Origin of the sequence: Pelomonas sp. BJYL3 (assembly GCF_027257975.1) — a bacterium.
Lineage (GTDB): Bacteria > Pseudomonadota > Gammaproteobacteria > Burkholderiales > Burkholderiaceae_C > Roseateles_B > Roseateles_B flavus.
In genome coordinates this window covers 447,571-503,986 of sequence record NZ_JANZKX010000003.1, presented here as the reverse complement: position 1 = coordinate 503,986, position 56,416 = coordinate 447,571, and the positions used below count along the sequence as shown (strand labels likewise).

At 67.5% G+C, this 56,416-nt stretch carries 50 protein-coding genes (2 of these 50 running past the window's edge); 26 read left to right on the top strand and 24 right to left on the bottom strand.

The features are described 5' to 3' along the window. The 3 genes from O9Y01_RS11970 to O9Y01_RS11960 all read right to left on the bottom strand — a co-directional run. Positions 1-728, bottom strand: the 5' portion of a protein-coding gene (locus tag O9Y01_RS11970) for a serine/threonine protein kinase (RefSeq protein WP_269631810.1). 373 nt of this gene lie to the left of the window's left edge; 728 of the gene's 1,101 nt are visible here — the first part of the coding sequence; its start codon is at positions 726-728; its stop codon lies beyond the left edge, outside the window. Between the two features lie 57 nt (positions 729-785). Next, the gene (locus tag O9Y01_RS11965; RefSeq protein ID WP_269631809.1) at positions 786-1,619 is read right to left on the bottom strand and encodes a DUF2726 domain-containing protein; all 834 of its coding nucleotides are present in this window, start codon (positions 1,617-1,619) and stop codon (positions 786-788) included. Between the two features lie 114 nt (positions 1,620-1,733). After that, positions 1,734-2,477, bottom strand: a complete 744-nt coding sequence (locus O9Y01_RS11960) for a GNAT family N-acetyltransferase (RefSeq protein WP_269631808.1) — start codon at positions 2,475-2,477, stop codon at positions 1,734-1,736. Between the two features lie 354 nt (positions 2,478-2,831). Here O9Y01_RS11960 and rplM point away from each other — a divergent pair, with 354 nt between their 5' ends. The 3 genes from rplM to erpA all read left to right on the top strand — a co-directional run bounded on the left by rplM (position 2,832) and on the right by erpA (position 4,342). Next, the gene (rplM, locus tag O9Y01_RS11955; protein WP_183103683.1) at positions 2,832-3,260 is read left to right on the top strand and encodes a 50S ribosomal protein L13; all 429 of its coding nucleotides are present in this window, start codon (positions 2,832-2,834) and stop codon (positions 3,258-3,260) included. Between the two features lie 9 nt (positions 3,261-3,269). Beyond that, positions 3,270-3,662 carry a 30S ribosomal protein S9 gene (gene rpsI, locus O9Y01_RS11950; RefSeq protein WP_269631806.1) on the top strand — a complete coding sequence of 131 codons (393 nt, stop codon included), beginning with the start codon at positions 3,270-3,272 and terminating at the stop codon, positions 3,660-3,662. A gap of 305 nt (positions 3,663-3,967) precedes the next feature. Further along, the gene (erpA, locus tag O9Y01_RS11945) at positions 3,968-4,342 is read left to right on the top strand and encodes an iron-sulfur cluster insertion protein ErpA (protein WP_269631805.1); all 375 of its coding nucleotides are present in this window, start codon (positions 3,968-3,970) and stop codon (positions 4,340-4,342) included. 163 nt (positions 4,343-4,505) lie between these two features. On the opposite strand, the gene O9Y01_RS11940 is transcribed toward erpA, so the two are convergent. Then, positions 4,506-5,612, bottom strand: coding sequence for an anhydro-N-acetylmuramic acid kinase (locus O9Y01_RS11940; protein WP_269632132.1), 1,107 nt, complete (start codon positions 5,610-5,612; stop codon positions 4,506-4,508). A gap of 40 nt (positions 5,613-5,652) precedes the next feature. Next, positions 5,653-7,035, bottom strand: coding sequence for a M23 family metallopeptidase (locus tag O9Y01_RS11935; protein WP_269631804.1), 1,383 nt, complete (start codon positions 7,033-7,035; stop codon positions 5,653-5,655). Positions 7,036-7,272: 237 nt separating this feature from the next. On the opposite strand from O9Y01_RS11935, the gene tyrS reads away from it, so the two are divergent. Then, positions 7,273-8,520, top strand: a complete 1,248-nt coding sequence (gene tyrS, locus O9Y01_RS11930) for a tyrosine--tRNA ligase (protein ID WP_269631803.1) — start codon at positions 7,273-7,275, stop codon at positions 8,518-8,520. Between the two features lie 265 nt (positions 8,521-8,785). Here tyrS and O9Y01_RS11925 read toward each other — a convergent pair whose 3' ends face one another. The 14 genes from O9Y01_RS11925 to gspG form a co-directional block, all read right to left on the bottom strand. Further along, a complete protein-coding gene (locus O9Y01_RS11925) occupies positions 8,786-12,157 on the bottom strand; it encodes a S41 family peptidase (protein WP_269631802.1) in 3,372 nt (1,123 codons plus the stop codon). A gap of 99 nt (positions 12,158-12,256) precedes the next feature. Continuing rightward, complete coding sequence (locus O9Y01_RS11920; RefSeq protein WP_269631801.1) at positions 12,257-13,153, bottom strand: 5'-nucleotidase; 897 nt, start codon at positions 13,151-13,153, stop codon at positions 12,257-12,259. A 40-nt stretch (positions 13,154-13,193) separates the two neighbouring features. Further along, the gene (locus O9Y01_RS11915) at positions 13,194-14,183 is read right to left on the bottom strand and encodes an AAA family ATPase (RefSeq protein ID WP_269631800.1); all 990 of its coding nucleotides are present in this window, start codon (positions 14,181-14,183) and stop codon (positions 13,194-13,196) included. A gap of 136 nt (positions 14,184-14,319) precedes the next feature. Continuing rightward, positions 14,320-15,534, bottom strand: coding sequence for a type II secretion system inner membrane protein GspF (gspF, locus tag O9Y01_RS11910; protein ID WP_269631799.1), 1,215 nt, complete (start codon positions 15,532-15,534; stop codon positions 14,320-14,322). A 10-nt stretch (positions 15,535-15,544) separates the two neighbouring features. Then, positions 15,545-16,981 carry a type II secretion system ATPase GspE gene (gene gspE / locus O9Y01_RS11905; protein ID WP_269631798.1) on the bottom strand — a complete coding sequence of 479 codons (1,437 nt, stop codon included), beginning with the start codon at positions 16,979-16,981 and terminating at the stop codon, positions 15,545-15,547. A 4-nt stretch (positions 16,982-16,985) separates the two neighbouring features. After that, entirely contained in the window at positions 16,986-19,202 is a 2,217-nt protein-coding gene (gene gspD / locus O9Y01_RS11900; protein ID WP_269631797.1) for a type II secretion system secretin GspD, read from the bottom strand. 2 nt (positions 19,203-19,204) lie between these two features. Then, the gene (gspN, locus tag O9Y01_RS11895; protein ID WP_269631796.1) at positions 19,205-20,035 is read right to left on the bottom strand and encodes a type II secretion system protein N; all 831 of its coding nucleotides are present in this window, start codon (positions 20,033-20,035) and stop codon (positions 19,205-19,207) included. Further along, positions 20,032-20,544, bottom strand: coding sequence for a type II secretion system protein GspM (gene gspM, locus O9Y01_RS11890; RefSeq protein ID WP_269631795.1), 513 nt, complete (start codon positions 20,542-20,544; stop codon positions 20,032-20,034). Before gspM ends, gspN begins: the two co-directional genes overlap by 4 nt. Before the next feature lie 22 nt (positions 20,545-20,566). Beyond that, positions 20,567-21,835, bottom strand: coding sequence for a type II secretion system protein GspL (gspL, locus tag O9Y01_RS11885; protein WP_269631794.1), 1,269 nt, complete (start codon positions 21,833-21,835; stop codon positions 20,567-20,569). Positions 21,836-21,968: 133 nt separating this feature from the next. Further along, positions 21,969-22,937 (bottom strand): type II secretion system minor pseudopilin GspK, encoded by a 969-nt coding sequence (gene gspK / locus O9Y01_RS11880; RefSeq protein WP_269631793.1) that lies wholly within the window; start codon positions 22,935-22,937, stop codon positions 21,969-21,971. 8 nt (positions 22,938-22,945) lie between these two features. Beyond that, complete coding sequence (locus O9Y01_RS11875) at positions 22,946-23,743, bottom strand: PulJ/GspJ family protein (RefSeq protein ID WP_269631792.1); 798 nt, start codon at positions 23,741-23,743, stop codon at positions 22,946-22,948. Then, positions 23,743-24,123, bottom strand: coding sequence for a type II secretion system minor pseudopilin GspI (gene gspI, locus O9Y01_RS11870; RefSeq protein ID WP_269631791.1), 381 nt, complete (start codon positions 24,121-24,123; stop codon positions 23,743-23,745). Before gspI ends, O9Y01_RS11875 begins: the two co-directional genes overlap by 1 nt. After that, on the bottom strand, positions 24,123-24,572 hold the full coding sequence (locus O9Y01_RS11865; protein ID WP_269631790.1) for a GspH/FimT family pseudopilin: 450 nt from the start codon (positions 24,570-24,572) through the stop codon (positions 24,123-24,125). Before O9Y01_RS11865 ends, gspI begins: the two co-directional genes overlap by 1 nt. A 20-nt stretch (positions 24,573-24,592) precedes the next feature. Beyond that, on the bottom strand, positions 24,593-25,036 hold the full coding sequence (gspG, locus tag O9Y01_RS11860) for a type II secretion system major pseudopilin GspG (RefSeq protein WP_269631789.1): 444 nt from the start codon (positions 25,034-25,036) through the stop codon (positions 24,593-24,595). Positions 25,037-25,141: 105 nt separating this feature from the next. Between gspG and O9Y01_RS11855 the strand changes: the two genes are divergently transcribed. After that, complete coding sequence (locus tag O9Y01_RS11855) at positions 25,142-25,792, top strand: hypothetical protein (protein WP_269631788.1); 651 nt, start codon at positions 25,142-25,144, stop codon at positions 25,790-25,792. A 60-nt stretch (positions 25,793-25,852) separates the two neighbouring features. Here O9Y01_RS11855 and O9Y01_RS11850 read toward each other — a convergent pair whose 3' ends face one another. Together O9Y01_RS11850 and ilvA are read right to left on the bottom strand one after the other, a co-directional pair. Continuing rightward, entirely contained in the window at positions 25,853-26,971 is a 1,119-nt protein-coding gene (locus O9Y01_RS11850; RefSeq protein ID WP_269631787.1) for a nicotinate-nucleotide--dimethylbenzimidazole phosphoribosyltransferase, read from the bottom strand. A 90-nt stretch (positions 26,972-27,061) separates the two neighbouring features. Then, positions 27,062-28,639 carry a threonine ammonia-lyase, biosynthetic gene (ilvA, locus tag O9Y01_RS11845; RefSeq protein ID WP_269631786.1) on the bottom strand — a complete coding sequence of 526 codons (1,578 nt, stop codon included), beginning with the start codon at positions 28,637-28,639 and terminating at the stop codon, positions 27,062-27,064. Positions 28,640-29,099: 460 nt separating this feature from the next. Here ilvA and O9Y01_RS11840 point away from each other — a divergent pair, with 460 nt between their 5' ends. After that, positions 29,100-29,522, top strand: a complete 423-nt coding sequence (locus O9Y01_RS11840; RefSeq protein ID WP_269631785.1) for an OsmC family protein — start codon at positions 29,100-29,102, stop codon at positions 29,520-29,522. Between the two features lie 25 nt (positions 29,523-29,547). Here the strand turns inward: O9Y01_RS11840 and coq7 are convergent, their stop codons facing one another. Further along, positions 29,548-30,183, bottom strand: a complete 636-nt coding sequence (coq7, locus tag O9Y01_RS11835; protein WP_269631784.1) for a 2-polyprenyl-3-methyl-6-methoxy-1,4-benzoquinone monooxygenase — start codon at positions 30,181-30,183, stop codon at positions 29,548-29,550. A gap of 310 nt (positions 30,184-30,493) precedes the next feature. Between coq7 and O9Y01_RS11830 the strand changes: the two genes are divergently transcribed. From O9Y01_RS11830 to O9Y01_RS11820, 3 genes are all read left to right on the top strand, one after another. Next, positions 30,494-31,510 carry a porin gene (locus O9Y01_RS11830; protein WP_269631783.1) on the top strand — a complete coding sequence of 339 codons (1,017 nt, stop codon included), beginning with the start codon at positions 30,494-30,496 and terminating at the stop codon, positions 31,508-31,510. A 262-nt stretch (positions 31,511-31,772) separates the two neighbouring features. Beyond that, a complete protein-coding gene (locus tag O9Y01_RS11825) occupies positions 31,773-32,900 on the top strand; it encodes a porin (RefSeq protein WP_269631782.1) in 1,128 nt (375 codons plus the stop codon). Between the two features lie 237 nt (positions 32,901-33,137). Further along, on the top strand, positions 33,138-33,791 hold the full coding sequence (locus O9Y01_RS11820) for a DUF3047 domain-containing protein (protein WP_269631781.1): 654 nt from the start codon (positions 33,138-33,140) through the stop codon (positions 33,789-33,791). Positions 33,792-33,821: 30 nt separating this feature from the next. Here the strand turns inward: O9Y01_RS11820 and lptM are convergent, their stop codons facing one another. Next, entirely contained in the window at positions 33,822-33,989 is a 168-nt protein-coding gene (gene lptM, locus O9Y01_RS23150) for an LPS translocon maturation chaperone LptM (RefSeq protein ID WP_442952759.1), read from the bottom strand. Between the two features lie 88 nt (positions 33,990-34,077). Here lptM and cyaY point away from each other — a divergent pair, with 88 nt between their 5' ends. After that, a complete protein-coding gene (cyaY, locus tag O9Y01_RS11815; RefSeq protein WP_269631780.1) occupies positions 34,078-34,437 on the top strand; it encodes an iron donor protein CyaY in 360 nt (119 codons plus the stop codon). 88 nt (positions 34,438-34,525) lie between these two features. On the opposite strand, the gene O9Y01_RS11810 is transcribed toward cyaY, so the two are convergent. After that, complete coding sequence (locus O9Y01_RS11810) at positions 34,526-36,877, bottom strand: penicillin-binding protein 1A (protein WP_269632130.1); 2,352 nt, start codon at positions 36,875-36,877, stop codon at positions 34,526-34,528. 302 nt (positions 36,878-37,179) lie between these two features. Between O9Y01_RS11810 and O9Y01_RS11805 the strand changes: the two genes are divergently transcribed. From O9Y01_RS11805 to O9Y01_RS11730, 16 genes are all read left to right on the top strand, one after another. Then, positions 37,180-38,259 carry a pilus assembly protein PilM gene (locus tag O9Y01_RS11805; protein ID WP_269631779.1) on the top strand — a complete coding sequence of 360 codons (1,080 nt, stop codon included), beginning with the start codon at positions 37,180-37,182 and terminating at the stop codon, positions 38,257-38,259. Beyond that, positions 38,256-38,855, top strand: coding sequence for a PilN domain-containing protein (locus tag O9Y01_RS11800; RefSeq protein WP_269631778.1), 600 nt, complete (start codon positions 38,256-38,258; stop codon positions 38,853-38,855). The genes O9Y01_RS11805 and O9Y01_RS11800 overlap by 4 nt, the downstream gene beginning before the upstream one ends. A gap of 4 nt (positions 38,856-38,859) precedes the next feature. Then, a complete protein-coding gene (locus O9Y01_RS11795) occupies positions 38,860-39,558 on the top strand; it encodes a type 4a pilus biogenesis protein PilO (RefSeq protein WP_269631777.1) in 699 nt (232 codons plus the stop codon). Further along, positions 39,555-40,085 carry a pilus assembly protein PilP gene (locus tag O9Y01_RS11790; protein ID WP_269631776.1) on the top strand — a complete coding sequence of 177 codons (531 nt, stop codon included), beginning with the start codon at positions 39,555-39,557 and terminating at the stop codon, positions 40,083-40,085. The genes O9Y01_RS11795 and O9Y01_RS11790 overlap by 4 nt, the downstream gene beginning before the upstream one ends. Further along, positions 40,082-42,241, top strand: coding sequence for a type IV pilus secretin PilQ (pilQ, locus tag O9Y01_RS11785; RefSeq protein ID WP_442952755.1), 2,160 nt, complete (start codon positions 40,082-40,084; stop codon positions 42,239-42,241). Before O9Y01_RS11790 ends, pilQ begins: the two co-directional genes overlap by 4 nt. A gap of 46 nt (positions 42,242-42,287) precedes the next feature. After that, positions 42,288-44,456 (top strand): Ig-like domain-containing protein, encoded by a 2,169-nt coding sequence (locus tag O9Y01_RS11780; RefSeq protein ID WP_269631775.1) that lies wholly within the window; start codon positions 42,288-42,290, stop codon positions 44,454-44,456. Continuing rightward, positions 44,453-45,028 carry a shikimate kinase gene (locus O9Y01_RS11775; protein WP_269631774.1) on the top strand — a complete coding sequence of 192 codons (576 nt, stop codon included), beginning with the start codon at positions 44,453-44,455 and terminating at the stop codon, positions 45,026-45,028. Before O9Y01_RS11780 ends, O9Y01_RS11775 begins: the two co-directional genes overlap by 4 nt. Positions 45,029-45,080: 52 nt before the next feature. Further along, entirely contained in the window at positions 45,081-46,214 is a 1,134-nt protein-coding gene (gene aroB / locus O9Y01_RS11770) for a 3-dehydroquinate synthase (protein WP_269631773.1), read from the top strand. A 20-nt stretch (positions 46,215-46,234) separates the two neighbouring features. Continuing rightward, positions 46,235-47,365: a deoxyguanosinetriphosphate triphosphohydrolase gene (locus tag O9Y01_RS11765; protein ID WP_269631772.1), complete on the top strand. Its 1,131-nt coding sequence runs from the start codon at positions 46,235-46,237 to the stop codon at positions 47,363-47,365. Positions 47,366-47,439: 74 nt separating this feature from the next. Beyond that, on the top strand, positions 47,440-48,144 hold the full coding sequence (locus O9Y01_RS11760) for a transposase (RefSeq protein WP_269631771.1): 705 nt from the start codon (positions 47,440-47,442) through the stop codon (positions 48,142-48,144). A 170-nt stretch (positions 48,145-48,314) separates the two neighbouring features. Next, on the top strand, positions 48,315-53,093 hold the full coding sequence (locus O9Y01_RS11755) for a glutamate synthase-related protein (RefSeq protein WP_269631770.1): 4,779 nt from the start codon (positions 48,315-48,317) through the stop codon (positions 53,091-53,093). Positions 53,094-53,110: 17 nt separating this feature from the next. Continuing rightward, complete coding sequence (locus O9Y01_RS11750) at positions 53,111-54,577, top strand: glutamate synthase subunit beta (RefSeq protein ID WP_269631769.1); 1,467 nt, start codon at positions 53,111-53,113, stop codon at positions 54,575-54,577. A gap of 272 nt (positions 54,578-54,849) precedes the next feature. Beyond that, the gene (locus tag O9Y01_RS11745) at positions 54,850-55,326 is read left to right on the top strand and encodes a type IV pilin protein (RefSeq protein ID WP_269631768.1); all 477 of its coding nucleotides are present in this window, start codon (positions 54,850-54,852) and stop codon (positions 55,324-55,326) included. Then, a complete protein-coding gene (locus O9Y01_RS11740) occupies positions 55,320-55,931 on the top strand; it encodes a pilus assembly FimT family protein (protein ID WP_442952754.1) in 612 nt (203 codons plus the stop codon). Before O9Y01_RS11745 ends, O9Y01_RS11740 begins: the two co-directional genes overlap by 7 nt. Before the next feature lie 5 nt (positions 55,932-55,936). Then, positions 55,937-56,353 (top strand): type IV pilus modification PilV family protein, encoded by a 417-nt coding sequence (locus O9Y01_RS11735; RefSeq protein WP_269631766.1) that lies wholly within the window; start codon positions 55,937-55,939, stop codon positions 56,351-56,353. Continuing rightward, positions 56,350-56,416, top strand: the start of a protein-coding gene (locus O9Y01_RS11730; RefSeq protein ID WP_269631765.1) for a PilW family protein. 1,085 nt of this gene lie beyond the right edge of the window; 67 of the gene's 1,152 nt are visible here — the first part of the coding sequence; the start codon lies at positions 56,350-56,352; its stop codon lies off the right edge, out of view. The genes O9Y01_RS11735 and O9Y01_RS11730 overlap by 4 nt, the downstream gene beginning before the upstream one ends.

The following is a 56,416-nucleotide window of genomic DNA, read 5'->3' as shown; positions in this document are numbered from 1 at the left end:
GCGTCATCCAGGTCCACGAAATGCGGGCCGTGGTCGGGCGTCCAGAGGATGTTGCCGGGGTGGCAGTCGCCGTGCAGGCGCAGCTGCCGGGCATCGCCCAGTGCTTCGAAGGCCCGGGTGATGTGCGTCAGGCACTCCTGCACGACGCGGTCCCAGCGCGGGGCGATCTCGGGCGGCAGCACGCCCTGGTCCATCAGCCAGGCGCGCGCGGTTTCGCCGGGCTCGGCGCCCCACCAGCGCACGCGGTGCGTGAAGGGCTGCCGCGCACCGACCTCATGCAGGCGCGCCAGCAGGCGGCCGATCCAGCGCAGCACCTCCACATCCTCCAGCTCCGGCGCGCGACCGCCCTGGCGCGCGGCCACGGCGAAGCGCTGCAAGCCGATGCGGCCCAGCGTGGCCGGTGCGCCCAGCAGCTCCAGCGCGCCCTGCGGATGGGCGAAGTGATCGCTGCGTGCCAGGGCCCAGGGGTGGGCGACGGGCACCTCGGCATCGGCCAGTTCAGCGGCGAAGGCGTGCTCCTCGAGGATCTGGGCCTCGGTCCAGCGACCCGGGCGGTAGAACTTGGCCACGGCCACGCGCCCGTCTTCCAGGTGGACCTGGAGCACGCGGTTCTCGTAGGAATTGAGCTGCAGCAGGCGGCCGTCGCCGCGCAGGCCGGCCGCCTCCAGGGCGTCCAGCATGAATTCGGGCGTCAGCTCGCCAAAGGCGCGGTCGGTGTCGGGGTTCATGCGGGGCGCCCGGCGGATCAAGCCGGCAGCATCAGGAAAGGAAAGGGCGCGGCCGGGTCAGCGGCCGTCGGGGAAGCGGGGGCTGTCCACCACCACGCCCACGATGTCCTGGGCGGCATCCGGGCCTCGCGGGGTCTGGTCGAGGCTGATGTCCAGGCCGCCGGTGTCCGGCTCATCCGCCCCCGCCAGGCTGGGGCGCTCGCCGGTGGCGCTGTCAAAGCGCGGGTCCGGTGCGAAGAAGGAGTCCTGGAACACGGACGAGTCCTGCCACAGGCTGGCTCCCACCGTGTTGATGGGGCGGCCGTTGGCGGCGGGTGCCAGCGGCGTGCCCGCGCCAGCGCCCGCGGGGCTGGCGGCCGGCGCGCGTGCGGGCTTGGTGCCGGCCTGGGGGCCGCGCACATGGCTGTTGTTGTAGGGCACCAGCAGCTGCAGCTCGGCTGCGGTGGGCAGCTTGTCCAGGGGGCAGCGCAGGTAGCGCACGCGGCAGGCGTTGAGCACCGACTGCTTGATCTGAAGGCCGCGGCCCTGTTGCTGGCGCTCGGTGTCCAGGTCGATGGCGGCCAGCACCCGGCCGTTGCTGCTGCAGATGGCAAAGCCCACGTTCAGCGCCCCGAGGAGATCGAACCAGTAGCGCGTCTCGCTGGCCTCGCTGGGCTGGCAGAAGCGCACGAGAGGCAGCTTGCACAGGATCACATGGTGAGGCAGGGCCTCGCGCAGCAGGCGGTAGACGCGGCGCTCGTCGGTGCTGAAGACAGGGCGGGGCGTCAGGGGCCACTCATCCGGAAGGCGGTGCCGGGCGCCGCGAGGGCGCTTCCAGAGCCAGACGGCACCCAAGGCTGCAAGCCCCAGGCAGGAGGCCAGGGCAAAGATCCACGGGATTAGGGTCGGCATGGGCGCTGGGGGCTGCTGAGGGACGTGTCGGGCCGTCAGGAAGGAGTCCTGGCGGGCCGGGCGGCCGTCAAAGTGTAACCACGGCGGAACCGCCGTCGCGCCGAAGCCTTGCCGCTATTGCTTGGCGGCCTTGCCGGCGTCGCGGTATTGCGACTTGACCTCGGCCACGCCGTCGATGAAGTCACCGAAGGCGCGCACATGGCGCTTGAACTGGAAGTCCAGTTCGGCCATGTGCCGCTCGATGGCCTCGCCCACATGGGAGGACACCGAATCCGGCGGCAGGCGCAGCCAGGCCTCGGACTCGCTGCCGTCGCGCTCCACGGTGGCGCCGGCGCTGCGGGCGATCTTGAGCATGGGCGCGTTCTCGCTCAGCGCATGGATGAAGAGGGTCTCGATGCCGCGGTTGCGCGCATGCAGGGCCGCATGCTCGAACAGCCGGGCGCCAAAGCCTCGACCCCGGGCGCTGGCCAGCACCGAGACGCCGAACTCGGCCATGGCAGGCTTGCCCTGGCGCTGCGGCGCCGGCTCGTACGCCAGGTGGGCCATGGCCACCAGCTGCAGCCGGCGGTTGAAGATGCCCAGGACCTCGTCGCGGGCGAAGTCCAGGCTCATCGCGTACTTGCTGATCTGCTCGTCGCTGGCCGGGTAGCCGAAGCGCAGGTAGCGGTCGCGCTCGTTGAGGCTCAGCAGGTGAGTCAGGATGCGCTTGCGATGGCGGCGCGCCAGGGAGCGTATGGGCACCCAGCTGGCAAATCGCTGCAGGCCCAGCTTCTGAGGCAGCCAGGCCAGGGCGCTCGATTCGGGCTCGGGTTCGGTGTGGCCGGGATCGGCCAGGGACGACGGTTCTTGGGCAGTCATGTGGGCCTCCGCTCGGCCAGGAGCACAGCCGGGAGCGCAGCCGGGAGGGCTGCGGCATGGACGCATATTAGCGGGCCGGCCGCCCGGGGACCTTGATCTGATCGGCATTCCCGCCTGCTCGCAACTTGCCGGACTGGCCGTACTTGGGTACACTCTCGGGCTTTCCTCGTATTTGGCTGCGGGGAAGGATGCGCCTTGGCGCCATGCACGTGAGAGGCCGCGAGCGGGCTGAACCCCTGAAAAGTGGGTCGGCAGGCAAAGAAGCGGCACCGAACGGTGGCCCTGGTGCAGAAGTTTCAGCCAGCGACTGCTGCGAGCGGGTGTGATGCCGGCCGCAGCCAACGAAAGCAACTCATGAAGACCTTCAGCGCCAAGCCGGCCGAGGTGACGCACGAGTGGTTTGTGATTGACGCCACCGACAAGGTGCTCGGACGTGTTGCCAGCGAAGTGGCACTCCGTTTGCGCGGCAAGCACAAGGCCATTTACACGCCTCACGTGGACACCGGTGACTTCATCGTCGTGATCAACGCAGACAAGCTGCGCGTGACCGGCAACAAGGCCACCGACAAGGTGTACTACCGCCACAGCGGCTTCCCCGGCGGCATCTACGCCACCAAGTTCAAGGACATGCAAGCCAAGCATCCGGGCCGCGCCCTGGAGAAGGCTGTCAAGGGCATGCTGCCCAAGGGTCCCCTGGGCTACGCCATGGTGAAGAAGCTGAAGGTTTACGCTGGTGGTACCCACCCGCATACCGCCCAGCAGCCCAAGGCTCTGGAAATCTAAGGAACGGCAATGATCGGAAACTGGAATTACGGTACCGGCCGCCGCAAGTCGTCGGTCGCTCGCGTCTTCATCAAGAAGGGCACGGGCCAGATCATCGTCAACGGCAAGCCGCTGGATCAGTACTTCGGCCGTCAGACGTCCATCATGGTCACCCGCCAGCCCCTGGTGCTGACCAACAATGGCGAAGCCTTCGACATCAAGGTGAACGTTCACGGTGGTGGCGAGTCCGGCCAAGCCGGTGCTGTCCGTCTGGGCATCACCCGTGCGCTGATCGACTACGACGCAGCCCTGAAGCCCGAACTGAGCCGCGCCGGCTTCGTCACGCGTGATGCGCGTGAAGTCGAGCGTAAGAAGGTCGGTCTGCACGGCGCTCGTCGTCGGAAGCAGTTCAGCAAGCGCTGATCTTCCTGGCTGGCCTGGTGCCAGCCCCGCCTGGAAAGTCTCCGCGGAGCTTTCCAGTGCTCCAAAAGGCCGCTTCATGCGGCCTTTGTCATTGCAGAGGCTGCTTTTCTCGGCCTCTTTGCGGCCTCTTTGCGGCCACTTTGTTTTCGCTGCCGCGTGCAGACATCACGCCGGCCGCCGCCGCTGTGTCATCAAGGCCTCAAAGCCCTTCGTGGCACCGGGTCATGCAGGCCTTTGGCGAATACCTGAGTCCGACGCTGGGGGATAATCCAGCCATCTGACCTCTCTCAAGCAGGACACAAGCGATGAGCGCAGTTCTCGAATCCACCACCGCCGGCCCCAGCGACATCCCGGCGCCCATCATCTTCACCGACAGCGCCGCCGAGAAGGTGCGAGACCTGGTCGCCGAGGAAGGCAATCCGGAGCTGAAGCTGCGCGTCTTCGTGCAGGGCGGTGGCTGCTCGGGCTTCCAGTACGGCTTCACCTTCGACGAGGTGGCCAACGAGGATGACACCCAGATGATGAAGAACGGCGTCACCCTGCTGATCGATGCCATGAGCCTGCAGTACCTCATGGGCGCCGAGATCGACTACAAGGAAGATCTGCAGGGCGCGCAGTTCGTGATCAAGAACCCGAACGCCTCGACCACCTGCGGCTGCGGTTCCAGCTTCTCGGTCTGACGCTTCTCGCAGGCCGGGTCGCCCAGGGGCGCCCGGTGATGCGCTGACAACGCCGCACGGCCTGGCCGCTGCGGCGTTTTGCTTTCCGGGTCGACCATGGCGCCATGCGCTGCCACGCGGCCCGTGGCGCATCTGAAGGTGGGGGTGTGGGATGGTGGCGGGCTCAGGCGGGATGCCAGGCGCCCAGGATTCGCGGCCCGCGCGCGCCGGTGACGGCCGGCAGATTGCCCGCCAGGCCCTCGCAATGCCGCATGGCCAGCCAGGCGAAGGCGGCGGCTTCCACCTGCATGGCGGGCAGGCCCAGGGCGTCGCTGGGCTGCAGCGTCCAGCCGGGCAGGGCCTCTGCCAGGCGCTGCATGAGCCGGCCATTGAGCGCGCCGCCGCCGCACACGACCAGCCGGCCGCCGGTCCCACCGTGCGTCAGCAGGGCCTGGGCAATGGAGAGGGCAGTCAAGTCCAGCAAGGTGGCCTGGACGTCCTCGGGCGCTGCGGGCGGGGCCAGGGCCGTCAGGTGCGCCTGCAGCCAGTCCGGATTGAAGAGGTCCCGGCCGGTGCTGCGCGGCGGCGGAAGAAGGAAGAAGGGCTCGTCCAGCAGGCGGGTCAGCAGCCCGGGCAAGACCTGACCCTGCGCGGCCCAGGCGCCATCGGCGTCATAGGGCAGGCCGCGGTGCTGGCTGATCCAGGCATCCATCAGGCAGTTGCCGGGGCCGCAGTCGAAGCCACGGGGCGCGGCGCCGGGCGCCGCGCCCAGCAGGCTGACATTGCTGATGCCGCCGATGTTCAGCACGGCCTCGCAGCGCCCTGCAAACACCGCCTGGTGGAAGGCGGGCACCAGCGGAGCGCCCTGGCCGCCGGCGGCCACGTCGCGGCTGCGCAGGTCGGCCACCACGCCGATGCCGCAGAGTTCGGCCAGCAGCGAGGCATTGAGCAGCTGGGTCGTGTAGCCGCTGCCATCGAACTCCCCCGGACGGTGGCGCACCGTCTGGCCGTGGGCGCCGAGGGCGCGGATGGTGAGGGTGGGGTGCCGCAGGGTCAGGGCTTGTGTGAGCTCGGCATAGGCACGGGCCACGCCGTTGGCCGCCAGGGCCGCGCGGTGCAGCTCGTTCTCGCCCGGGGTATTCAGCGCCAGCAATTCGGCCCGCAGGGCGGGTTCGAAGGGCGCAAAGGCGTGGTCCAGCACCTGGAGGGCGCCGTCCGGAGCGCAGGCCGCGAGCACCGCGTCCACGCCGTCCAGCGAGGTGCCGGACATCAGTCCGATGTAGTGCTGCATGCCTTGCGGAGCGCTCACGCCGCGGCCAGGGTGGGGGCGATCAGTCGGCGTCGCTGACGCCCTGGCCCAGGGAGCGGGCCACGTCGATCTGGGTGCGGGCGGCCAGGGCCGTCTGCTGGAACAGGCCCTTTGCGTAGCCCGGCAGGGTCAGGGACTCGGAGGCGCGGGCGATGGCGCGCGGGTCCTGGTGCTGGCCCTTCACGCGGAATTCGAAATGCAGGTGCGGGCCGGTGGCCCAGCCGGTAGCGCCCACGGCGCCGATCTTCTGGCCCTGCTCGACGCGCTGGCCCTTCTTGACGTCAATGCGGCTCAGGTGGGCGTAGACCGTGACGCGGTCATTGGCGTGCCGCACATGGATCACGTTGCCGAAGCCGTTCTGCCAGCCGGCGGACTCCACCACGCCGTCACCCACGGCCTGCACGGCGGTGCCGGTGGGGGCGCCGTAGTCCACGCCCAGGTGGGCGCGCCAGGTCTGCAGGATGGGATGCATGCGCATCGAGAAGCCGGAGGTCACGCGCGAGAAGGGCAGGGGGCTGGCCAGGAAGGCGCGGCGCTTGCTCTGCCCGTCCATGGTGTAGAAGTTGCCCTTGCCGGTGACGCTGTCACGGAACCACACGGCGCTGTAGCTGCGGCCGTTGTTGACGAACTCGCCCGCCAGCACCTTGCCGGCGCCGCCGTCCCAGGTGATGGGCTCGCCGTCGGCAGTCAGGCCTTCGTAGACGACCGAGAAGCGGTCGCCCTTGCGCAGTTCGCGGTGGAAGTCGATGTCGCCCGAGAACATCTCGGCGATCTGGGACGCGATGGCGTCGGGGATGCGGGCATCGTCCGTCGCGGCCCACAGGGAGCTGCGGATGGTGCCGCTGGCCAGGCGCACCTGGGACTGCAGCGGGGCGGTCTCCAGCACGCTGCGCAGACCCTTGGCGTCGCGCTCGATGCGCAGGCGGGTGAAATGCGTGGCCTGCTGCTCCGGCTTTTCGGCGGGGAAGCGGGCGATGAGGGACTCGACCCGGCCCGAGGGGCGGGCATTGATCTGCACCAGCTTGCCGGCGCGGCCCTGGAGCACGCGGCGGGCCGTGGCGTCACTGCGCAGGAAGGCCGCGAACTCCGGGTCGAAGGCGCCCATGCGCTTGAGCAGGCTGTCGGCGGTGTCGCTGGCGCGGGTGAGGTCGTTGCGGCTCAGGGCCACCTCGTGCTCGGCCAGGTCGGCGAGCTGGGCGGCGAGGTCATGCGTCTGCACGGCCTCGGCGATGGTGGTCTGGGGCAGGTCCTGGGCGTCGGGCGCCAGCGGTGCCACGCCGAAGGCGGTCACGGCGAATCCGCTGAGCAGGCCTACCAGGCTGCCCGTCAAGGCACGCGGATGGCGAGCCGCGAAGGCTTCGGCATGCCCCAACACCTTGTTCAGTTCCTTGGTCCAGTCAGTCACGCTTGCGGGTCCCGGTCTTCTCTGTGCTTGTTCTGGACCGCACCTGCGCGGGTAGCCTGGAAGCGACGCGGTCCGCGGGGGACCGTCCACTAGAATCCAGCACTTTTGCGGCCGTCCAAAGATGGCCGCTGAGGCCAAAACTGGCGCCGAGTATACCCAGGGACCCCCTAGATCAAGGGCTGGGAAACCCGTCATCCGGCCGATTTCCGCTGCGCATCGCCCTCACGAGAGCTCTTCATGTCCGAATCGCGAACCGACACCCCCGCCAAGCCGGCCTACCCCGTCACCGAGCGCGTGCAGGAAGCCCTGCGCATCAGCCTGCGCGGCTGCGAAGAGCTGCTGCCGCAGGCCGACTGGGTGCAGAAGCTGGCCCGTTCCGAGGCCACCGGCACGCCGCTGCGCATCAAGCTGGGCCTGGACCCCACGGCGCCGGACATCCACATCGGCCACACCGTGGTGCTCAACAAGATGCGCCAGCTGCAGGACCTGGGTCATCAGGTGATCTTCCTGATCGGCGACTTCACCTCCATGATCGGCGACCCCTCGGGCCGCAACAGCACGCGCCCGCCGCTGACGAAGGAGCAGATCCAGGCCAATGCCGAGACCTACTACAAGCAGGCCAGCCTGGTGCTGGACCCGGCCCGTACCGAGATCCGCTACAACAGCGAATGGAGCGAGCCCCTGGGCGCCAGCGGCATGATCCAGCTGGCCGCCAAGTACACCGTGGCCCGCATGATGGAGCGCGACGATTTCGCCAAGCGCTTCGCCAGCCAGACGCCCATCTCGGTGCACGAGTTCCTCTACCCGCTGATGCAGGGCTACGACTCCGTCGCGCTGAAGTCCGACCTGGAGCTGGGCGGCACCGACCAGAAGTTCAACCTGCTGATGGGCCGCCACCTGCAGGCCGAGTACGGCCAGGAGCCCCAGTGCATCCTGACCATGCCGCTGCTGGAGGGCCTGGATGGCGTGGACAAGATGTCCAAGTCCAAGAACAACTACGTGGGCATCACCGAGCCGGCCAACTCCATGTTCGCCAAGATCCTGTCCATCAGCGACGAGCTGATGTGGAAGTGGTTCAACCTGCTGTCCTTCAAGAGCCTGGACGAGATCGCCGCGCTGAAGAAGGAGATCGAGGGCGGCCGCAACCCGAAGGACGCCAAGGTCATGCTGGCCAAGGAGATCACGGCCCGCTTCCACAGCGCCGCCGCCGCCGAGAGCGCCGAGGCGGACTTCAACAACCGCGCCAAGGGCGGCATTCCCGATGACATCCCCGAGGTGAGCCTCTCCGGCGCGCCGCTGGGGATCGCAGCCGTGCTGAAGTCCGCCGGCCTCGTGGCCTCCAACAGCGAAGGCATGCGCATGATCGAGCAGAACGGCGTGCGCATCGACGGCACCGTGATCAGCGACAAGGCCCTGAAGCTGGAGGCCGGCACCGTGGTCGTGCAGGTGGGCAAGCGCAAGTTCGCCAAGGTCACGATCGCCTGAGATCGAGCGCACCATGAAAAACGGGAGGCCGGCGAGCCTCCCGTTTTGCTTTGCGGTCCCCTCGTTACCAAGGTGGCGTTCGCATCAGCCCTTGCAGGCCTCCCTCTATCGCGCGGAGCCCGGGGATCCGGCTTGGCCGGGCCCTCGGGCTCGCCCCCTGAGGGGGCTGCGGCCGGACACAAACGCCATGGCGTTTGTGCCTGCCGAAGGGCCAGGCTGCCGGCCTGGCGCGGCCAGCAAGGCCGGCGAAGCCGGTACCGGGGGGTCAAGGCCTCACGGGGCGCGGGTAGGGACCCGGCTTGGGCTGCACCACCGGCTGCTCGGCCATGCGCTTCTTCAGCTCGGCAATGGCGCGGTCCAGCTGCGCGTCCTGGCCCTGGGCCGTGGCGCGCGGCGGGTTGTCCACTTCGATGTCGGGCGTCACGCCCTTGCCTTCGATCAGGAACTTGCCGTTGATGTCCATCTGCCCGGTCTCGGCGGCGCGCATGATGCCGTTGTCCAGCAGACGGTTGCGGTCGGACAGCCACACGCCCGCGCCCGAGCTGGTCTTGCCGATCACGGGGCCCAGCCCCAGCCGCTTGAAGCCCTCGGAGAAGGTCTCGCCGTCGGAGTAGGTGTCCTCGTTCATCAGCACCACGGCATGGCCGCGGAAGACGTGCTGCATGTTCGGATAGGGCTTGGAGCCCTCAGGCGAACGGCGCTGCCAGAAGGCCCAGGCACGGCGCAGCAGCTTCTCCAGAATCCAGCTGTCGATGTTGCCGCCGTTGTTGTAGCGGACGTCGATGATCAGGCCCTCGCGGTCGCTGGCGGCGTAGAACTCGCGGGCGAAGTCGGCGATGTCGTTGGGGCCCATGGCACGCAGGTGCACATAGCCGATGCGGCCCTCGCCCGCCTTCTCCACGGCCTTGGCGCGGCTCACGCGCCAGTCGTTGTAGCGCAGCTCGTTGTCGCGCCGTGCTGCCACGGGAACGACGATCTTCTGCACCGACTTGCCCTCGGCCGTCTTCACCTCCAGCAGCACCTGCTTGCCGGCCTGGCCGCGCAGCAGCTCGAAGACGTGCGGCGCCTCGGTGGCCTTGCGGCCGTTGATGGCCGTGATCACGTCACCGGCCTTGAGGCCCAGGCCCGGAGCGGCCAGAGGGCCGGCCTCGCCGGGCAGTTCGGGATCGGCTTCGTAGAGGTGCTCGATGCGCCAGCCCTCGGCCACCTTGGTCAGGCGCGCGCCCAGGCCGGCCAGGCCTGGCTCCTCGGGACCCTGGCGGGCGTCGCCCGGATTGACCTGGCTGTGCAGGGCGCTGACCTCGCTCACCATCTGAGCCATCAGCTCGGCCAGCTCGTAGCGGTCGGTCAGGCGGTCCAGCAGGGGCTCGTACTTGGCACGCACGGCCTTCCAGTCCACGCCGTGCATGGCCTTGTCGTAGAAGTGGTCGCGGTGCATGCGCCAGGCGTCGTTGAACATCTGCTTCCATTCGGCGCGCGGCTGGGTGGCGATCTGCCAGTCGCTCCAGCGCACCTGGAACTTGGCCAGCTCCGAGGGCAGCTTGGGCGCTGTCTCGACGATCAGCACCTCGGGCGCTGCCGGGCCGGCGCCCCGGAACAGCATCAGCTTCTTGCCGTCGGCGCTGAGCTCGTAGCCGCGCACGTCGCCGGACAGCACCTCGGCGGGCGTGCCCTGGTTGTCGATGGCGATGCTCTTGAGGCTGGTCTTGCGCTCCAGGTCCTGGTCCAGGAACCACAGGCGCTTGCCGTCGGTGCGCAGGGCGCGGTAGTTGCCGGCCGGGACGGGCAGCTCGTACAGGCGCTGGGCCAGGCCTTCGATGACGAGGGCGGGCTTGGCTTTGCTGTCGGCCTTTGCGTCAGGTTTTGCGTCTGCCTTTGCGTCAGTCTTTGCATCGGCCTTCGCATCGGTCTTGGGGTCAGGTTTTGCCTCCGGCTTGGCGTCTGCCTTGGGCTCGACCTCCAGCTCGTCCTTGGGCGCGAAGGGCGAGCGCAGGCCCGGCTGCAGGGCCAGGGCGTAGAGCTTGCCGCGCTTGTCGAAGAAGGGGCCCATGTTGCGGTCGCCCCAGGGGCTGCCGTTGCCGGTGGCCTGGAAGTTGCGGTCCGAGGCGAAGTAGAGCCACTTGCCGTCCGGGCTGAAGGCGGGCGAATGGCTGTCGTAGCGGTCGCTGGTGAGACGGTGCGTCTTGCCGTCCGCCAGCGTGTAGAGCATCAGCTGGTTGCGGTCCGGATTGCGCAGGGGCATCACGAAGGCCAGGGCCTTGCTGTCGCTGCTCCAGGTGAGGTCGCCGGGGCTGCCCTCCAGCTTGTCCTGGGCGATCAGCTGCGTCGTGGGCTGGGGCTGTGCCTTGAGGTCGGTCAGGTAGATCCGGCCTTCCTTGTCGGTGTGGGCGATGTAGCGGCCGTCCGGCGAGGGCACGAGGCCGGTGCGCTGGGTGCTGGCGTCATGGGTGATCTGCTGGGGCTTGCCCAGGCCGTTGGCGGGGAAGCGCCAGATCTCCTGCTCGTCGCTGAAGTCGCAGATGGCGAAGACGCTCTTGCTGTCGCTGCTGAACTCGCCCTTCTTGCAGGCGCCGTCGGCCTGCGCCGGCAGCTCGGCGCGGCGCAGCGGGCCCACGCCCTGGGTGGCCAGGTGGCCGCGCGAGGCCAGCAGCACGCGCTCGCCATTGGGGGCGAAGGCGGTCTCGGTCAGGAAGTCCTGGGGGCGCTTGATCCAGCGGGCGCGTTGCTGGTCGAAGTCACCACCCAGGGCGATGTCCAGCTTGCGGGGGGCGCCGCCCTGGGCGAGGTCGGTCAGGTAGAGGTCCGCGCCCAGGGCGTAGACCACGCGGCTGCCGTCGAGCGAGGCATGGCGGATGTCCCAGCCCTTGTGCTGAGTGTGCTGGCGCAGGTCGCCGCCGCGGGCGTTGACGGACCAGAGGTTGTAGGTCCCGTCGCGGTCGGAGAGGAAGGCCACGCGATCCTCGCCGCCCACGCGGTAGGGCATGGGGCGACGGTCGTTGCTGCCCTCGGCGACGAAGGGGCGGGCCTCGGCCTCGCTGGAGAGGTCCAGAGCCCACAGCCGGGCCAGGCCGCCGCCGCGGTACTGGCGGGCGTTGTCGCCGCGCAGGCCGCCGCGGGTGAAGTAGAGGGTCTTGCCGTCGGCGCTGAGCGCGCCATCCGCGGCCTGGCCCACGGGCAGGGTGCGGCGCTGCAGGGTCCTGGGGTCGACGGCGAAGAGCTGGGTGCCCGGGCGGCTGTCCAGGCCGGTGTAGATCACCTCGCCGCTGGCGCTGAAGCCCCAGACACGCATGCCGCCGCCTTCCCAGGTCAGGCGCTTGGGGACGCCGCCATTGGCGGGCATCACGTAGATCTCGGTGCCGCTGTCGTACTGGGCGGTGAAGGCCAGCCACTGGCCGTCAGGCGAAACGGCGGGCTGGGTCTCCTGCCCGGCGTGGGAGGTGATGCGCTGGGCTTCGCCGCCCTGGACGGGGACGCGCCAGAGGTCGCCCTCGCCGACGAAGTAGACGGTGCTGCCCTGCAATGCGGGCTGGCGGTAGAAGCCGTTCTGGCCGGCCTGTGCACCCGTGGCCAGGCCCAGGGCGAGCAGGGTGCAGGCCAGGGTCAGCGGCGCGGGGCGGAAGCGGGATGTTGTTGTCATTGGGTCTCCTCGGTGGGGCCGGTGGGGCCGGGGCGCCCGGACGCACCTTCCAACACCGGGGCGCCCGCAGCGCGCCGGATTGTGTCGCAGCTCGAGGCCTTAGCAGTTCGTCACACCGCCGCTGACATGTCCGGAGGGGACATGAGGCGCTGCGCCCTGCACATGGCCGACCTGGTCGTCGAAGAAGAAGTCCGGCTCGAACTCCCGCAGGAAGGCGCCCTTGGGCAGGCCGCCCAGGAACATGGCTTCGTCGACCTCGATGGCCCAGTCCATGAGCGTGCGAATGGCGCGCTCGTGGGCCGGCGCGCTGCGGGCCGTCACCAGGGCGGTGCGGATGCGCATGTCGGTCTGCGGATGCCGCTGCAGTTCGTGCAGGGCCCGCAGCACGGGCTTGAAGGGGCCGTCGGGCAGCGGGCGCATCACGTGCTGCTGCTCGTGGGCCTGGAAGGCGTCGAGCCCCTGGCGCTGGTAGATCAGCTCGGCTTCGTCGGAGAAGAGCACGGCGTCGCCGTCGAAGGCGATGCGCAGCTCCTGGGGGTGATCCGCCGAGGCGCGTGCCGACTGCGGGAAGACCCGGGCCGCGGCCACGCCGGCCGCCAGGGCCTGGCGCACGTCGTCCTCGTTGGCCGAGAGAAAGAGCTGGGCGTTCAGCGGTCGCAGATAGCGCCAGGGCGACTGCCCGCGGGTGAAGACGCCGCGCAGGATGGGCAGGCCCAGCTGGCGCGCCGAGCGGAACACGCGCATGCCGGAGATCGGGTCGTTGCGCGACAGCACCACCACCTCCACGCGCTGCTGCTGCGGCGTGTTGAAGCCCAGCAGCTTGCGCACCAGCGAGTAGGCCACGCCGGGTGTTGCCGGCAGGTCCAGGCGCTGCTGCTGCAGGGCCATGTAGGCGCGGTCGTCCCCGGCCTCGAAGACTTCGTTCTCCTCCTCGAAATCAAAGAGCGCACGGGAGGAGATGGCGATGACGAGCTTGTCGTCCAGGGAGGCAGGCATGGCGGCGATGATAGCCAGCCAAGCCTGCCCCGGGCACCCCTCAGTGCATGAAGCCGATCGGCTGGCGCTTCGCGGCGCTGGCCGGCAGGTCCTCGCAGATCACGGTGCCGCGACCGGCGAGCTTGGCATTGCCGAAGGCCGTCATCCAGGCGCGGCGCATCTCGCGCGGGGCGACCTCGGCCATGCGGTCCAGCACGGGGTCGCTGGGCGCCTCGTCAAAGCGCTTGCCCCAGTCGTGCTGGCCGCGGATGCCTTCGTAGAGGCGGCGCGCAATGCGCCGTGCGGCCTCGAAGTCGGGGGCCTGGACCTCGTACACATTGACGCGATTGAGGATGGGCTCGGGAATGCTGCGCGCCTCGTTGGCCGTGGCCACCCAGATCACCTGGCTGGCGTCCACGGCCACCTCGGCGAACTCGTCGACGAAGCTGCCCGCGGTGTCGTGCTCCAGCAGGCTGTAGAGCGAGCCCAGCGGGTCGTAGGTGGCCTCGCCGCCGGCCTTGTCGATCTCGTCGATCACCATCACCGGATTGGCGTAGTCGCCGTCGACGAGGGCCTCGAAGACCTTGCCGGGCCGTGCGCCCTTCCATTGGCTCGATGCGCCCGACAGCACCCAGCCTGCCGTGAGCGAGCTCATGGAGACGAAGCCCATGCCCGTGTTCAGCAGCTGCGCCAGCTGGCGCGCGAAATGCGTCTTGCCGACGCCGGGCGGCCCCAGCAGCAGCAGGGGCGTGATCTCCAGCGCGTCACCGCTGTCGGCGCACAGGGCGATCTGGCGGCGGATGTCGTCCAGCACCTCGTGGAAGTTGGGCAGCTCGTCGTAGAGCCGGTCCAGGCTCAGCAGGCCGGAGGGCTTGACCTGGAATCGGTCCGGTCCCTTTTCCAGCATGCGCTGGTAGGTGTTGCGCAGGGGCTCGTGCTCCTGCGGCGCAAGCTTGGCGAGCTTGCGCTCGACGTCCTGGACCTCGAACACCCGCCGCATCTGCGCAATGGGGATGCGCGGCGGCATGCAGGCGATGGCGTGGCTGCTCATGATGAACTCCATGCGGGCTGGCTGAGTTCATTCAAGCAAAAAGCACCCGCCGCCGTGCACTGGAGAAAGCCCGGATTTGCCGGGCTGTGTTCAATACCTCACGGCCGCGCCGCGCCCGCGTTCGCCAGGCGTGGTGTCAGTGCACCATGGCGTTCATCTGGATGATGGGCTGCAGCACCGCCAGCACGATCAGCATCACCACGCCGCCCATGGCCACGATCAGCAGCGGCTCCAGCAGGGTGGCCATGGCCATGGCCCGGCGCTGGACCTCGGCGCTGAGCTGGGTGGCGGCGCGCTGCAGCATCTCGGGCAGCTGGCCGGTCTGCTCACCCAGCCGGGCGAACATGGCCAGGAGGCCGGGGAAGCGCTTCTTGCCGGCCAGGGCCGGGCCCAGGGGCGCGCCTTCGCGCACGAGCACGAGGGCGTCCATGGCGTCCTCGCGCATGGCGGCATTGGAGAGCGTCTCGGCGGCGGCCTGCAGGGCCTTCAGGATGGGCACGCCGCTGCCGGCCAGCATGGCCAGCGTGCCTGCGAAGCGCGCGGCGTTGTAGCCCCGGGCCAGGCGGCCCAGCAGGGGCAGACGCAGGAGATGGGCATCGAAGCGGACCCGGAAGGCCGGCCGCTGCAGGGCCTGGCGCAGCGCCAGCAGGCCGCCCGTCAGCAGCAGGGCCACGAGCCAGCCCCAGTGCCGCACCAGATCGGAGAGCGCGAGCACGAACACGGTCAGCGGCGGCAGGGCCTGCTTGCCGCTGACGAAGACGGCCGCGACCTTGGGCACCACATTGGTCAGCAGGAAGGTCACGATCAGCACGGCGATCACGCAGACCACCAGCGGATAGGCCATCGCCCCCACGACCTTGGCGCGCAGCGCCTGGCGGTCCTCGAGGTCATCGGCCAGCTTCTCCAGCACGCGGCCCAGCGCGCCGCTCTGCTCGCCGGCGGCCACCACAGCGCGGTAGACGGGATCGAACTCGCGCGGCGCGGTGGCCAGGGCGCGGGCGAAGGCGGCACCGGCATTGACCTCGGCGCGCAGCTGGGCCACGAGCTCGCGCTGGCGCTCGTCCTCGCATTCCTCGGTCAGGGAGGTCAGGGCCCGCTCGATGGGCAGGCCCGCTGCCACCAGGCCGGCCAGCTGGCGCGTCCAGACCGTCAGCGTGGTCTGGTTGAAGACGCGGCGCGCGAACAGCGAGGGCTTGGCCTCGGCGCTCTGCTGGGCCACGGCCTCCACGGACACGGGCACCAGCTTCTGCGCACGCAGGGCGGCGCGCGCGGCGCGCGGGTTGTCGGCCTCGATCAGGCCCTTGCTGCTGCGGCCATCCTCGCTGAGGGCTTCGTACTTGTAGGCAGGCATGCGGCCTCACTCACTCGCGCGTGACGCGCAGCACTTCCTCTTGCGAGGTGATGCCAAGCGCCACCAGGCGCTCGCCGTCCTCGCGCATGGTGCGCAGGCCGGCGGCCTGGGCGGCCGCAAGCAGCTCGCTCTCGGCAGCACGGTTGTGGATCAGGTGCTGGACCTGGTCGGTGGCCGTCATCAGCTCGTAGACCCCCGTGCGGCCCTTGTAGCCGCTGTGGCCGCATTCGGCGCAGCCAACGGCGCGATAGCGGATCACCCCGTTCTCATCCGCGGGCTCCGGCCGCTTGCAATGCGGGCACAGCTTGCGCACCAGGCGCTGGGCCAGCACGCCCAGCAGCGAGGAGCTCAGCAGGAAGGGCTCCACGCCCATGTCGATCAGGCGGGTGACGGCGCTGGGCGCATCGTTGGTGTGCAGGGTGGCCAGCACCAGATGGCCCGTGAGCGAGGCCTGGATGGCGATCTGCGCGGTCTCGAAGTCGCGGATTTCGCCGATCATGATCACGTCCGGATCCTGGCGCAGGATGGCACGCAGGGCCTTGGCGAAGGTGAGGTCGATCTTGGCATTGACCTGGGTCTGCCCCACGCCGGCCAGCTCGTACTCGACCGGATCCTCGACCGTCAGCACGTTGGTGGTGCTGGTGTCCAGGGTCTGCAGGCCCGCGTAGAGCGTGGTGGTCTTGCCCGAACCCGTGGGCCCCGTGACCAGCACGATGCCATGCGGCTGCTGCAGCTGGCGCTTGAATTCGGTCAGCAGCGCGCCGTCCATGCCCAGGCCTTCGAGGCTGAACTTGGACTCCGACTTGTCCAGCAGCCGCAACACCGCGCGTTCGCCATGGGCCGAGGGCAGGGTCGAGACCCGCACGTCCACCGCACGGCCGCCGATGCGCAGCGAGATGCGGCCGTCCTGCGGCAGGCGCTTCTCGGCGATGTCCAGCTCGGCCATGATCTTCAGGCGCGAGATCAGCGCGGCATGCAGGGCGCGGTTGGGCTGCACCACCTCGCGCAGCGTGCCGTCCACCCGGAAGCGCACGGAGCTGGCGCGCTCGTAGGGCTCGATGTGGATGTCGCTGGCGCCATCCTTCGCGGCCTGGGTCAGCAGGGCGTTGAGCATGCGGATGATGGGGGCGTCGTTGGCCGCCTCCAGCAGGTCTTCCACGGCGGGCAGGTCCTGCATCATGCGCGAGAGGTCCACCGCGCTTTCGACCTCGCCGACCACCGTGGCTGCGCTGCTCTCGGCGCCGGCATAGGCATTGCTGATGCGCTCCGCCAGCAGGGCCTGGGGCTGGCACTCCATGCGGTCCACCTGGTAGAGGCGCTGCACCTCGGACAGGGTCGCGAAGCTCACCTCGGGCGCGGCCCAGAGGGTCAGCTGCTGGCCGTCGTCTTCCAGCAGCACCGTGTGGCTGCGGGCGAAGGCATAGGGCAGGGGATGACGGCTGGCCATGGGGTCAGTTCTTGCTAGGGCCCAGGGGCAGGCCGGGCTTCTTCTCGTCGGCACCGGGCAGCAACGGCGCGCCGGTGTTGGGCAGGGCGAACTTGGACTCGGGCTGGCCCGCCTGCTGCAGGCCGCGGATGAACTCGTAGCGATCCAGGGTGAGCTCGTCGGCCGACTTCTGGTCGCGCATGATCACCGGGCGCAGGAAGACCATGAGGTTGGTCTTCACGCGGCTGCGGCCGGTGTTCTTGAACAGGTTGCCGATCAGGGGAATGCTGCCCAGGCCGGGCACGCGGCCCTCGCTGTCGGCGAACTCGTCCTTCAGCAGGCCGCCCAGCACGATGATCTCGCCGTTGTCCACCGCCACCGTGGTCTCGATGGAGCTCTTCTCGGTGGCCGGGCCGCTGGTGTCGGCCTTGGTGGTCGGGTCGATGGAGGAGTTCTCCTGGTAGACCGTCATGCGCACGGTGCCGCCCTCGCCGATCTGGCTGCGGATGCGCAGGGTGATGCCCACGTCCTTGCGGTCAAAGGTCTGGAAGGGATTGACCGTGCCGGAGCTGCTGCCGGTGTTCGTGAAGGAGCCGGTCACGAAGGGCACGTTGCGGCCCACGACGATCTTGGCTTCCTCGTTGTCCAGCGCGACCAGATTGGGCGTGGACAGCACGTTGGCGCCGGCCTCGGTCTCGAGGAAGTTGGCGATGGCGCCGAGGGTGTACTTGTCGCCGATCTTCTTCAGCAGGCCGAAGTTGAGGCCGGCCGGCGCATCCTTGACGGCAGAGGCCAGGCTGGCCGAGCCGCCATAGAGCGCGGCCGAACCCTGGATGATGTTGCCGGCGCCGGTGCCGAAGTTGGTGCCCAGACCGGGGAGGGTGTTGTCGCCCTTGGTGCCGAAGAGGTTCTGCCACTGCACGCCGAAGGCCCCGGTCTTGGAGGCGTCGACCTTGACGATCAGGGTCTCGACATAGACCTGCGCGCGGCGGCCGTCGAGCTGGTCGATGACGTTGCGGATCTGGCGGTACAGCGGATCCGGCGCCGTGATGATCAGCGCATTGGTGGCCGGGTCCGCCTGCACGAAGCCGCCGGTGGAGGGGCTGGCCGAGGCCGAGACGGGTTGCGTGGCCGCCGCGGAGAGACCCGAGCTGCTGGTGTTGCTGCTCGCGCCCTGGCCGCTGCTGTTCATCGGCGCGTTGGCATTGCCGCTGTTGCCGAAATTGCCCAGCCCCGTGCCGCCCAGCTTGCCGCCATCGCTGCCGCCCGCGGAGGCGCTGCCGCCGGCACCAAAGGCCGCGCGCAGCACGGTGGCCAGCTTGGTGGCGTCGGCGTTCTTCAGGTAGACGACGCGGATGTTGCCGGTGCTGTCGCTGCCCGGCACGTCCAGCTTGGCGACGATGCTGCGCACGGAGGCCAGCTTGGCCGCATTGGGGGCGCGCACGATCAGCGAGTTGCTGCGCGGATCGGCCACCACGCTGGCGCTGCCGCCGCTGGACAGGGCGGGCTGGTTCGGCGCCGCTGCCGCGCCGCCGCCATCGGACAGGCGGGCCACCAGGGCGGCCATGTCGGAGGCCACGCTGTGCTTCAGCGGGATGATCTCCAGGTCCGTCGAGGCCGGGGTGTCCATGGCCGCGATGATCTTGGCGATGCGCTGGAGGTTGTCGGCGTAGTCCGTCACCACCAGCGTGTTGTTGCCGGGATTGGCCTGCACCGTGTTGTTGGGGCTGATCAGCGGGCGCAGCACGGGCACCAGGTTGTTGGCCTGCTCGTAGTTGAGGCGGTAGACCTGGGTCAGGATCTGGTCGCCGCGCGGGGCGCCGTTGTCCAGGATGACGGCGCTGCTCTGCAGCTTGGCATCGGCCTCGGGCAGCACCTTCAGCAGGCCACCGCTTTCCACCACCGTGAAGCCCAGGCCGCGCAGGCCGGCCAGGTAGTTGAGATAGGCCTCGTGCACGGACAGCGGCTGCTCGCTGTAGAGCGTGATCGTGCCCTTGACGCGTGGGTCGATGACGAACTGCTTGTCCATCATCACGCCGATGGCGCGGGTCACGGCCTCGATGTCCGCATTGACGAAGTTGAGCGTGACCGGGGTCTGTGCCTTGACCGCGGCGCCAGGCTTCTTGGTCTTGTGGGCGCCCGCAGCGGGCTGAGAGGGCGCCTGGGCCAGGGAGGGCGTGGACTGCGAGGCGAGGGCGGCCAGGGCCAGGGTCAGGACGCTGAGGCGGGGACGCGTGTTCATGCTCATCCGATCGTGATGACGGAGCGCGCGCCTTGGCGCCGCCCGATGATGTTCAGGAGATTGTTGAGGGCCGTCTCGCGGCCGGTGGCTGCCGAAGCCTCGCCCTGGAACTGCAGGCGCTGGCCTTCGCCGACACGACCCTGGCCCTGCAGCTGCAGGGCACCGTCCAGGGTCTGCAGCTCGATGCGGGTCAGCCCCGGCTTCTGGGCATCGCCCACCAGGCTCAGCTTGTAGCTGCCCAGAGGGGCGAGCGTGGAGACCCGCGAGCCGATGTTGACGAGTTCGAAATCCAGCTGGCCCTGCTGCTGCCATTGGCCGCCCTGGTACTGCAGGCTGAGCTGGCGCGCGCTCAGGCGCAGCGAGCCGGAGAGCTGCAGGGTGTTCCAGGGCGTGCCCAGGCCGCCCAGCCAGGCCGCCGGCACGCGCGCCAGCCACTGGTCCTGGGCCGGCAGATCTAGGCGCAGGCGGCCCCAGCCGGGCTGGACGCGCAGCGAGAGGGTGTCGTTGATGCAGCAGTCCTGGCGCAGGCGCAGCACCGGTTGCCAGCCGTCCAGGCCCACGGACCAGGACAGGCGACCCGGCAGACTGGCTGCGTCACGGCTGCCGGGGCCGCCCTGCAGGACCAGCACGCCGGAACCGTTCCAGACGCTGCCACTGGCATCGGCCAGCAGGAGGTGCTCGCCGCTGGACTGCGCCAGGCCCTGGGCCAGCCATCGGGCCGGTGCGCACAGGACCAGGCCGACGAGGCCGCCCACGAGCGCACCGCCCAGGGCCCAGCGCCGCGGCAGCCGCGGCTCGGCACTGGCGAGCTTGCGCGTGGAGCGACGGGTCATGGAGCGGCTCCGCCGTCCAGGGCCAGCACGATCACGCCGTTGTAGCCGGAGGGGCTGCGCTGCATCTGGGCTTCGATGGTGCGGGCGCGGGCTGCGCTGCGGGCCTCGGCCAGCCAGTTCTGCAGCTGCTCGGGACTGATGTTGCGCAGCTGCAGGGTGGCGCGATCGCCGCTGACCTGCAGCTGGGCACTGCCGCCCAGGCGTTCGGTGGACGCCTTCAGCGCCTGCTCGGCCTGCGCGGGCGGCACGGGGGGCAGGTCCTTCAGGGTCTTGCTTTCCTGGGCCAGGCGGCGCATCTGCTGCAGCTGCTCCTCGGCCTGGGCCAGGCGCGGCGGGGTCTCCCGCAAGCTGCGCAGGGCGGGCTGCAGGGCGAGCAGCCACAGCAGCAGGGCCGCCAGGGCGATGCCGCCCAGCTGGAGCATGGTGCGCTCGCGGGGCTGCAGGGCCTGCCAGCGCAGCTGCATGGCCTGGAGCTGGGGCGGGAGGGGGCGTCGGGTCGGGGCGTCCATGGGTCTCTTCCGTGCCAGGGGCTCAGGAGCCCGCAGCGGTGCCGCGCTGGCGGCTGATCTGCAGCTGGCCGTTCTGGTTGTCCAGGGTCCAGCCCTCGCTGGCCAGCTGGCGCTTGAAGGCCTCGATCTGGGCCGGGCTCCAGCTCGTGGCGGGGAAGGCCAGGCGGCCGTCCTCGAATTTCAGGGCCTCGGCGGGCGGCATGTCAGCGGGCCAGGCGGTGGCGGCTGCGCTCAGCAGGGCCTCGAAATCACGCTCGCCGATCAGGCCGGCGCGGGCGCGCAGGGCATCGGCGGCCTGGCGCATCTGCAGGGGGGCGTCATGCACCACGCGGGTCGCCGGGAACGCGCCCATCAGCAGGCTGCTCATCTCGGCCTGGACCCCCCGCAGCCGGCTCTTCAGCTGCCAGGCCTGCACATTCATGGCCAGCAGCTGCACCAGCACCAGGCCCACCAGGCCCAGCCGGGCCGGCCGCCAGGCGGGGCTCATCAGCTGCCGGGCCCACTGGCGAAGTGCCTGCAGGCCGCGCGTGCGGGGCAGGAGGTCGAACTGACGCAGGTTCCAGGGGCCCTGCAGGGCCTGCACGGCGCGAGCACCGGCGGCCAGCACGCTCACAGGGTGACCCAGCCAGCGCTCGGCGGCCTGCACGGCGTCGGGCGAGGCCGTCCAGGCCAGCTCGCCCACACCGGGGCTCAGCAGCTGGCGGGTCAGCGGGCCGTCCAGGGGCAGCAGGGTGACGCCGCGGGCATCGCTGAGGATCAGGCTCAGCACGTGATCCTGGGCCTCGGCATCGCCCAGGCGGTCCAGCACATGGGCGCGCGCTGCTTCGCCGGGCCAGCTCAGTGGCAGCACGCGCTCCACCAGCCGACCTGCCTGCTCCAGGGCGTTGAGATGCTGCTGCAGCCAGCTCTTGTGGCAGGCGCAGACCCAGGAGCGTTCGTCGGCATCTGCCTGGGTGGCGACGGCGAAGTGAAGCTCGTCCGCTTCTTCAAGCAGCTGCTCTTCCAGCATGCCGGCGAGGGCCGCCTGCAGCTTGCCACGTGCCGCCTTGGGCAGCTTCAGCTGGTGCCAGCTCAGCTCGCCGTCGGGGACCACCGCGACGCAGGACGACGCGGCGGGCAGCGCGTCAGGCAGGGCTCGGCCCTGGGCCGTGATGCCCTGGCCGTCCGTGCTCAGCAGGTACTCGAATTCCATAGGCTCGGCGCCCTGCCCGGCTCGCGGGGGCGCGTCGCTGTGCGCGGCGCGGCCCAGGCGGGCGCGCGGCGGCAGAAGGATCAGCAGGGTCGAACTCATGGTCTCTCTTGAAAGGCGGCCATTCTAGGAGTGCGGCAGCCCGGGGACTTTGGGGGCGGGCGCGGCCCGCACGCGTGCGGCCGTGTCGCTCCTGGTCCTCCGGCACGGCGCTCGCACGCGCATTCTGGCGAAGCTAGGGCGCTTGCAACATCAGGTTTACACGCTCCCTTGCAACAACACGCATCTCCAGGCCGTTGCGCCAGACCAGGGAACGCTCTTGCAGCACCCGCTCGTCCAGCCGCAACGTGCCGGTGATGAAGAAATAGGCCGAGGCGACGCCTGCGCGGCTTTCGTCCGGCGGCACGCCCTGGGGCAGGTAGCGCTGGATGTCGTTCTGAGACTTCAAGGGCTGGTTGATGCGGTCGCGCACGATGCGCTCGGCGCTGCCCAGGTCCATGCCCTCGAACAGCGCGGCGATGACCTCCCGCGGCGCGGTATTGAGGTTCACCGGGGTCTTCTGCGGCAGCAGGGTCACGAAGGGCTTGAGGCGCTTGACCACGTCGGGCGCCAGGCCCAGCCAGCTGAGCTCGTCCACGGTGTTGGGCATCAGCGGTGCCTGGTTCTTGTCCTCGATGAGCCCGGCGGCGGCGCGCAGCTGCTTGGCCAGCAGCTGGGCGGTGCCGGAGGGCACGCCGGCGCTGTCGCACAGGCGCTGCAGGGTGCGCAGTTCGGCGGCGGGGACCTGCTCGCCCAGGGTCAGGTTGCGCAGGTTGTAGAGAGCCTGGGCATCGCTCAGCTGACCGGACAGGAAGGCCTCGGGGCCGTCGACGGCCTCCTCGCCGGGCGGCTTCTTGCCGTCCTGGTCGGCGGCCAGGAAGGTGGACAGGCGGGCCTCGGCCAGAGGCACCGCCCAGACCTCGCCCAGGTGGTCGACGGCCTCGCGCTGATTGGCCCGGGCATCCTCCCGCAGGATCAGGCGGGCCCAGTCCAGGGCGCCCTGGAGGATCCAGGCGGACTGGGCGCGGGCCCGGTCCGCGGTCTCGATCTGCACGGCGCGGTACTGGCGCCAGATCATGGCAGCCGCGAGGCTGGTCACCAGGGTCACCAGCAGCAGTGCCGTCAGCAGGGCGGCGCCGCGCTGCCGGGGCAGGGCAGGGTTCATGGCGGGTCTCATGACTGCGGTCCCAGCATGACCTGGCGCAGCAGCGGGCCGCCATAGCCCTGGCCGTCCTGGAACTGCAGCTGCATGCGCACGCCGGTGGGCAGCTTCTTGCGAGCGGGGGCGCTGGGGTTCTTGTCCTTGTCGGTACCGGCCTCCGAGCCCTGGCCGCCCGAGCCTGTGCCCGAGCCTGTGCCGCTGGTCTGGCCAGTGCCGGTGCCGGTGCCGGTGCCAGGGCTGCTCCCTGTGCCGGTGCCCGTGCCCTTGCCGGCCCCTGTGGCGGGCGGCTGCGGGCTGTCCTTCTCGACGTCGTCGGCGGACTGCGCATTGCTCCAGCTGTTGCCCCGGAAGAAGTACATCTGCCAGCCCTGCACCCCATCGAGGGCCTTGAGCCGTCGCCCGTCCAGCACCAGGGCCTGCTGGCTCTGGGCCCAGGCTATCCGCAATTCACTGCGGGTGCGGGCGACGCGTGATTCCCAGCGGTAGAGACTGCCCTCGCGCACGCCCCAGGCCACCAGCTGCAGGCCCTCGGGGCGATGGCGGGTGATGCGCAGGGTGGCGCCGTCGAAGCTCAGGGCATCGATGCCACTGTCGCGGCCTTCCTCGAGCTGCAGAAGGTCCTGCTCCCACTGGGACAGCACCGTCTGCAGGCGGGCCGTGGACTCGAGGTTGGCCTGCGCGATCTCGCGGGTGCGCAGCATGGCCTCGATGCCGCGCCAGCCCATCAGCGCCATCACGGACAGCACGACGAGGGCGACCATCACCTCGATCAGGGTGAAGCCCTTGCGGATGCGGCGGTGTGCGTGCATCAGTTGCGCCCCATGATGGTGGTGATGCTCAGCAGGCCCTGGCCCTGCTCGTCGCGCATCTGGGTGTCGACACGGCGGAAGTTGGGGTTGGGTGTGGCTCGCACCAGCATGTGCCCGGTGTAGTTCTGGCCCAGCTGCTGGCATTGGAAGTCGGTCTCGCCGATGTCGGGGAACTGGCCCGAGAGGCGCAGCTCGGTCAGCTGGTTTTCAGCGCACCACTGGGCGGAGGTCATCTGGGCCAGCCGCGCCGCATGGTTGCTCAGTGCGCCCGCAGCCTTGAGGCCGGCCGCCAGCGTGACGGCCACGATGGCCAGCGCGACCAGCGCCTCGATCAGCGTGAAGCCGCGCAAGAGGCGGCGTGCGGAAGCCCGGTGATTCATCAGGGCTCCTGGGTCGCGGGCTGCACCGCGAAGGCCGACAGGCCGTCACTGCTGATGCGCACGCTGTAGTTGCCATGACGCAGGCGCAGCGCCTGCGCCGGGATGAGGGGCTCGGGCCCGAGCAGCAGGCTCTGCGCACCCTCGATCTCGGCATGCATATCCTCGCCCAGCCACTGCCGCGGCAGCTGGATGCGCTCCGGCAGGCCCTCGAAGCGGAAACCGCTGCCACTGGCGTCCTCCACCGGGCGCCAGCGGACGGGGAGCCCGGCCACACGCGCCTCGGCCCGCGCCGATTCCAGCAGGGCCGCCAGGCGCTCGGCCTCGCGTTCCACCTGGGTCTGGCTGCTGTCGCGCAGGGCGAGGGTGACGGAGACGGAGGCGATGGCGACGATGAGCATCACCACCAGGATCTCGATCATGGTGAAGCCGCGCTGGCGGCTGGCGCGCATGGGAAGGGCCTGCGGCGGGCTTACTGCCAGGAGCCGACGTCGGCGTCGTCGCCCTCGCCGCCGGGCTTCTTGTCAGCGCCGTAGCTGAAGACGTCGATCTCGCCCTTCACGCCGGGATAGGCGTACTGGTAGTCGCCACCCCAGGGATCCTTGGGCAGCTTCTCGAGGTAGCTCTTCCAGTTGCTGGGCACGGGACCGCTGCTGGGCTTCTGCACCAGGGCCTGCAGGCCTTGTTCGGCCGTGGGGTAGCGACCGTTGTCGAGTTTGTACAGCTTCAGGGCCTGCATGATGGCGCTGATGTCCCCGCGCGCGGCCGTGGTCTTGGCCTCGCCCACGCGGTTCAGCACCGTGGGGCCGATCATGGCGGCGAGCACACCGATGATGACCAGCACCACCATGATTTCGATCAGGGTAAAGCCGCGCACTTGGCCGGCACGGTAGGAACGGACGCGAAGGGATTGCATGACGACAGGAGCCACAAAGAATTGGACGAAGCCCCTGGGCATGGTTTACCCGGGGGCCATGGCGGCACTACAGCGCTGAATCATAATCGCCGCATGATTGCTCGATTGAGTGCCTTTCTTGTCTGGGCCCTGCTGGGTCTGGCCATCGTCTATTGGGGTATGGCTCTGGGGCTGCGCTCGCCCGCCGCGCCGGCCCAGACCGTGGCGGTTGCCGACACCGCGGCTCCGCGTTCGGACCTCAGCCGCCTGCTCGGCGCTACGCCGGCGCAGGCCGAGGCAGCGCCCTCGCCCGACGAGAGCCGCTTCAAGCTGATGGGCCTGGTGGCGCCCAAGCGTGTCGACGGCCATGAGCAGGAGGGCGTGGCCCTGATCTCCGTGGACGGCGGCCCGCCACGCACCGTGCGCGTGGGCGCGCTGGTCGATGGCGAACGCCAGCTGCTGTCCATCCAGGGCAATTCGGTGAGCATCGGTCGTCCAGGCCAGCCCGCCTTCACCCTGACGCTGGCGCCCCTGCTGCCGGCCCAGGGTGTGCCCATGAACACGCAGCCGCCGGCGACCTACGCCCTGTCGGCACCGATGGCACCGGCCGCGGCCCCCCTCGCGCCGCCCATGGGGGTCCAGCAGGACCCCGGCGTGGTGCCCGGCGTCATGCCGCCTGCGGCCCTGCCGCCGACGCGCCCGCACGCCGCCATGCCGCCGCAACCCAACCAGGTCCCGCCGCCGCAGCCGGGGCCCAACAGCCTGCCGCTGCGCTGAGCAGGAACAGGGACAGAAAAAGGCCGCCTCGGGCGGCCTTTTTCATTGCGCAGGCGCAGGTCAGGGGTCGGTGTCGCCCGGCAGGCCCAGCAGGCCGGGCCGGCTGCTGAGGCGCCCCGGGCCCGAGACCCGGACCGACGGCGGTGCGGGGGGCGGCATCAGCGTGTCGGCGGAATCGTGCAGGTCGGTCAGCAGGGCCGCGGCCGAACGCAGCATGGGCCAGGCGAGCAGGGCGCCGCAGCCATCGGCGCTGTCCAGGCCCAGCTCCAGCAGCGCTGCCGCGTGGAACTGCGCCAGCGCCTGATCGATGCCATGGTGCGTGTGGCTGCGGCAGAAGACCGCGTAGTCGGTGACGGGCGCGGCGATCATGGAGGCGGCCTTGAGCGCGGCGCAGGCCGGCAGGCCGTCGACGATGATCAGGTGCCTCTTGCTGGCCGCCACCAGCATGGCGCCCACCATCACGGCGGTCTCGAAGCCGCCGAAGGCCGCCAGAACGTCCATGGGGTCGACGACCTCGCGGTGCCGCGCCTGGCAGGCCAGCAGCAGGCTCAGCAGTGGATCGAGCTGGTCCTGGCGCATGTCCGGGCCGGACACGATGAAATCCTTCACCGGCAGGTCGCACAGGCGTGACATCACCAGGGCGCTGGATTCGAAGGCGCCCTGGCCCAGGCCGGCGCAGATCAGCACATTGCCGCTGAACTTGTCGGCGATTTCCATGCCCACGCGCACGGCGGCATGGGCATGCTCCAGGCTCATGGCCGGGCCCAGCCGGCAGTTGCGCGTGCCGTGGGCGATCTTGCGTGACTGCAGTCGGGGATTGGGCTGCATCTCGTCGGCGATGCCGCAGTCCACCACCGACAGCTGCAGGCCCTGCGTGCGTGCCAGCACGCTGCTGGGCAGGCGGTTGTGCAGGAGCAGGTCGGCATGCGCCTTGGTGGTCCGGCCCCACATGAGCGGCAGGCCGTCGACGGCCAGGCCATGGTCGGCCACGAAGAGGGCCAGGGTCGGATCGCGGAAGCGGGGCGTCAGGCTGTCCTGGATCAGCCCCAGGCGGATGGCCAGCGGCTCCAGTTCGCCCAGGCCGCCGGCCAGGGCAGCACGGCGCTGCAGGCGCTCGCTCAGCGCGCGGCGCAGCTCGGGGTTGGCTGTCGGGGAGATCAGGGACTGGTGGATGGACATGGACGCTGACGGGCCGGCGACTGGCGCCGCTGGCCCGGATTGTGCGTCAAGCCGACCGCCTTGCCTCCGCGAACTTCCCCGCTGTGGCGCTCAGCGCAGGAACAGCCGGTAGACCGGGTTGTCCGTTTCTTCCACGAAGGGGTAGTTCAGCGAGTCCAGGAAGCGCTTGAAGGCGGCGTTGTCCCGGCGCGGCACCTGGATGCCGACCAGGATGCGGCCATAGTCCGCGCCCTGGTTGCGGTAGTGGAAGAGGCTGATGTTCCAGTCCGGGTGCATGCTGGAGAGGAACTTCATCAGCGCGCCCGGCCGTTCCGGGAAGATGAAGCGGAACAGGCGCTCGTTCTCGGCCAGCTCGCTGCGGCCACCCACCATGTGGCGAACGTGCTGCTTGGCCAGCTCGTCATCCGTCAGGTCCACGGTCTCGTAGCCCTGGCGGCTCAGCTGGCGGATCACCTTCTGCGCTTCCTCGCGCTTTTGCGTGGAGACACCCACGAAGACATGCGCCTGCTGGCTGTCAGAGATGCGGTAGTTGAACTCGGTGACGTTGCGCGGCCCCAGCAGCTCGCAGAAACGCTTGAAGCTGCCGCGTTCCTCGGGGATGGTGACCGCGAAGACGGCTTCGCGCTGCTCGCCCACCTCGGCCCGCTCGGCGACGAAGCGCAGGCGGTCGAAATTCATGTTGGCGCCGCAGGTGATGGCCACGAATGTCTGGCCCTTGACGCCCTGCGCAGCGCAGTACTGCTTGACCGCGGCCACGCCCAATGCGCCAGCGGGTTCCAGGATGCTGCGTGTGTCCTCGAAGACGTCCTTGATGGCGGCGCAGACGGCGTCGGTGTCAACGACCACGAAGTCGTCCACCAGCTCGCGGGTGATGCGGAAGGTCTCCTCGCCGACGAGCTTGACGGCGGTGCCATCGGAGAACAGGCCGACATCGCTGAGCTGCACGCGCTTGCCGGCGCGCACGGAGCGCACCATGGCATCGGAGTCGCGGGTCTGCACGCCGATGACCTTGATGTCCGGCCGCACGGCCTTGATGTAGGCCGCCACGCCCGAGATCAGGCCGCCGCCGCCGATGGCCACGAAGATGGCATCAATGCGGCCCTCGTGCTGGCGCAGGATCTCCATCGCGATGGTGCCCTGGCCGGCAATGACGTCTGGATCGTCGAAGGGATGGACGAAGCACAGGCCCTGCGCCTGCTCCAGCTCCAGGGCGTGAAGATAGGCATCGGAGAAGCTCTCGCCGTGCAGCACGACCTCGCCGCCCAGGGCCTGGACCGCGTTGATCTTGACCGAGGGCGTGGTGGTGGGCATCACGATCACCGCGCGGCAGCCCAGCTTGCGGGCCGACAGGGCCACGCCCTGGGCATGGTTTCCGGCGGAGGCGCAGATGACGCCGCGCTTGAGCTGCTCAGGCGCCAGATGGGCCATCTTGTTGTAGGCGCCCCGCAGCTTGAAGCTGAAGACCGGCTGCTGATCCTCGCGCTTCAGGTAGACCTTGTTGCCGACGCGGCGCGAGAGGTTGCGGGCGGCGTCCAGCGGCGTCTCGATGGCGACGTCGTAGACCTTGGCGTTCAGAATTCGTTGCAGATAGCTGTTGCCGGCCGTAATCAGGGCGGGCGACTGCGGCGGGGTGGACGGGGAGCGGCGCTTGCGAACCTGGCCAGCCATCTGCGAACTCCAATGCGGGTGTTGCGGCACTGCATCATAAGCGGCGGCCTCCTGGCGGCGGCGGGGGCTGTCGGCCCGAGATGTCGCCCTTGAGCAAGTGCCCTGAGACGGTGCACGAATGCTGCCCCGCCGCCCGTGCGGGCAAAAAAAACCCGAAGCCTTGCAGCTTCGGGTTGAATCCACCATGGAGGCGGTGGAGGAGACAAAGGACAGGGGCCAGAGTGGTGCAATTCAATGCACAAAACGAGTGCGCATACGTTTGCGCCTTCGTCATCCCCAATGAAATTGATTCTATGTTGCGTGATGCTGCGGTGCAATATCAAAAGCGCCCTGGCATTGGAGCGGCATCTCTAGTTGGGCGATGGGCGTGAAATCCTGCGAATTTTCTTCGTGAGCCACCGCCAGCGCGGCGGCCGGCAGGCGGCGACGCGGATTTCGAATTGGGCCCACAATGCGCGCCATGGAATGCACGATCAATTGGATGGGCGTGGACGGCATGAGCTTCGTCGCCCAGACCGGCAGCGGCCACATGCTGGCCATGGACGGCGCGCCCGAAGGTGGCGGCCACAACCTGGCCCCGCGCCCCATGGAGACGGTGCTGGCCGGCACGGGGGGCTGCACCGCCTACGATGTGGTGCTCATCCTCAAGCGCGGCCGCCATGACGTGCGCGGCTGTCAGGTCCAGCTCAAGGCGGAGCGTGCCGCCACGGATCCGAAGGTCTTCACCGGCATCCACATGCATTTCGTGGTGAGCGGCAAGGCGCTGGACCGCGCCGCGGTGGAGCGCGCCGTGGCCCTGTCCCACGAGAAATACTGCTCGGCGAGCATCATGCTGGCCAAGACGGCTGCCATCACCACCTCGGTGGAGATCGTCGAGGCCTGACGCGCGCCGGACAGGCGCCACGGCCTCAGAGCCGGTGCGCCACCGTGGTCATCACGCGGGCGGCCAGGCGCATCAGGCCGGGCACCGGCGGCGGCAGTTCGGTCGCACCGGCGTCCAGGGCATGCTGCGCATGTGCGGCCTCGTCCTCTTTCATGCGATCCACGATCTCGCGGGAGCGCAGGTCCTCGGCCGGCAGGCGATCCAGATGCGAGGCCAGATGCTGCTCCACCTGGCGCTCGGTCTCGACCAGAAAGCCCAGGCTGATGCGGTCTCCCATCAGCCCGGCCAGGCTGCCCAGGGCAAAGGCGCCGCCATACCAGAGTGGATTCAGCAGGCTGGGGCGGTCCTGGAGCTCGTCCAGGCGCGCGCGCGTCCAGGCGAGGTGGTCGATCTCTTCTGCGGCGGCGGCCTCCAGCTGACGGCGCAGCGAGTCCTCCCGCGACAGCAGGGCCTGCGACTGGTAGAGCGCCTGCGCACAGACTTCGCCGACATGGTTCACCCGCATCAGGGCCCCGGCCAGCTGACGCTGGGCCTCGTCCAGCTCCGCGGCCGGGCTGTGTGCCGGACTGGGACGGCCCGCGGCGGGGCGGCCGAAAACGGTCAGCAGGCTGTGGCCAGCGGCGGACAGCAGGCGGTCCTTGAAGTCGAGGTGAGGTGACATGGCAGGGCAGGGAGCGGGAAGCCGGAAGTGTAAATAGGCTTGGGAATGCCTGCAGTTGCCGACGTCTTGCAGGGCATCTGGCGCAAATCCCCGCCGGCGTCCTTGTCTTGGTTCGTGACGGTCATATGAACATAAGCAAATGTTTGATCGTCGTTGCCACGCGACAACGGATGACAAACTGTCATGATTTCCAGGTGGCGCATCAGGGAAAACCTTTGGTTCAATCACGCCAACTTCCATGCGGCCTGCTGCGCGAAAGCCTCAGATCGTCATGGTTGCCTGACCCCTGATGACTCTTTCGGAGCTACAAATGAAAAAGACTGTCCTGGTGGGAGCCGTGCTGGCCGCCTTCGCTGGTGCCGCTGCGGCCCAATCTTCCGTGACCCTGTTCGGCGTGATCGACGCCAACGTGCGCTCGGCCAAGTCTGGCAGCGCCAGCATCAAGCAAGTCGGTACCGACGGCCTGAACGCCAGCCGTCTGGGCGTGCGTGGCACGGAAGACCTCGGTGGTGGCCTGAAGGCCGGCTTCTGGCTGGAGTCCGCCCTGAACCCCGACACCGGCGCCGCTGACGGCAGCCGCTTCTGGGGCCGCCGTGCCACCGTGAGCCTGAGCTCCGCCGACATGGGTGAGCTGCGCATCGGCCGCCACAAGGTCGCTGCCCGCCTGGCCATCGACGGCTTCACGCCCTTCGAGACCACCGGCATCGGCGAAATCACCAAGGCCTACTCGGCCCTGGGCAGCGGTGCTGACACGCTGAACCGTTCGGACAACCAGGTCGCCTACAGCCTGCCCGAGAACCTGGGTGGCATCTACGGCACCTTCGAGCTGGGCGCCGGCGAAGGCACCGATGGCAAGAAGTACACCTCGGCTCGCCTGGGCTACAAGGACAAGGAACTGAACGTCGCCGGCGCCTATGCGCAGACCGACGCCAAGGGCAGCAAGTACAAGCTGTCCGTGCTGGGCGCTTCCTATGATTTCGGCGCTGCCGTCGTGATGGCCACCGTGGCCAACACCAAGTTCGACGCCTACAAGCAGTCGATCTTCACGATCGGTGCCAAGGTGCCCGTCACCAAGGAAGGCTCGGTGCGCGTGCATTACGCCCACTCCAACGCCAACGATGCCGTGGCCCTGGCCAAGGTCGCTGACGACCTGAACATCCTGTCCTTCGGCTATGTCCACGACATGTCCAAGCGCACGGCTCTGTACGCCACCTACTCGCAGATCGACAACAAGGGCAACTCCAAGGTGGCCATCGCTGGTGCTCCGGCTGCTGCCGCTGGCCAGAAGTCCTCTGCCTACGAAGTGGGCGTGCGCCACAGCTTCTGATCGAGCCCTTGGCGGGCCACTGCAGCCCGCCACGCTCGACGTGCAAGCCGCCCTCCGGGGCGGCTTTTTCATTGGCGCGTTCCGCTGCAAACAGGGGGCGAACAGCAGGGAATGGCGTTGATTGTCAGCTCCAATTCAGCCTTGTCACCGCGGCGACAGGGTTAGTGCTTGTGGGTGGCCTGCAACGAACCGGCTAGGCCTCCAGGGGCATCTGTCACAGAATCCAATGCGACTCTTCATTCTTATAGCAGGAGACAGATTCATGAAGAAGGCTACTCTGGTTCTGGGTTTGCTGGCTGCCAGCGTGAGCGCTGCTTACGCCCAGTCGAGCGTGACGCTCTACGGCATCGTTGACGGCGGTGTGCGCATGACCACGAATGAAGGCGTGGGCGGCAGCGGCTCCATCACTCGCGTGGTGGGTGGCGGCTTCTCCCAGAGCCGTCTGGGCGTCAACGTGACCGAAGACCTCGGTGGCGGCATGAAGGTGCTGGGCAATCTGGAGCACCGCCTGAATCTGGACACCGGCTCGGCCAATCCGGCCCCGCTGCCTTTCTGGATGCAATCCTGGGTCGGCCTGCAGAGCAGCGACTTCGGTCGCGTGACCATCGGCCGCCAGTACAACGTGCTGTTCGATCTGGTCACCAGCACCTACGTTTCCTACCCCTATTCGCCCTATTTCGACGTCTACAAGCCTGAAGTGGGCCTGGCGCTGAGCGCTCGTGCCGACAACATGGTCAAGTACCTGTTCGAGCAAGGCCCCATTCGAGGCGAGCTGCAGTTCTCGGCAGGTGAAGGTGGCGCTGGCCGTACCTTCGGCGGCATCGTGCGCTACTCGGCCGACGGCATCTCCGCTGGCGTGGGCGCGCAGGACTACCGCCTGGCCTCGGGTGCCAAGATCAAGGCCACGACCTTCGGCGGCTCCTACAAGATGGGCGACTGGTACCTGAACGCCGGCTGGGGCGAGAACAAGGTGGATGGCACGCCCACCGCGGCAGACGCCGCCACCATTGCCAGCACCCTGCTGTGGGCATCGTTCAACAACGGCGGCACCGGCTACGACGCTGCCCTGGGTGGCAACGCCGCCCTGCTGGGCCTCAAGAAGCGCACGATGTGGACCCTGGGCATGGGCTACCAGATGTCGCCCCAGCTGAACCTGGGTACGCACTTCTACAGCGCCAAGCAGACTGGCGCCGTGTCGGCCCTGGAGCTGAAGGCCACGTTCTGGTCGGCTGTGGCTGACTACGCCCTGTCCAAGCGCACCGACCTGTACGCCGAGATCGACCGCACCTCGCTGACGGGTGACCACGCCAGCCTGAACAGCAGCGCCGGTACGCCCAACAATGCCAAGTCGCGCATGGGTTACACGGTGGGCATCCGCCACCGCTTCTGATCTGCGCACTTCTTCGCGCAATCCAGGGCCCTTCGGGGCCCTTTTTCATCGTGTCTACCGATGTTGTGCATAGCATCACGGCGCTGGGACGCGAAGCAGCTAGTCTTGGCTGCAGCGGGTCTGGAGCAGTACATGAGCGCCTTCAGGAAATGGTTGTTGTTGGGTTGGGTGTTGAGCCTGGTGGCTTGCGCCCATCGTCCCGCCTCGGAGCCGGCCCAGACCGCGCCTGAGGCGGGCATGGCTGCCTTGCCACAGGACTGGTCAGTCCGTGAGCTGCCAGGCAAGGCGCGCACGCACTACAGCATGAACGAGCGGGCCAGCCGGCCCTGTGTGCAGGCAAACGCCCGCGGCTCGGCCAGCCTGCTGCGCCGGCGGCTCAATCTGCCCGCCGAGCAGTTGCAGGAAGTTCGCTTTGAATGGTGGATAGATCGCTTCGAATCCAGCCGGGAGGTGGACGATCCCGACATCGACGACGCGCCCGCGAGCCTGGTGCTGGCCTTCGACGGCGATGTAGGCCAGCTGTCACTGCGCAATCGCATGCTGTTCGAGCTGGCGCAGACCATCATGGGCGAAGCGCCGCCCTATGCCACGCTGATGTACGTCTGGGACGCCAAGGCGGCACCCGGGACGGTCAAGGTCAGCCCGCGCAGCGACCGCATCCGCAAGATCGTCATCGGCTCCGGCCATGACAAGCGGGGCGGCTGGCTCAGCTTCAGCCGCAACGTGGCGGAGGACTACCGGCTGGCCTTTGGCGAGGCGGCCGGTCCGCTGGTCGGGGCGGCGCTGATGACTGATGCCGACAATGGCCATGGCTCTGCGCAGGCCTGCTATGGCCCCGTGCAGTTCCTGGATGCGGCCTACCGGGACCTGCCAGGCAGCCTTCGGTTCTGAGACCCCGCCCGGCGGTGTGACGGTCCTGGTTCAGCGCGCGGGGCTGGATGCGGCCGCTTGGGTGGCAGGCGCCGCGGCGGGCGTCGTGGCCGGGGCCTTGGCCGGCGGCAAGCTCAGGGGGCCTTTCTGCCCGCAACCCGGAAGCCCCAGCACCGCGCACAGCAGCGACGCCGCCATGACGGCTCGGCGCGACCGCATCGACGGCAGGGCCATGCGGGCCAGGCGGCCCGGCATGGCGACTAAACTGGCATCTTGATCAGTCTTCATAGCTGCAAGTTTATCGGTCATGAGTGCTCTCACCGCCACGCCCCTTGATGATGCCGACTACCACGCGCGCACCGACGCGATCCTGCAGGGCATCGAGTCCCGGATCGACGCCTGGCTGGACGGCGACGTAATCGACATCGACACCCACCGCACCGGCGGGCTGCTGGAGCTCAGCTTCCCCAATCGCAGCAAGATCATCATCAACACGCAGCCGCCCCTCCAGGAGCTCTGGGTGGCCGCCAAGGCGGGCGGCTTTCATTTCCGCTACGTGGACGGGCGCTGGCTGGAGCGGGGCGGTCGCGAGTTCCATGCCCTGCTGTCCGAGGAAGCCTCGGCTCAGGCCGGGCAGACGCTGCGTTTCGAGGCCGTTCAGGCCTGAACGGGCTTGGCGCTTGGGGCGCCGGCATCCGGTCCATGACAAAGGCCGCCCTGGGGCGGCCTTTGCACTGTGAGGGGCCTGTCGGCGCTCAGCGCCTGAACAGGTCCAGGATGCTCTTCTTTTCCTCGTCACTCGCGGGGGGCGGAATGCCCGCATCGTTGCTCAGGGCGCGGACGCCCGAGGTGCCGGCGTACTCGTCATAGAACCACTCGCCGTTGACCTGCACCACGCCCTCGGGCGGCGGGATCTCGGCCACGGGGACGTTCTTCAGGGCGAAGCCCATGAACTCGATCCAGACTGGCAGGGACAGGCCGCCACCGGTCTCGCGATCGCCCAGTTTGCGCGGCTGGTCATAGCCGATCCACACCACCGCGACCAGGCTCTGCTGATAGCCGGCGAACCAGGCATCCATGGAGTCGTTGGTCGTGCCGGTCTTGCCGTAGATGTCAGGACGCTTGAGCAGGGCCTGCGCCTTGGCCGCCGTGCCGCTGCGCGTGACCTCCTGCAGCAGGCTGCTCATCAGGAAGGCATTGCGGGGCTCCACCGCCCGGGCGTCGTCGCCCAGGGGGCGGGGCTGGGCCTCGTACAGCACGCGGCCCTTGTGGTCCGTCAGCTTGGCGATCAGCTGCGGCGAGACCCGGTAGCCGCCGTTGGCGAAAACGGCATAGCCCTGCGCCATCTGCATGGGGGTCACCGAGCCGGCCCCCAGTGCCATGGTCAGGTAGGCGGGGTGCTTCTCGGCCTCGAAGCCGAAGCGGGTGATCCAGTCCTGCGCGTAATGCACGCCAATGGACTGCAGCACGCGGATGGACACCATGTTCTTCGACTTGGCCAGCGCCTTGCGCAGGGGCAGGGGGCCGTCGAAGGTGCCGTCATAGTTCTTGGGCTCCCAGGGCTGGCTGCCCGTGGTGGTGGCGTCGAAGAAGAGCGGGGCGTCGTTGACCACCGTCGCGGGCGTGAAGCCCTTCTCGAGGGCCGCCGAGTAGATGAAGGGCTTGAAGCTGGATCCCGGCTGGCGCCAGGCCTGGGTGACATGGTTGAACTTGTTCTTGTTGTAGTCGAAGCCGCCGACCATGGCGTGGATGCGCCCGTCCCGCGGGTCCATGGCGACGAAGGCCCCTTCGACTTCGGGCAGCTGGGTGATGCTCCAGTCTCCCTTGGGCAGCTTCAGCACGCGGATGATGGCGCCGCGGCGGATGCGGGTCTTGGGGTTGCCGCGCTCCGACAGGCCGGAGGTGGCCGGCTTGAGGCCTTCGCCGGTGATGGTCAGGCTTTCGCCGCTCTGCAGCACGGCCACCACTTTCTTGGGGTCCGCCTCGAGCACGGCGGCGGCCAGCAGCTCGTCGTTGGCCGGATGGTCGGCCAGCGCTTCGGCGATGCGCACGTCCATGTCCTTGGGGTCGGCCGGCAGGTCGATATAGGCCTCGGGGCCGCGGTAGACCTGGCGACGCTCGAAGTCCATGATGCCCCGGCGAAGTGCGCGGTAGGCCACCATCTGCTCGTCATGGCGCAGGGTCAGGTAGACGTCCAGTCCGCGGCTGTAGGCCTCGTCGCCGTACTGGCTGAAGATCAGCTGGCGTGCGGCCTCGGCCACGTACTCGGCATGGCTGGTGGTGTCGCTGAGCGAGCGATAGCGCAGCACCTCGCTCTTGGCCTGGGCGTGCTGTTCCTCGGTGATGTAGCCGTTCTCCAGCATGCGATCGATGATGTACTGCTGGCGGATCTTGGCGCGGCGCGGATTGTTGATGGGGTTGTAGGCCGACGGCGCCTTGGGCAGGCCGGCCAGCATGGCGGCCTCGGCCACGGTGATGTCCTTGAGCGGCTTGCCGAAGTAGACCTCGCTGGCGGCCGCAAAGCCGTAGGCCTTGTGCCCCAGGAAGATCTGGTTCATGTAGATCTCGAGGATCTGCTCCTTGCTCAGGGCCGATTCGATCTTGAGCGCCAGCAGGATCTCGTAGATCTTGCGCGTCATGGTCTTCTCGGTCGAGAGATAGAAGTTGCGTGCCACCTGCATGGTGATGGTGGAGGCGCCCTGGCTGCGCGCCTCGCCCACGTTGGCCAGGCCGGCGCGGATCACGCCCAGATAGTCGACGCCGCCATGCTGGTAGAAGCGCGCATCCTCGATGGCAAGAATGGCGTCCTGCATCACCTTGGGGATGACCTTGATGGGCTGGTAGTTGCGCCGCTCCTCGCCGAACTCGGCCAGCACCACGCCGTCAGAGGAGATGACGCGCAGCGGCAGCTTGGGGCGGTAATCCGTCAGGCCCGAGATGTCCGGCAGATTGGGGTAGGCCATGGCCAGGCCCAGCGCCAGCAGCAAGGCGACTGCAGCGGTGCCGCCAAGGGCCAGGCCGCCGAGCCACATCAGGGGCCGCCAGAGGAATCGGTGGCGTGGTGTGTGGTGACGACGCGACGCCGTCGGGCCATCCTTCGCGTCCATCTCTGGCGTAGTGGACACGTTTGATGATTTGGATTTGCTCATGGGGCTCCAGTGAGGGCAAATCATTATAGAAACGGCACTCTGCTGCGCTTTGAATCACCGCTCCTCCTTTCGAAGGTCTGGAACCGTTACGAAAGGGCTTCTTTTCGGGGACAGATGGGCGTAGAAAGCCGTGTATGTTTCGCAACGTGGTGTTACGTGCTGGCAGCCGTTTTTCGAACGGTGTCATAGGCTTTACTGCTAGCATTCAAGTAACTTATTAACAATCCGACGCCTGCAAAGCGTGTTGGGGGAACCGCGTCATGGGAATTCTTGACGTACTGCTGGGTCGCAAGCATCCGCCCGTGATTGGCTTGGACATCAGCTCATCCAGCGTCAAGCTGGTCGAGCTCAGTCAGAACAAAAATGGCGAGATGGTGCTTGAGCGCTTCGCGATGGAGTCGTTCGAGAAGGGCTGGATCGCCGACGGCCAGATCGAAAAATTCGACGAAGTGGCTGACGCCGTGCGTCGGGTGGTGGCCCGCAGTGGTACCAAGACGCGTGATGCCGTGCTGGCCATGCCTCAATCGGCGGTGATCACCAAGAAGATCATGCTGCCTGCAGGTCTGCGGGAAGAAGAGCTGGAACTCCAGGTCGAAGCCGAGGCCAATCAGTACATTCCGTTCTCGCTGGATGAAGTCAGCCTGGACTTCTGCGTGCTGGGCCCCAGCCCGACATCGGTCGGCGACGTGGAAGTGCTGATCGCCGCCTCGCGCAAAGACAAGGTCCAGGACCGTCAGGGCCTGGCCGAGGCCGCTGGCCTGCGTCCCGTGGTGCTGGACATCGAATCCCACGCCTCGCGTCTGGCCATGGGCCGCCTGGTCGCCGCCCTGCCGGGCGAAGGCAAGGATGCCCTGGTGGCGCTGTTCGAGATCGGAGCGGACACCACCAGCCTGAAGGTGCTGCGTGACGATGAAATGCTCTACGACCGCGATCAGGCCTTTGGCGGCTCGCAGCTGACGCAGCTCATCTCGCGCCAGTACGGCTTCTCCTTCGAGGAGGCCGAGCAGAAGAAGCTGGCCAATGAACTGCCCGAGGACTTCGAGACCGTGGTGCTGCAGCCCTTCGTCGACAGCCTGTCCCAGGAGATCGGCCGTGCGCTGCAGTACTTCTTCACCAGCACCCCGCATCACAAGGTGCACTACGTGATGTTGGCTGGCGGGACCGCCACGCTGCCCGGGCTCAAGGATCGTGTCACGGAGCTGACCGGCTTTGCCTGCATGGTGGTCAACCCATTCGAGAGCATGGAGCTGGGCTCGGCTGTGCGCGAGTCCAAGCTTCGTCGTGAGGCTCCGGCTTACCTGACCGCCTGCGGGCTTGCGATGCGGAGGTTCTTCCAGTGATTTTGATCAACCTCCTTCCGCATCGTGCGGAGAAGCGCAAGCGTCGCAAGACGGCCTTCTTCGTCTGGCTGGGATTGTCGGTGGTCTTCGGCGGGCTGATTGTCGGCGCCGGGCTGCTGCTGCTTCAGCAACTGACGGACCAGCAGATTGCCCGCAACGAATACTTGAAGCGTGAGAACAAGCTGCTGGATGACCAGATCAAGGACATCGCCACCCTCAAGGCTGAGATCGAGGGCCTGAAGTCCCGCCAGAAGGCCGTTGAGGATCTGCAGACGGATCGCAACATGCCGGTGCACCTGCTCAACGAGCTGGTGCGGCAGGTGCCCGAAGGCATCTTCCTGACCAGCATCCGTCAGCTTGACAAAGTGGTGACCGTCAACGGTCTGGCTCAGACCCAGGACCGGGTCTCGGAGTTCATCCGCAATACCTCGCGGTCTTCCGAGTGGCTCTTCAATCCGGATCTCGTCGAAATCCGTCAGGCCGCTGTCGTGAACTCCAAGGACCAGAAGCGGCTGTTCGAATTCACGATGCGTGTCTCCATCAAGGCTCCGGTGGCGGAAACGCCGGCCAAGGGGCAGCCTCCCAAGAAGCCCTGACGACATGGCCAAGAACTCATCCGCCAAATTCGATCTGAACGTCTGGTTCCAAGAGGTCCAGGATCAGTTCAGGGGACTCAACCCGCAGGAGCCAGGCCAGTGGCCCTTGGCGCCGCGCCTGATGGCTTTCCTGGTTGCGGCCGCGCTGGCCGTGACGGCCGGCTGGTTCCTGGTGCTGGCTGACGCCCAGACGGCCCTGGACGCCGAAGCGGCCAAGGAACCGGGCCTGCGCCAGGACTTCCGGAACAAGCTGATCCAGGCTGTGAACCTGCCCGAACTGCGCAAGCAGAAGAGCCAGGTCGAGGAATACGTGAATCAGCTGGAGAAGCAGCTGCCGGGCAAGGCTGACATGGATGCTCTGCTGTCGGACATCAACAACGCCGGCGTGGGCCGTGGCCTGCAGTTCGAGCTCTTCCGCCCTGGTGCGGAAGTGGTGCGGGACTTCTATGCGGAGAAGCCCATCTCGCTCAAGGTGTCGGGCCGATATCACGACATTGGCTCCTTCGCTGCTGACATTGCCAACCTGTCGCGCATCGTGACGCTCAGCAACGTCAACCTTACCGCCATTCAAGCGCGGGATTCCGGCGTCTCTGGCGCCCTCACCATGGAAGCCATGGCGCGGACCTACCGATATCTGGACGCGGGCGAAGTCGCCGAGCAACGCAAGGGCAAGGCGGGCGCCGGTTCGGGAGCCAAGAAATGAAGCGCCTGACAGTCATCACCTTGAGCCTGACGGCACTGAGCCTCAGTGGCTGCGGCAACGACCTGTCCGAATTGCAGGACTGGACTGCCCAGCAGCGGCGCGAGACACGTGCCACCGTGCAGCCGCTGGCGGCGCCGAAGAAGTTTTCGCCTGAGCCCTACGATGCGGCGTTGAGCGTGGACCCGTTCAGCACCCAGAAGCTGCGAGTCGCAGTCAAGCAGGAAGCGGCGCAGCCGAATTCCCTGCTCACGGCGGAAATGAACCGGCGCAAGGAGCCGCTGGAATCCTTCCCCCTTGATTCGATGGTCATGGTGGGCAGTCTGGTGCGTCAGGGGCGTCCATTTGCGCTGCTGAAAGTGGACGCGCTCTTGTACCAAGTCAAGCAAGGTGACCATCTCGGTCTCAACTTCGGGCGGATTACCCAGATTTCCGAAACCGAGATCACCCTGCGGGAAGTCGTCCAGGACGCTGCGGGCGAATGGATAGAACGCACAAGCACCCTCCAGTTGCAGGAGAAGGGACGATGAAGAATTTGTCGGAGATGAGCGGTATGACTCAATGGCGTCGGTGGGCGGTTGGCGTAGTGGCGGTGGCCTTGCTGCCGCTTCAGGCTTGGGCGCAAAACGCCATCAAGTCCATCAGCACTATGCAGCAATCGGGCGTGGAAGTCGTTCGAATCGAGCTCAATGAGAGCTTGAAAGAGATCCCCGCAGGTTTCGTGGTGCAGGCGCCTCCCCGCATTGCGCTGGATCTGCCGGGCATTGCCAACGGCATGGGGCGCAACACGGTGGAAATCAACGCAGGCAATCTGCGTTCCGCCAGCGTCGCCCAGGCAGGGGAGCGCACACGTGTGGTGCTGAACCTGCGGCAGGCTTCCAGCTACCGTGCGCAACTCGACAACAAGGCACTGCTGGTGATCCTTGAGAACGGGGGCACGCAGACTGCGGCGGTGGCTTCGCCATCGAAGCCGGCCGAACCCGTGCATTTCGCTCCCAGCCTCAATGCCGCCAGCCAAACCCTGCGCGATATTGACTTCCGCCGCGGTACGGATGGCGCGGGTCGCGTGGTCATCAGCCTGCCGAGCAACCAGGTGGGGGTGGACATCCAGCAGCAGGGTCAAAGCCTGGTGCTGGAGTTCCCCAAGACCAGCCTGCCGCCCGAGCTTCGCCGTCGCCTTGACGTGGCCGACTTCGGCAGTCCCGTGCAGTACGTGAGTGCCAGCCAGGTGGGTGACAAGGTCCGCGTGGTCGTGGAGCCCAAGGGTGTCTGGGAGCACAGCGCTTATCAGAGTGACAACCAGTTCGTTCTGGAGGTGCGCCCCCAGAAGGTCGATCCCAACAAGCTGGTGCAAGGCCCCGGCTTCGCGGGCGACAAGCTGTCGCTGAACTTCCAGAGCATCGAAGTGCGCGCGCTGCTGCAGGTCATTGCCGACTTCACCAACTTCAACGTGGTGACCAGTGACACCGTGACCGGCAACGTGACCCTGCGCCTGAAGGATGTGCCCTGGGATCAGGCCCTGGACATCATCCTGCAGGCCCGTGGCCTGGGCTTGCGCAAGTCCGGCAACGTGCTGTGGATTGCACCCAAGGAAGAGCTGGCCAACAAGGAAAAGGCCGATCTCGAAGCCAAGGCACAGCTGGCTCAGCTGGAGCCCCTGCGCACGCAGTCCTTCCAGCTGAACTACGTCAAGGCTGAGGACATCTTGAAGGGCCTGACGGGTACGAGCAGCGGTGGGGGCGCCAACTCCCGCATCCTGTCGCCGCGCGGCAGCGTGATCTCCGAGTCCCGGACCAACCAGCTGTTCGTCAATGACACCTCCAGCAAGCTGGAGGAAGTTCAAGCCTTGATTGCCAAGATCGACATCCCGGTCCGCCAGGTGCTGATCGAGGCACGCATCGTGGAAGCGGATGACAGCTTTGGCCGCTCGCTGGGTGTGAAGCTGGGTGTCAACGACGTGCGGGCGTCGCAAGGTGGCATTCCCGGCTACAACATGGGTGGCAACAACTATGTGGCCATCGGCGGCAACTACGGCGCCGTTGGCGGTCAGACCCTGCAGCCTGGTGCCACGCGTACCTACAACGACACGCAGCTGATCAGCCTGCCGGCACCGAGCGTGCTGGGCGGGGCACCCCAGACCTTCGCGCTGACGCTGTTCAACGCCACCGCCAACCGTTTCCTGAACCTGGAGTTGTCGGCCCTGGAGGCAGATGGCCGCGGCAAGATCGTGTCCAGCCCCCGTGTGGTGACGGCAGACCAGGCCAAGGCATTGATCGAGCAGGGTGAGGAAATTCCTTATCAGCAGGCGACCTCGGCAGGCGCGACGGCCGTGACCTTCAAGAAGGCTGTGCTGAAGCTTGAAGTGGTGCCGCAGATCACGCCCGAGGGCAACGTCATCCTGGACGTAGACGTCAACAAGGACAGTCGTGGCGTTCTCACGCCCCAGGGCTATGCCATCAACAACAAGCATGTGAAGACTCAGGTGCTGGTTGAGAATGGCGGCACTGTCGTGCTGGGTGGCATCTTCACCCAGGAAGAGCACGAGGACGTGAAGAAGGTGCCGTTCCTGGGCGACGTGCCGGTGGTTGGCAATCTGTTCAAGAACAGGGCCAAGACCTCGAGCAAGACTGAATTGCTGATCTTCATCACCCCCAAGGTGGTGACGGATCGGGTGAGCGGAAAATAAGTGCTACTGGTGCCTCGCACAGCGCGTGGCACCCTAGGAGAGTGAAATGTTGAAGTTGTTCCGAGGACTTGGCTCGCGGTGGTTGCAAGGCCTGATGGGTCTGGCCATGGTGACGAGCCTGGTGGCTTGTGGCGGGGGAGGCAGCGCGGGATCGCCCGTGCTTGGCGGTGGTGGCACTGGCGGTACGACAACGCCTGCGCCCAAGGTCAGCCTGAGCCTGTCGTCTGATACCGTTGCGCTGGCCTCGCCGGCCACGGTGACCGCCGTGTTCAAGGATGCAACCGGCGGTGCGATCAGCGGTCAGGTCGTCACCTTCACCACCACGGGCGGCCTCGGCGTGTTCAGCGCCGCGACGGCCCTGACGGATGCCAGCGGCGTGGCCTCGGTCACCCTGTCTCCCAAGGACAGCACCAGCACCGGCGCCGACACGGTGACGGCCTCGGTGACCTACAACAACGCGACCTACAGCGCGTCGGCCGGCTTCAAGCTGACCGCCACGACGGTCACCATTGCTTCGGTGACGTCGGACATCACGGCCCTGGGTGCCTACGCCCAGACCTCCATCAACGTCACCCTGGCAGGCACGAGTTCCGCGACGCCTGTGAAGGTCACCATCGCCTCGCAGTGCGTGACCAGCGGCCGTGCGACGCTGGTGCCGGCGGACGTGACCACCACGACCGGCTCCGCCAGCTTCACCTACCGTGACAATGGCTGCGGCGCCTACCAGAAGGAAGACAACCTGCAGATCGCGGTGGTCGGCACGACGCAACTGGCCTCGCTCAAGTTCAGCCTGAGCTCGCCGGCTGTCGCCAGCATCTCCTTCATTTCCTCGTCGCCGCAGAGCATCTACCTCCGCGGTTCCGGCTATGTCGAGAACTCCGACGTCAAGTTCCAGGTCAAGGATGCCAGCGGCCAGGGCGTGCCCGAGCAACTGGTGGTGCTGGAGCCGACCACGCTGGCCGGCGGCCTGCTGATCGAGGGCGGCAGCGCCCCCGTGACCAAGAAGACCGATTCCAAGGGTGAAGTCACCGTCCGCATCAATTCGGGCACGGTGCCGACCCCGGTTCGCGTCAAGGCCACGCTGAAGGACAGCGCCATCGCGACGGTGTCCAGCAGCTTGTCGATCGCCGTGGGCCTGCCTTCTCAGCTGCGCTTCTCCGTGGCCCCGGTGGCCTTCAATATTGAAGCCTACGACTTTGACGGCACGCCCAACAATTACACCGTCATCGCTTCGGACCGCCTGGGCAACCCGGTTCCGGATGGTACGGCGATCAACTTCGTGACCGAGTCCGGTCAGATCGAGGCCCTGAAGTTCACCTCCCTGACCGGCGGCATCGCCAAGGCGACTGCTGCGACAGCCTCGAACGGTCAGCGTCCGCTGGATGGCCGTGTGACGATGGTGGCCTACGCCCTGGGCGAGGAGTCCTTCATCGACCGCAACGGCAACAACATCTACGACAAGGCCGGCGAGAACGGTGCTACCCAGGATGAAGACTTCCAGGACCTGGGCGACATCTTCCTGGACCGCCTCTACAACGGAAAATTCGATGCCGAGAAGGATCAGTTCCTGTCGCTGTCCCTGGGTGGCAACAAGGAATGCAAGGAAGGCAACGACAGCGTTCTGAAGATGATCAAGGATCCGGCGACCGGACGCCAGCTTGAAATCTATCCGTCGCGCCCCGGTTCTTGCGACCAGGCTTGGGGTCGTGCCTATGTGCGCCAGGCGGTCCAGACGGTCTGGTCGCGTTCCACAGCGAATCCGATGTGGGGCACCAAGAACCATCCCAACGCAGTGGCATCTTCGCTTACCGCCTGCCCGACGGCGGCCACTCGTCTGTATGACTACGATACCAATGGCCAGCCGATGAACGCTGTCCTGTATCCAGTGTCGGGCACGCAGCTGTATTCGATGCCTGGTCAGTCCACCATCTCCTTCTACGTCTCGGATTCGAACGAGGTCGCGTTCAATCCGGTGGCGGCGGGATCGGTCGTCTCGGCTTCGGCAACGGACGGCATGTCGGTTTCCATCGCCGCGGGTTCGCCGATTCCCAGCACGACGGCACCCAGCGTCGTTGTGGTGAACTACAAGTTCGACAACGTGAATTCGGGTGTCATCACGGTCAAGGTTCAGTCGCCCCTGGGGGTTGTCAGTGCCCATGGCATCTACGTGACGACGGTTGCCAAGCCGGACGGCTACGTCAGCTGCACCCCTTGATCGTTTCCCTCGTCGGCATGCCCGGCGGTGGCAAGTCCACCGTCGGGCGTAGTCTTTCCCGGCAGGCCGGGATGCGCTTTGTCGACTCCGACACCGAGATCGAGAAGCAGCTGGGCGAAAGCATCCGCAGCTTCTTCGATCGCGAGGGCGAGGCCCGGTTCCGTGACATCGAGCAGGCGGTGATCGCCGACCTGCTGCAGCGCCCGGGCGACATGGTCCTGGCGACCGGCGGCGGCGCCGTGCTGCGCGAGGCCAACCGCCTGGCGCTGCGCCAGCATTCCACCGTGCTGTACCTGCGCTCGACGCCCGAAGAGCTGTTCCGGCGTTTGCGGCACGACACCCAGCGCCCCCTGCTGCAGGTGAAGGACCCCCTCCAGAAACTGCGCGAGCTCTATGCGCAGCGCGATCCCCTCTACCGAACGACTGCCCACTACACCATCGAGGTAGGCCGCCCGTCCGTGGCGACCCTGGTCAATATGGTGCTGATGCAGCTGGAGTTGGCGGGCCTGATCTCTGCAGAGCGCGTTGCCGCCACTGTAGGCGCCGGGCGTGGGGACGAAGAGCAAGCCTGAGATCGGCACAGTCGAAGGCGTGTCTGTTCTGCGGGCCGTACACTCGGCCGATATGAACGCCACTCCCTCCAGCCCGGGCGCTGCCGGGCTCGCTGCTGCCGGCCATCTCCGGGTCCCCATTGCTCTGGATGACCGCAGCTATGACATCCACATCGGCCGCAGCCTGCTGACCACTGCCAGCAGCTGGGAGGGCCTTCCCAAGGCTCGATGCGCCGTGATCGTCAGCAACGAGACTGTTGCACCCCTGTATCTCGAGACCGTGGCCGCCCGCCTGCGCGATCACTACGCGCAGGTCCTGTCTGTCGTGCTGCCCGACGGTGAGCAGTACAAGGGCTGGGACGCCATCGAGCGCATCGCGTCCACCCTGCTGCAGGCCGCAGCCGATCGCAAGACGGTGCTCTTCGCCCTGGGCGGCGGCGTGATCGGTGACATGACCGGCTTTGCGGCGGCCATCTACATGCGTGGCGTGCCCTTCGTCCAGATTCCCACCACCCTGCTGGCCCAGGTCGATTCCTCCGTGGGAGGCAAGACCGCCATCAACCATGCCCTGGGCAAGAACATGCTGGGCGCCTTCTACCAGCCGCAGCGCGTCATCGCTGACCTCGACACGCTCCGTACCCTGCCGGATCGGGAGCTGTCTGCCGGCCTGGCCGAGGTGATCAAGTACGGGCCCATCGCCGATGCCAATTTCCTGGCCTGGCTGGAAGCCAACATGGATGCGCTCCGTGCGCGTGATCCCTCGGCCCTGGCCTACGCGGTGCAGCGCAGTTGCGAGATCAAGGCCTGGGTCGTGGGCCAGGACGAGCGCGAGTCAGGCCTGCGGGCCATCCTCAACTTCGGCCACACCTTTGGCCATGCCATCGAGACCGGCCTGGGCTACGGTGAATGGCTGCATGGCGAGGCCGTGGGCTGCGGCATGGTCATGGCCAGTGATCTGTCCGTTCGGCTGGGACTCATGCCGCCCGAGTTCCTGGCCCGCATGACGGCCCTCATCGGCCGGGCCGGCCTGCCGGTGAAGGCGCCGGCCTCGATCGGTGTCGAGCGCTTCTTGAACCTGATGCGGGTCGACAAGAAAGCCGAAGACGGCGAGATCCGCTTCGTGCTGATCGAACGCCTGGGGCAGGCGGTGATGCGCAGCGCCCCGGATGCCCTGGTGACCGACGTCATCCGGCAGCACAGCGCCTGAGCCTTGAAAGACCGTTGCGCATGACCCTGAAGCCCTACGCCTGCCATGCCAACGCCTCCCGCGGTCGCCGCTTCCCGGAGCCGGCTGCGCCCACGCGCAGCGAGTTCCAGCGCGACCGCGACCGCATCGTCCACAGCTCCGCCTTTCGCCGCCTGGTCTACAAGACCCAGGTCTTCCTCAACCATGAAGGCGACCTGTTCCGCACACGGCTGACACACTCGCTGGAGGTGGCCCAGCTGGGGCGCTCCATTGGCCGCAGCCTGGGCCTGGACGAGGACCTGATCGAAACCGTGGCGCTGGCCCACGACCTGGGCCACACCCCCTTCGGCCATGCCGGCCAGGATGTCCTCGACGATTGCATGAAGGCCCATGGCGGCTTCGAGCACAACCTGCAGAGCCTGCGCGTCGTGGACCATCTGGAGCAACGCTACCCGGCCTTCGACGGGCTCAACCTCACGTTCGAGAGCCGGGAGGGCATCCTCAAGCACTGCGCGCGGCGCAATGCGGAGCAGATCGAGGCGCGCGAACCCGGCGGCATCGCCCAGCGCTTCCTCAGCGGCGGCCAGCCCAGCCTTGAGGCCCAGCTCTGCAACCTGGCGGACGAGGTGGCCTACAACGCCCACGATATCGATGACGGTGTGCGTTCCGGGCTACTGACACTGGAGCAACTGGAATCGGTGCCCCTGGTGCAGCACTACCTGCGTGAGACGCTGGCTGCCTACCCCGCCCTCAAGGGCAAGCGCCTGCTGTTCGAGACCATCCGCCGCATGCTGTCCCAGCAGGTCTACGACATCATCGAGGCCAGCGAAGCCGCCCTGGACGAGCACAGACCGGGCGACGTCGACGCCGTCCGGCGGGCGCCACCCCTGATCCGCTTCACGCCGGCCATGCGCCAGGCCAGCACCGAGCTCAAGCGCTTCCTCTTCGCCAATCTGTACCGGCATGCCCAGGTCCGCGACACCCGCCAGCGGGCGGAAACAGTCCTCCGGGACCTGTTCGCCGCCTATCTGCAGGACCGCCAGCACCTGCCGCCGGACTTCGCAGAGCAGAGGGACCACCCGCGCGCCTGTGCCGACTACATCGCCGGCATGACCGACCGCTTCGCACTGAAAGAGCATGAAAGGTTGACGGGGCAGCGTCTTTTTGCCTGAGCTGCCTTTCGGCGTTTGCCTGGGGAATAATTGGGGACAGATTGACGCAGCCCCCGGCTGCAAGGAGCGCCGCCATGGCCCGACTGTCCCGCCTTGCCATTCCCGGCGAGGTCCATCACCTGATCCAGCGTGGCCACGACCAGCAGCCCATCGTCCGGGATGATGAGGACCGCCGTGCCTTCGTCGATGCACTGCGCGAATGTGCGGCCCTGCACAAAGTGGCCATCCACGCCTACGTGCTGATGGACAACCACCTGCACCTGCTGGCTACGCCCCCCGCGCCGGAGAGTCTCAGCCGGATGATGCAGTCGCTGGGGCGGCGATACGTGGCCCGCTTCAACCGGAGGCATCAGCGCAGCGGCGGACTGTGGGAAGGGCGCTTCCGCGCGGCACCGCTAGAGCCGAGCTGGCTGCTGTCGTGCATGCGCTACATCGAGCTCAACCCGCAGCGCAGCGGCCTGGTCGAGCGTCCGGAGGCCTATGCCTGGTCCAGCGCGGCCCACCATCTGGGCGCCGTGCGTGATCCGCTGGTACACGACCACGCCGGCTTCTGGGCCATGGGCAACACGCCTTTTGAGCGCGATGCCAACTACCGGCGCTACCTGGAAGAGGGCAGCAGCCCCGAGGAGATGGAGGCCCTGTTGGCGGCAGCCCTGCGCGGCTGGCCCCTCGGTTCTCCCGCCTATCGCGCCCAGCTGGCCAAGCAGACCGACCGGCCGCTGGCGCCCCGGCCGCGCGGCCGCCCGCCGCGTCAGGCCAATAAGACTGTCCCCAATTAATTTGGAGCTTGCACTCTGGAATCGGTATAAAAGAGTCTGACCCCATTTAATCGTTCTTGTCCTGTAACGGTTCGACGACTAATCTGCACGGCAATCCTCCCGCGCTGCAGCAATCGCGTAGCGCAGGCCCCCCGGGGCCGGAGCTACAGCCTTTTGAATGCGGAGTCGCCATGGCAGTCGAGATGAGCCACCCCCAGAGTCCTTCCACCCAAGGGCCTGACCACGCCGAGATCCAGTCCCTGGCGCAGCAGGGCCTGTACCGGACCCAGAACGAGAAGGACGCCTGCGGCCTGGGCTTCGTGGCCCACATCAAGGGTCAGAAGGCGCATGCCATCGTGCAGCAGGGCCTGAAGATCCTGGAGAACCTGGATCACCGGGGCGCCGTGGGCGCGGATGCCCTGATGGGCGACGGTGCCGGCATCCTGATCCAGATCCCGGACCAGCTCTACCGTGAAGAGATGGCCAAGCAGGGTGTCACGCTGCCGCCGCTGGGCGAATACGGCGTGGGCCTGATCTTCCTGCCGAAGGAACATGCGTCGCGCCTGGCCTGCGAGCAGGAGCTGGCGCGCGCGATCAAGGCCGAGGGTCAGGTCTTGCTGGGCTGGCGTGACGTGCCGGTGGATGCCGAGCTGCCCATGTCGCCCACGGTGCGGGAAAAGGAACCCATCATCCGCCAGGTCTTCATCGGCCGAGGCCCGGACATCATCGTGCCGGACGCGCTGGAACGTAAGCTCTACGTGATCCGCAAGACGGCCTCCAGCGCCATCCAGGCCCTGAAGCTCACGCACAGCCGCGAGTACTACGTGCCCAGCATGAGCTGCCGCACCGTCATCTACAAGGGCCTGCTGCTGGCCGATCAGGTCGGCAAGTACTACAAGGATCTCTCGGACCCGCGTACCGTTTCGGCCATCGCCCTGGTGCACCAGCGCTTCTCCACCAACACCTTCCCCGAATGGCCGCTGGCCCACCCCTACCGCATGGTCGCCCACAATGGCGAGATCAACACGGTCAAGGGCAACTTCAACTGGATGCGCGCCCGTGAGGGCGTGATGAAGTCGCCGGTGCTCGGTGACGACCTGAAGAAGCTCTATCCCATCAGCTTCGAGCACCAGTCCGACACGGCCACCTTCGACAACGCCATCGAGCTGCTGACCATGGCCGGCTACCCCCTGGCCCATGCCGCGATGATGATGATCCCGGAAGCCTGGGAGCAGCATGAGCAGATGGACGAGCGCCGCCGCGCCTTCTACGAGTACCACGCCGCCATGATGGAGCCCTGGGACGGCCCCGCCGCCATGGTCTTCACGGATGGCCGCCAGGTCTGCGCCGCACTGGACCGCAACGGTCTGCGCCCGGCGCGCTACTGCGTGACCGACGACGACATGGTCGTGCTGGCCTCCGAATCCGGCGTGCTGCCCATCCCCGAAAGCAAGATCGTCAAGAAGTGGCGCCTGCAGCCGGGCAAGATGTTCCTGATCGACCTGGAGCAGGGCCGCATCGTTGACGATGAGGAGCTCAAGACCCAGTTCGCCAACGCGCGCCCCTACCGGCAGTGGATCGAGAACGTCCGCGTCAAGCTGGACAGCATTCCCGTGGCCGACCCGGCGCCCGCCAGCTTCGAGTCCAGCCTGCTGGACCGCCAGCAGGCCTTCGGCTTCACCCAGGAAGACATCAAGTTCCTGCTGGCGCCCATGGCCGCCAACGGCGAGGAGGGCATCGGCTCCATGGGCAATGACTCGCCCCTGGCCGTGCTCTCTGACAAGAACAAGCCGCTCTACAACTACTTCAAGCAGCTGTTCGCCCAGGTGACCAACCCGCCGATCGATCCGATCCGCGAGAACATCGTGATGTCCCTCAACAGCTTCGTGGGCCCCAAGCCCAATCTGCTGGACATCAACGCCGTCAACCCGCCCATGCGCCTGGAGGTGAGCCAGCCCGTGCTCGACTTCAAGGACATGGCCCGCCTGCGCGCCATCGAGCAGCACACGAACGGCAAGTTCAAGCCCTATGAGCTGGACATCACCTATCCGCGCGCCTGGGGCCGTGAAGGCGTGGAGGCCCAGCTGGCCTCGCTGTGCGCCGAGACCGTGGACGCCATCAAGAGCGGCCACAACATCCTCATCATCAGTGACCGCCACCTGAGTGCCGACCGCGTGGCCATCCCTGCGCTGCTGGCGCTGTCCGCCGTGCACCACCATCTGGTGCGCGAGGGCCTGCGCACCACGGCCGGCCTGGTCGTCGAGACGGGCACGGCGCGCGAGGTGCACCACTTCGCGGTGCTGGCCGGCTTCGGTGCCGAGGCCGTCCACCCCTATCTGGCGCTGGAGACGCTGACCCAGATGACGGCCGAGCTGCCGGGCAATCTGTCGGCCGAGAAGGCCATCTACAACTACATCAAGGCCGTGGGCAAGGGGCTGTCGAAGATCATGTCCAAGATGGGCATCTCGACCTACATGTCCTACTGCGGCGCGCAGATCTTCGAGGCCATCGGCCTCAAGGCGGACTTTGTCGAGAAGTACTTCCGCGGCACCCCCACGCAGGTCGGCGGTATCGGCGTGTTCGAGGTGGCGGAGGAGGCCCTGCGTCTGCACGAGGCGGCCTTCGGCAACGATCCGGTGCTGGCCACCATGCTCGAGGCGGGCGGCGAGTACGCCTGGCGCGCCCGCGGCGAGGAGCACATGTGGACGCCCGACGCCATCGCCAAGCTGCAGCACAGCACGCGCTCGGGCAAGTTCGAGACCTACAAGGAATACGCCCAGCTCATCAATGACCAGAGCAAGCGCCACATGACGCTGCGTGGCCTGTTCGAGTTCAAGTTCGATCCGGCCAAGGCGATCCCGCTGGAGGAGGTCGAGTCGGCGGCCGACATCGTCAAGCGCTTCGCGACCGGGGCCATGTCCCTGGGCTCCATCTCCACCGAGGCCCATGCCACGCTGGCCGTGGCCATGAACCGCATTGGCGGCAAGAGCAACACGGGTGAAGGGGGTGAGGATCCTGCGCGTTATCGCAACGAGCTCAAGGGCATCAAGATCGTCAAGGGCACCAAGGTGTCCGACGTCATCGGCAGCAAGGTGATCGAGGCCGACTACGAGCTGCAGGACGGCGATTCGCTGCGCTCCAAGATCAAGCAGGTGGCCTCGGGCCGATTCGGCGTGACGGCCGAGTACCTGGTCAGCGCCGACCAGATCCAGATCAAGATGGCCCAGGGCGCGAAGCCGGGCGAGGGCGGCCAGCTGCCGGGCGGCAAGGTGTCCGAGTACATCGGCTTCCTGCGCTATTCGGTGCCGGGCGTGGGCCTGATCTCGCCGCCGCCGCACCATGACATCTACTCCATCGAGGACCTGGCCCAGCTGATCCACGACCTGAAGAACGTCAACGGCCGGGCTGACATCTCGGTCAAGCTCGTGTCCGAGGTGGGCGTGGGCACCATTGCGGCCGGCGTGGCCAAGGCCAAGGCCGACCACATCGTGATCGCCGGTCACGACGGCGGCACGGGCGCCTCGCCCTGGAGCTCCATCAAGCATGCCGGCACGCCCTGGGAGCTGGGCCTGGCCGAGGCCCAGCAGACCCTGGTGCTGAACCGTCTGCGCGGCCGCGTGCGCGTGCAGGCCGACGGCCAGATGAAGACCGGCCGTGACGTCGTCATCGGTGCCCTGCTGGGTGCTGATGAATTCGGCTTCGCCACCGCACCGCTGGTGGTCGAGGGCTGCATCATGATGCGCAAGTGCCACCTCAACACCTGCCCGGTGGGCGTGGCCACGCAGGACCCGGTGCTGCGCGCCAAGTTCTCCGGCAAGCCTGAGCACGTGGTGAACTACTTCTTCTTCGTCGCCGAGGAAGCGCGCCAGATCATGGCCCAGCTGGGCATTCGCAAGTTCGACGAGCTGATCGGCCGCTCGGACCTGCTGGACACCCGCAAGGGCATCAGCCACTGGAAGGCCCGCGGGCTGGACTTCAGCCGTGTCTTCCACCGCCCCGCGCTGGCCGCCGACGTGGCCCGCCTGCACAACGCCACGCAGGACCATGGCCTGGACCGCGCGCTGGACGTCAAGCTGATCGAGAAGTGCCTGCCCGCCTTTGAAAAGGGCGAGAAGGTGCAGTTCATGCAGGAGGTCAGCAATGTGCGTCGCACGGTGGGCGCCATGCTCTCCGGCGAGCTGGTGCGCCGCCATCCGGAGGGTCTGCCGGACCACACCATCTTCATCCAGATGGAAGGTACGGGTGGCCAGAGCTTCGGTGCCTTCCTGGCCCCGGGCATCACGCTGTACCTGATCGGTGACGCCAATGACTACACCGGCAAGGGCCTCTCCGGCGGCCGTGTGGTGGTGCGCCCCTCCATCGACTTCCGCGGGGACGCGACCAAGAACATCATCGTGGGCAACACCGTGCTGTACGGCGCGACCCGCGGCGAGGCCTTCTTCCGCGGTGTGGCCGGCGAGCGCTTCGCGGTGCGCCTGTCCGGCGCTTCTGCGGTCGTCGAAGGCACCGGCGACCATGGCTGCGAATACATGACCGGCGGCACCGTGGTCGTGCTGGGCAAGACCGGCCGCAACTTCGCGGCAGGCATGAGCGGTGGCATCGCCTATGTCTTCGACGAGGACGGCAGCTTCGCCAAGCGCTGCAACACCAGCATGGTCAGCCTGGACAAGATCCTGCCCTCGCATGAGCAGGAGGCCAGCGTCGACAAGGCCATCTGGCACCGCCTCACCCAGGGCGGCGAGGCCCAGACCGACGAAGCCATCCTCAAGAAGATGATCGAGGACCACCACCGCTGGACCGGCAGTCAGCGCGCCCGCGACATCCTGGACCACTGGGCCGATTCGCGCGCCAAGTTCGTCAAGGTCTTCCCCAACGAATACCGCCGGGCTCTGGGCGAGCTGCACGCCGCCCGCGAAGCCGCCGAGACCATTGCCCACGCCAAGGCCCCCGCCGCCTCGGTGAAGGCTTGAGAGATTAGGAGTACACAATGGGAAAAGTCACCGGCTTCATGGAGTACGAGCGCCTGGAGGAGGGCTACGAGCCCGTTCCGGCCCGCCTGAAGAACTACAAGGAGTTCGTCATTGCGCTGAGCGCCGATCAGGCCAAGCAGCAGGGCGCGCGCTGCATGGACTGCGGCACGCCGTTCTGCAACAACGGCTGCCCGGTCAACAACATCATTCCGGACTTCAACGATCTCGTGTACCGCGGTGACTGGCAGAACGCCATCACCGTCCTGCACAGCACCAACAACTTCCCGGAGTTCACCGGCCGCATCTGCCCCGCGCCCTGCGAGGCGGCCTGCACGCTGAACGTCAATGACGACGCGGTGGGCATCAAGTCCATCGAGCACGCCATCATCGACCGCGCCTGGCTCGAGGGCTGGGTGAAGCCGCAGCCGGCCGCCGTGAAGACAGGCAAGCGCGTGGCCGTCGTGGGCTCGGGCCCGGCCGGCCTGGCCGCGGCGCAGCAGCTGGCGCGTGTCGGTCACGAGGTCACGGTCTTCGAGAAGAACGACCGCGTGGGCGGCCTGCTGCGCTATGGCATCCCCGACTTCAAGATGGAGAAGTCCCACATCGACCGCCGTGTGCAGCAGATGGAGGCCGAGGGTGTCGTCTTCCGCACCGGCGTGCTCGTGGCCAGCCTCGGTGAGGACAGCAAGGTCACCAACTGGGCCAAGGAAACGGTCAGCGCCGAGGACCTGAAGGCCCAGTTCGATGCCGTGCTGCTGTGCGGCGGCGCCGAGCAGTCGCGAGACCTGCCGGTGCCGGGCCGTGACCTGGCGGGCATCCACTTCGCGATGGAGTTCCTGCCCCAGCAGAACAAGGTCAATGCCGGCGACAAGCTCAAGGGCCAGTTGCGGGCGGAAGGCAAGCACGTCATCGTCATCGGCGGTGGGGACACCGGCAGCGACTGCGTGGGGACCAGCAATCGCCATGGCGCCAAGAGCGTCACCCAGTTCGAGCTGATGCCCCGCCCGCCCGAGGAAGAGGACCGCCCGCTGACCTGGCCCTACTGGCCCTACAAGCTGCGCACCTCGTCCAGCCATGAGGAGGGCTGCGAGCGCGAATTCGCCATCGCCACCAAGGAATTCATCGGTGAGAAGGGCAAGGTCACCGGCGTCAAGACGGTGCGCGTGGAGTGGCAGGGCGGCAAGATGGTCGAGGTGCCGGGTTCCGAGCAGGTGCTGAAGGCGGACCTGGTGCTGCTGGCCATGGGCTTTGTCGCGCCGGTCTCGCCGGTGCTGGAGGCCTTTGGCGTGGGCAAGGATGCCCGCGGCAATGCCAAGGCGAGCACCGAGGCCCAGGGGGGCTACGCGACGAACGTCGACAAGGTCTTCGCCGCGGGTGACATGCGCCGGGGCCAGTCCCTGGTCGTCTGGGCCATCCGCGAGGGTCGCCAGGCCGCCCGGGCCGTGGACGAATACCTGACCGGCAGCAGCGTGCTGCCGCGCTGACCCCGGCCGACCGCTCCCGGGCATCGCCCGACTGCCAGCCGCCCCGCGTGACGCGAGGGCGGCTTTTTCATGGCTGACCGGAAACTGTTTGCGGCTGGTTACAAGCTTTTGCCATTCGTCCGCGACGGGCGGCCGCTGGTCGGGCGGTGTGTCGCCACCGTGGAAAACGCCCCCTCACTTTGCCTATGCTTCGGCCGACACTACGCTCAGGCCCATGCCAGGCTCCCTTTGGGGGCCCGGTTCTGGCGTCCCGAACGAACCTGCGAGCAACCATGACACATATTCGATTTGCCGGTGCGAAGCGCGCTTCCCAGTCAGGCTTCACCTTGATGGAAGTCCTGGTGGTGACGGCCATCCTGGGCATCCTGGCGGGCCTGGCCTTGCCTGCCTATCGTGACTATGTGCGGCGCGGCAGCATCCCGGAAGCAACTGCAGCGCTGTCGGACTACCGAGTCAAGATGGAGCAGTACTACCAGGATCACCGCAACTACGGCTCCGGTGGCAAGTGCGCCAATGATGATCCGGCTCCGGCGTGGAAGGATTTCTCTCCTGCGGGCAAAAAGAACTTTGACTACGGATGCGAGTCCCTGGCGGACGGTCAGGACTACAAGCTGACCGCCTCCGGCAAGTCGGCCTCCGTGGTTGCGGGCCATACCTACGAGCTGACCTCCTCGACTTCCAAGACGACGTCCTTCAAGGGCGAAACGGTGGATAAGAACTGCTGGGTCGTCCGGGGGGATGAATGTTGAGCGCCAGAAGCCCCAGGCTCGCTGGGCCAACGCCGGGCTTCACGCTCGTGGAGATGGCTGTCGCCCTTGCCATCATGGGCCTCCTGGTGGCGGTGACGGTTCCCGGTGCCGTGGAATGGGTCAGGAACCTGCAGGTCCGCAGCACCACGGAGTCGCTGCGTGCAGGTCTTGAGCGGGCCCGCCTGGATGCACTGAAGAACAACCGCGCGGTCAGCTTCTGGCTGATTGCCGATGACGCCGCGATACCGGGCAGCGCCTGCGCGGTGTCCAACACGGGCCGCCACTGGGTGATCAGCGTGAAGGACCCTGCGGGCAAGTGCAATGAAGACGTTCCCAGCGCGGATCCCCTGCTGGTTGCACGATCCGAGGCCTTGTCCGGCGCTTCGCGGGTCACGGTCGCGGCCGTCGACAGCACAGACAAGGATGCCTCCCGGGTGATCTTCAACACCCTGGGGCAGGTGGTCAACGCGGATGCCATCAACCGCATCACCATCAAGCCGGCCTCCGGCACGGCACGGGAACTCCAGATCCGCGTGGAAAGCGGGGGTGCGATCCGCAGCTGCGATCCCAAGGTGTCTTCCAGTGATCCGAGGGCCTGCCCATGAACACCATGACGTTTCAACAGGGCCGCCGCCGCCCGCGCCAGCGGGGCATTGCGCTGATCGAGGCCATGATCGGCGTGCTGATCTTCGCCTTCGGCGTGCTGGGGCTGATCGGTCTGCAGGCCGCCATGACCCGCGCCCAGACCAATGCCAAGTTCCGAGCCGACGCCGCCAACCTGGCGTCTGACCTGGTGGCCTTGATCCAGACGGACAGCCTCGCCAACATGAAGCAGTATTCCAAGGCGTCCTGTGGCTCGTATCCCCGCTGCAAGGAGTGGCGCACCAAGGTCAAGTCAGTCCTGCCGGCCGCCGAGGACCCGGACGTGGCTGTGGATGCCGGCGCCAGCAAGGTGGACATCACCATCAGCTGGCAGCAGGGCTCCGACAAGAATCAATACCAAACCGTCCTGGTGTGGCAGCCATGAGCAAGAAGAGACTTCAAACGATGTCGAGCAAGCGCGGCAGCGCCGGCTTCACGCTCGTGGAGC

Bases quoted from the DNA above. Each gene is read 5' to 3' on its own strand.
- O9Y01_RS11965 (WP_269631809.1), bottom strand. From the start codon at position 1,619: ATGCCGACCCTAATCCCGTGGATCTTTGCCCTGGCCTCCTGCCTGGGG.
- O9Y01_RS11960 (WP_269631808.1), bottom strand. From the start codon at position 2,477: ATGACTGCCCAAGAACCGTCGTCCCTGGCCGATCCCGGCCACACCGAA.
- rplM (WP_183103683.1), top strand. From the start codon at position 2,832: ATGAAGACCTTCAGCGCCAAGCCGGCCGAGGTGACGCACGAGTGGTTT.
- rpsI (WP_269631806.1), top strand. From the start codon at position 3,270: ATGATCGGAAACTGGAATTACGGTACCGGCCGCCGCAAGTCGTCGGTC.
- erpA (WP_269631805.1), top strand. From the start codon at position 3,968: ATGAGCGCAGTTCTCGAATCCACCACCGCCGGCCCCAGCGACATCCCG.
- O9Y01_RS11940 (WP_269632132.1), bottom strand. From the start codon at position 5,612: ATGCAGCACTACATCGGACTGATGTCCGGCACCTCGCTGGACGGCGTG.
- tyrS (WP_269631803.1), top strand. From the start codon at position 7,273: ATGTCCGAATCGCGAACCGACACCCCCGCCAAGCCGGCCTACCCCGTC.
- O9Y01_RS11925 (WP_269631802.1), bottom strand. From the start codon at position 12,157: ATGACAACAACATCCCGCTTCCGCCCCGCGCCGCTGACCCTGGCCTGC.
- O9Y01_RS11920 (WP_269631801.1), bottom strand. From the start codon at position 13,153: ATGCCTGCCTCCCTGGACGACAAGCTCGTCATCGCCATCTCCTCCCGT.
- O9Y01_RS11915 (WP_269631800.1), bottom strand. From the start codon at position 14,183: ATGAGCAGCCACGCCATCGCCTGCATGCCGCCGCGCATCCCCATTGCG.
- gspF (WP_269631799.1), bottom strand. From the start codon at position 15,534: ATGCCTGCCTACAAGTACGAAGCCCTCAGCGAGGATGGCCGCAGCAGC.
- gspE (WP_269631798.1), bottom strand. From the start codon at position 16,981: ATGGCCAGCCGTCATCCCCTGCCCTATGCCTTCGCCCGCAGCCACACG.
- gspD (WP_269631797.1), bottom strand. From the start codon at position 19,202: ATGAACACGCGTCCCCGCCTCAGCGTCCTGACCCTGGCCCTGGCCGCC.
- gspN (WP_269631796.1), bottom strand. From the start codon at position 20,035: ATGACCCGTCGCTCCACGCGCAAGCTCGCCAGTGCCGAGCCGCGGCTG.
- gspM (WP_269631795.1), bottom strand. From the start codon at position 20,544: ATGGACGCCCCGACCCGACGCCCCCTCCCGCCCCAGCTCCAGGCCATG.
- gspL (WP_269631794.1), bottom strand. From the start codon at position 21,835: ATGAGTTCGACCCTGCTGATCCTTCTGCCGCCGCGCGCCCGCCTGGGC.
- gspK (WP_269631793.1), bottom strand. From the start codon at position 22,937: ATGAACCCTGCCCTGCCCCGGCAGCGCGGCGCCGCCCTGCTGACGGCA.
- O9Y01_RS11875 (WP_269631792.1), bottom strand. From the start codon at position 23,743: ATGCACGCACACCGCCGCATCCGCAAGGGCTTCACCCTGATCGAGGTG.
- gspI (WP_269631791.1), bottom strand. From the start codon at position 24,123: ATGAATCACCGGGCTTCCGCACGCCGCCTCTTGCGCGGCTTCACGCTG.
- O9Y01_RS11865 (WP_269631790.1), bottom strand. From the start codon at position 24,572: ATGCGCGCCAGCCGCCAGCGCGGCTTCACCATGATCGAGATCCTGGTG.
- gspG (WP_269631789.1), bottom strand. From the start codon at position 25,036: ATGCAATCCCTTCGCGTCCGTTCCTACCGTGCCGGCCAAGTGCGCGGC.
- O9Y01_RS11850 (WP_269631787.1), bottom strand. From the start codon at position 26,971: ATGTCCATCCACCAGTCCCTGATCTCCCCGACAGCCAACCCCGAGCTG.
- ilvA (WP_269631786.1), bottom strand. From the start codon at position 28,639: ATGGCTGGCCAGGTTCGCAAGCGCCGCTCCCCGTCCACCCCGCCGCAG.
- O9Y01_RS11840 (WP_269631785.1), top strand. From the start codon at position 29,100: ATGGAATGCACGATCAATTGGATGGGCGTGGACGGCATGAGCTTCGTC.
- coq7 (WP_269631784.1), bottom strand. From the start codon at position 30,183: ATGTCACCTCACCTCGACTTCAAGGACCGCCTGCTGTCCGCCGCTGGC.
- O9Y01_RS11830 (WP_269631783.1), top strand. From the start codon at position 30,494: ATGAAAAAGACTGTCCTGGTGGGAGCCGTGCTGGCCGCCTTCGCTGGT.
- O9Y01_RS11825 (WP_269631782.1), top strand. From the start codon at position 31,773: ATGAAGAAGGCTACTCTGGTTCTGGGTTTGCTGGCTGCCAGCGTGAGC.
- O9Y01_RS11820 (WP_269631781.1), top strand. From the start codon at position 33,138: ATGGCTGCCTTGCCACAGGACTGGTCAGTCCGTGAGCTGCCAGGCAAG.
- lptM (WP_442952759.1), bottom strand. From the start codon at position 33,989: ATGCGGTCGCGCCGAGCCGTCATGGCGGCGTCGCTGCTGTGCGCGGTG.
- cyaY (WP_269631780.1), top strand. From the start codon at position 34,078: ATGAGTGCTCTCACCGCCACGCCCCTTGATGATGCCGACTACCACGCG.
- O9Y01_RS11810 (WP_269632130.1), bottom strand. From the start codon at position 36,877: ATGGACGCGAAGGATGGCCCGACGGCGTCGCGTCGTCACCACACACCA.
- O9Y01_RS11805 (WP_269631779.1), top strand. From the start codon at position 37,180: ATGGGAATTCTTGACGTACTGCTGGGTCGCAAGCATCCGCCCGTGATT.
- O9Y01_RS11795 (WP_269631777.1), top strand. From the start codon at position 38,860: ATGGCCAAGAACTCATCCGCCAAATTCGATCTGAACGTCTGGTTCCAA.
- O9Y01_RS11790 (WP_269631776.1), top strand. From the start codon at position 39,555: ATGAAGCGCCTGACAGTCATCACCTTGAGCCTGACGGCACTGAGCCTC.
- pilQ (WP_442952755.1), top strand. From the start codon at position 40,082: ATGAAGAATTTGTCGGAGATGAGCGGTATGACTCAATGGCGTCGGTGG.
- O9Y01_RS11780 (WP_269631775.1), top strand. From the start codon at position 42,288: ATGTTGAAGTTGTTCCGAGGACTTGGCTCGCGGTGGTTGCAAGGCCTG.
- aroB (WP_269631773.1), top strand. From the start codon at position 45,081: ATGAACGCCACTCCCTCCAGCCCGGGCGCTGCCGGGCTCGCTGCTGCC.
- O9Y01_RS11765 (WP_269631772.1), top strand. From the start codon at position 46,235: ATGACCCTGAAGCCCTACGCCTGCCATGCCAACGCCTCCCGCGGTCGC.
- O9Y01_RS11760 (WP_269631771.1), top strand. From the start codon at position 47,440: ATGGCCCGACTGTCCCGCCTTGCCATTCCCGGCGAGGTCCATCACCTG.
- O9Y01_RS11755 (WP_269631770.1), top strand. From the start codon at position 48,315: ATGGCAGTCGAGATGAGCCACCCCCAGAGTCCTTCCACCCAAGGGCCT.
- O9Y01_RS11750 (WP_269631769.1), top strand. From the start codon at position 53,111: ATGGGAAAAGTCACCGGCTTCATGGAGTACGAGCGCCTGGAGGAGGGC.
- O9Y01_RS11745 (WP_269631768.1), top strand. From the start codon at position 54,850: ATGACACATATTCGATTTGCCGGTGCGAAGCGCGCTTCCCAGTCAGGC.
- O9Y01_RS11740 (WP_442952754.1), top strand. From the start codon at position 55,320: ATGTTGAGCGCCAGAAGCCCCAGGCTCGCTGGGCCAACGCCGGGCTTC.
- O9Y01_RS11735 (WP_269631766.1), top strand. From the start codon at position 55,937: ATGACGTTTCAACAGGGCCGCCGCCGCCCGCGCCAGCGGGGCATTGCG.